The organism is Streptomyces sp. NPDC044033 (genome assembly GCF_056434425.1).
In genome coordinates this window covers 1-57,671 of sequence record NZ_JBWKFF010000005.1, presented here as the reverse complement: position 1 = coordinate 57,671, position 57,671 = coordinate 1, and the positions used below count along the sequence as shown (strand labels likewise).

At 70.9% G+C, this 57,671-nt stretch carries 47 protein-coding genes and 3 pseudogenes (1 of these 50 running past the window's edge); 30 read left to right on the top strand and 20 right to left on the bottom strand.

Features of this window, described 5'->3' with window-relative positions:
- Positions 1–1,615, bottom strand: the 5' portion of a protein-coding gene (locus AC07AB_RS11415) for a phosphoketolase family protein (protein WP_478563762.1). It extends 770 nt beyond the left edge of the window; 1,615 of the gene's 2,385 nt are visible here — the first part of the coding sequence; its start codon is at positions 1,613–1,615; its stop codon lies off the left edge, out of view.
- A 23-nt stretch (positions 1,616–1,638) separates the two neighbouring features.
- Between AC07AB_RS11415 and ppk2 the strand changes: the two genes are divergently transcribed.
- On the top strand, positions 1,639–2,460 hold the full coding sequence (ppk2, locus tag AC07AB_RS11410; protein ID WP_478563759.1) for a polyphosphate kinase 2: 822 nt from the start codon (positions 1,639–1,641) through the stop codon (positions 2,458–2,460).
- A gap of 13 nt (positions 2,461–2,473) precedes the next feature.
- On the opposite strand, the gene AC07AB_RS11405 is transcribed toward ppk2, so the two are convergent.
- Positions 2,474–3,388 carry a universal stress protein gene (locus AC07AB_RS11405; RefSeq protein WP_478563756.1) on the bottom strand — a complete coding sequence of 305 codons (915 nt, stop codon included), beginning with the start codon at positions 3,386–3,388 and terminating at the stop codon, positions 2,474–2,476.
- Between the two features lie 133 nt (positions 3,389–3,521).
- On the opposite strand from AC07AB_RS11405, the gene AC07AB_RS11400 reads away from it, so the two are divergent.
- From AC07AB_RS11400 to AC07AB_RS11390, 3 genes are read left to right on the top strand one after another with little or no spacing between them, the layout of a single operon-like run.
- Entirely contained in the window at positions 3,522–4,043 is a 522-nt protein-coding gene (locus tag AC07AB_RS11400) for a hydrogenase maturation protease (protein ID WP_478563753.1), read from the top strand.
- Positions 4,036–6,339, top strand: coding sequence for a carbamoyltransferase HypF (gene hypF, locus AC07AB_RS11395; protein WP_478563750.1), 2,304 nt, complete (start codon positions 4,036–4,038; stop codon positions 6,337–6,339). Before AC07AB_RS11400 ends, hypF begins: the two co-directional genes overlap by 8 nt.
- Before the next feature lie 6 nt (positions 6,340–6,345).
- The gene (locus AC07AB_RS11390) at positions 6,346–6,651 is read left to right on the top strand and encodes a HypC/HybG/HupF family hydrogenase formation chaperone (RefSeq protein WP_478563747.1); all 306 of its coding nucleotides are present in this window, start codon (positions 6,346–6,348) and stop codon (positions 6,649–6,651) included.
- Positions 6,652–6,711: 60 nt separating this feature from the next.
- Here the strand turns inward: AC07AB_RS11390 and AC07AB_RS11385 are convergent, their stop codons facing one another.
- Positions 6,712–7,920: a helix-turn-helix transcriptional regulator gene (locus AC07AB_RS11385; RefSeq protein WP_478563744.1), complete on the bottom strand. Its 1,209-nt coding sequence runs from the start codon at positions 7,918–7,920 to the stop codon at positions 6,712–6,714.
- A 195-nt stretch (positions 7,921–8,115) separates the two neighbouring features.
- Between AC07AB_RS11385 and AC07AB_RS11380 the strand changes: the two genes are divergently transcribed.
- From AC07AB_RS11380 to hypE, 13 genes are all read left to right on the top strand, one after another.
- Complete coding sequence (locus AC07AB_RS11380; RefSeq protein WP_478563741.1) at positions 8,116–8,820, top strand: GNAT family N-acetyltransferase; 705 nt, start codon at positions 8,116–8,118, stop codon at positions 8,818–8,820.
- A 192-nt stretch (positions 8,821–9,012) separates the two neighbouring features.
- Entirely contained in the window at positions 9,013–11,697 is a 2,685-nt protein-coding gene (locus AC07AB_RS11375; protein WP_478563738.1) for a bifunctional acetate--CoA ligase family protein/GNAT family N-acetyltransferase, read from the top strand.
- Between the two features lie 15 nt (positions 11,698–11,712).
- Positions 11,713–12,444: a CBS domain-containing protein gene (locus AC07AB_RS11370; protein WP_478563735.1), complete on the top strand. Its 732-nt coding sequence runs from the start codon at positions 11,713–11,715 to the stop codon at positions 12,442–12,444.
- Positions 12,445–12,484: 40 nt separating this feature from the next.
- Positions 12,485–12,994, top strand: a complete 510-nt coding sequence (locus AC07AB_RS11365; protein WP_478563732.1) for a flavodoxin domain-containing protein — start codon at positions 12,485–12,487, stop codon at positions 12,992–12,994.
- Positions 12,995–13,198: 204 nt separating this feature from the next.
- A complete protein-coding gene (locus AC07AB_RS11360; RefSeq protein WP_478563729.1) occupies positions 13,199–13,435 on the top strand; it encodes a hypothetical protein in 237 nt (78 codons plus the stop codon).
- A gap of 149 nt (positions 13,436–13,584) precedes the next feature.
- The gene (locus AC07AB_RS11355; protein ID WP_478563726.1) at positions 13,585–14,712 is read left to right on the top strand and encodes a 4Fe-4S dicluster domain-containing protein; all 1,128 of its coding nucleotides are present in this window, start codon (positions 13,585–13,587) and stop codon (positions 14,710–14,712) included.
- The gene (locus tag AC07AB_RS11350; protein ID WP_478563723.1) at positions 14,709–15,167 is read left to right on the top strand and encodes a cyclic nucleotide-binding domain-containing protein; all 459 of its coding nucleotides are present in this window, start codon (positions 14,709–14,711) and stop codon (positions 15,165–15,167) included. Before AC07AB_RS11355 ends, AC07AB_RS11350 begins: the two co-directional genes overlap by 4 nt.
- A complete protein-coding gene (locus AC07AB_RS11345) occupies positions 15,164–15,976 on the top strand; it encodes an FAD/NAD(P)-binding protein (RefSeq protein ID WP_478563720.1) in 813 nt (270 codons plus the stop codon). The genes AC07AB_RS11350 and AC07AB_RS11345 overlap by 4 nt, the downstream gene beginning before the upstream one ends.
- Position 15,977: 1 nt before the next feature.
- Positions 15,978–16,730: an NADH-quinone oxidoreductase subunit B family protein gene (locus AC07AB_RS11340; RefSeq protein WP_478563717.1), complete on the top strand. Its 753-nt coding sequence runs from the start codon at positions 15,978–15,980 to the stop codon at positions 16,728–16,730.
- Positions 16,727–18,070, top strand: a complete 1,344-nt coding sequence (locus AC07AB_RS11335) for a Ni/Fe hydrogenase subunit alpha (RefSeq protein ID WP_478563714.1) — start codon at positions 16,727–16,729, stop codon at positions 18,068–18,070. The genes AC07AB_RS11340 and AC07AB_RS11335 overlap by 4 nt, the downstream gene beginning before the upstream one ends.
- 16 nt (positions 18,071–18,086) lie before the next feature.
- The gene (locus tag AC07AB_RS11330) at positions 18,087–18,782 is read left to right on the top strand and encodes a CBS domain-containing protein (protein WP_478563711.1); all 696 of its coding nucleotides are present in this window, start codon (positions 18,087–18,089) and stop codon (positions 18,780–18,782) included.
- Positions 18,779–19,891, top strand: a complete 1,113-nt coding sequence (gene hypD / locus AC07AB_RS11325; protein ID WP_478563708.1) for a hydrogenase formation protein HypD — start codon at positions 18,779–18,781, stop codon at positions 19,889–19,891. Before AC07AB_RS11330 ends, hypD begins: the two co-directional genes overlap by 4 nt.
- The gene (gene hypE, locus AC07AB_RS11320; protein ID WP_478563705.1) at positions 19,888–20,922 is read left to right on the top strand and encodes a hydrogenase expression/formation protein HypE; all 1,035 of its coding nucleotides are present in this window, start codon (positions 19,888–19,890) and stop codon (positions 20,920–20,922) included. Before hypD ends, hypE begins: the two co-directional genes overlap by 4 nt.
- A gap of 71 nt (positions 20,923–20,993) precedes the next feature.
- Here the strand turns inward: hypE and AC07AB_RS11315 are convergent, their stop codons facing one another.
- Positions 20,994–21,413 carry an Hsp20/alpha crystallin family protein gene (locus AC07AB_RS11315; protein WP_478563702.1) on the bottom strand — a complete coding sequence of 140 codons (420 nt, stop codon included), beginning with the start codon at positions 21,411–21,413 and terminating at the stop codon, positions 20,994–20,996.
- Positions 21,414–21,517: 104 nt separating this feature from the next.
- Entirely contained in the window at positions 21,518–22,090 is a 573-nt protein-coding gene (locus tag AC07AB_RS11310; RefSeq protein ID WP_478563699.1) for an Rv1733c family protein, read from the bottom strand.
- A 197-nt stretch (positions 22,091–22,287) separates the two neighbouring features.
- Between AC07AB_RS11310 and AC07AB_RS11305 the strand changes: the two genes are divergently transcribed.
- Positions 22,288–22,971: a response regulator gene (locus tag AC07AB_RS11305; RefSeq protein WP_478563696.1), complete on the top strand. Its 684-nt coding sequence runs from the start codon at positions 22,288–22,290 to the stop codon at positions 22,969–22,971.
- A 117-nt stretch (positions 22,972–23,088) separates the two neighbouring features.
- Complete coding sequence (locus AC07AB_RS11300; protein ID WP_478564682.1) at positions 23,089–24,081, top strand: Acg family FMN-binding oxidoreductase; 993 nt, start codon at positions 23,089–23,091, stop codon at positions 24,079–24,081.
- 11 nt (positions 24,082–24,092) lie between these two features.
- On the opposite strand, the gene AC07AB_RS11295 is transcribed toward AC07AB_RS11300, so the two are convergent.
- The 3 genes from AC07AB_RS11295 to AC07AB_RS11285 form a co-directional block, all read right to left on the bottom strand.
- Positions 24,093–25,775, bottom strand: a complete 1,683-nt coding sequence (locus tag AC07AB_RS11295; RefSeq protein WP_478564680.1) for a sensor histidine kinase — start codon at positions 25,773–25,775, stop codon at positions 24,093–24,095.
- Positions 25,776–25,874: 99 nt separating this feature from the next.
- Complete coding sequence (gene ppdK, locus AC07AB_RS11290; protein WP_478563693.1) at positions 25,875–28,559, bottom strand: pyruvate, phosphate dikinase; 2,685 nt, start codon at positions 28,557–28,559, stop codon at positions 25,875–25,877.
- Between the two features lie 20 nt (positions 28,560–28,579).
- Positions 28,580–29,464, bottom strand: a complete 885-nt coding sequence (locus tag AC07AB_RS11285; protein WP_478563690.1) for a universal stress protein — start codon at positions 29,462–29,464, stop codon at positions 28,580–28,582.
- A gap of 237 nt (positions 29,465–29,701) precedes the next feature.
- Between AC07AB_RS11285 and AC07AB_RS11280 the strand changes: the two genes are divergently transcribed.
- A complete protein-coding gene (locus AC07AB_RS11280) occupies positions 29,702–30,352 on the top strand; it encodes a helix-turn-helix domain-containing protein (RefSeq protein WP_478563687.1) in 651 nt (216 codons plus the stop codon).
- 57 nt (positions 30,353–30,409) lie between these two features.
- Here AC07AB_RS11280 and AC07AB_RS11275 read toward each other — a convergent pair whose 3' ends face one another.
- The 5 genes from AC07AB_RS11275 to AC07AB_RS11255 form a co-directional block, all read right to left on the bottom strand.
- Positions 30,410–32,809: a glycoside hydrolase family 65 protein gene (locus AC07AB_RS11275; RefSeq protein ID WP_478563683.1), complete on the bottom strand. Its 2,400-nt coding sequence runs from the start codon at positions 32,807–32,809 to the stop codon at positions 30,410–30,412.
- Complete coding sequence (locus AC07AB_RS11270) at positions 32,806–33,546, bottom strand: HAD family hydrolase (RefSeq protein ID WP_478564677.1); 741 nt, start codon at positions 33,544–33,546, stop codon at positions 32,806–32,808. The genes AC07AB_RS11275 and AC07AB_RS11270 overlap by 4 nt, the downstream gene beginning before the upstream one ends.
- 160 nt (positions 33,547–33,706) lie before the next feature.
- Positions 33,707–34,783: a hypothetical protein gene (locus AC07AB_RS11265; RefSeq protein WP_478563680.1), complete on the bottom strand. Its 1,077-nt coding sequence runs from the start codon at positions 34,781–34,783 to the stop codon at positions 33,707–33,709.
- 19 nt (positions 34,784–34,802) lie between these two features.
- Positions 34,803–36,503 carry a CHAT domain-containing protein gene (locus tag AC07AB_RS11260; protein ID WP_478563677.1) on the bottom strand — a complete coding sequence of 567 codons (1,701 nt, stop codon included), beginning with the start codon at positions 36,501–36,503 and terminating at the stop codon, positions 34,803–34,805.
- Between the two features lie 405 nt (positions 36,504–36,908).
- Complete coding sequence (locus AC07AB_RS11255) at positions 36,909–37,604, bottom strand: hypothetical protein (RefSeq protein ID WP_478563675.1); 696 nt, start codon at positions 37,602–37,604, stop codon at positions 36,909–36,911.
- Between the two features lie 435 nt (positions 37,605–38,039).
- Here AC07AB_RS11255 and AC07AB_RS11250 point away from each other — a divergent pair, with 435 nt between their 5' ends.
- Positions 38,040–38,672, top strand: a complete 633-nt coding sequence (locus tag AC07AB_RS11250; protein ID WP_478563673.1) for a DUF4389 domain-containing protein — start codon at positions 38,040–38,042, stop codon at positions 38,670–38,672.
- Positions 38,673–39,209: 537 nt separating this feature from the next.
- Entirely contained in the window at positions 39,210–39,497 is a 288-nt protein-coding gene (locus AC07AB_RS11245; protein WP_478563670.1) for a hypothetical protein, read from the top strand.
- Between the two features lie 171 nt (positions 39,498–39,668).
- Here AC07AB_RS11245 and gap read toward each other — a convergent pair whose 3' ends face one another.
- Positions 39,669–40,685, bottom strand: a complete 1,017-nt coding sequence (gap, locus tag AC07AB_RS11240; protein WP_478563667.1) for a type I glyceraldehyde-3-phosphate dehydrogenase — start codon at positions 40,683–40,685, stop codon at positions 39,669–39,671.
- Between the two features lie 587 nt (positions 40,686–41,272).
- On the opposite strand from gap, the pseudogene AC07AB_RS11235 reads away from it, so the two are divergent.
- Positions 41,273–41,995, top strand: a pseudogene (locus AC07AB_RS11235) (transposase); the annotation flags it as partial.
- 304 nt (positions 41,996–42,299) lie between these two features.
- Positions 42,300–46,037 carry a CHAT domain-containing protein gene (locus AC07AB_RS11230; RefSeq protein WP_478563664.1) on the top strand — a complete coding sequence of 1,246 codons (3,738 nt, stop codon included), beginning with the start codon at positions 42,300–42,302 and terminating at the stop codon, positions 46,035–46,037.
- A gap of 26 nt (positions 46,038–46,063) precedes the next feature.
- On the opposite strand, the gene AC07AB_RS11225 is transcribed toward AC07AB_RS11230, so the two are convergent.
- Positions 46,064–46,408, bottom strand: coding sequence for a CHAT domain-containing protein (locus tag AC07AB_RS11225; protein WP_478564674.1), 345 nt, complete (start codon positions 46,406–46,408; stop codon positions 46,064–46,066).
- A gap of 113 nt (positions 46,409–46,521) precedes the next feature.
- Positions 46,522–46,956 (bottom strand): hypothetical protein, encoded by a 435-nt coding sequence (locus tag AC07AB_RS11220; RefSeq protein WP_478563661.1) that lies wholly within the window; start codon positions 46,954–46,956, stop codon positions 46,522–46,524.
- A 1,159-nt stretch (positions 46,957–48,115) separates the two neighbouring features.
- Between AC07AB_RS11220 and AC07AB_RS11215 the strand changes: the two genes are divergently transcribed.
- On the top strand, positions 48,116–48,928 hold the full coding sequence (locus AC07AB_RS11215; RefSeq protein WP_478563658.1) for a CHAT domain-containing protein: 813 nt from the start codon (positions 48,116–48,118) through the stop codon (positions 48,926–48,928).
- A 48-nt stretch (positions 48,929–48,976) separates the two neighbouring features.
- On the opposite strand, the gene AC07AB_RS11210 is transcribed toward AC07AB_RS11215, so the two are convergent.
- The 4 genes from AC07AB_RS11210 to AC07AB_RS11195 form a co-directional block, all read right to left on the bottom strand.
- A complete protein-coding gene (locus AC07AB_RS11210) occupies positions 48,977–50,728 on the bottom strand; it encodes a CATRA conflict system CASPASE/TPR repeat-associated protein (protein ID WP_478563655.1) in 1,752 nt (583 codons plus the stop codon).
- Complete coding sequence (locus AC07AB_RS11205) at positions 50,694–51,077, bottom strand: CATRA system-associated protein (protein ID WP_478563652.1); 384 nt, start codon at positions 51,075–51,077, stop codon at positions 50,694–50,696. Before AC07AB_RS11205 ends, AC07AB_RS11210 begins: the two co-directional genes overlap by 35 nt.
- An 839-nt stretch (positions 51,078–51,916) precedes the next feature.
- Positions 51,917–52,474 carry a Pycsar system effector family protein gene (locus tag AC07AB_RS11200; RefSeq protein ID WP_478563649.1) on the bottom strand — a complete coding sequence of 186 codons (558 nt, stop codon included), beginning with the start codon at positions 52,472–52,474 and terminating at the stop codon, positions 51,917–51,919.
- 968 nt (positions 52,475–53,442) lie between these two features.
- Positions 53,443–53,859, bottom strand: coding sequence for an RDD family protein (locus tag AC07AB_RS11195; protein ID WP_478563646.1), 417 nt, complete (start codon positions 53,857–53,859; stop codon positions 53,443–53,445).
- 569 nt (positions 53,860–54,428) lie between these two features.
- Here AC07AB_RS11195 and AC07AB_RS11190 point away from each other — a divergent pair.
- The 5 genes and pseudogenes from AC07AB_RS11190 to AC07AB_RS11170 all read left to right on the top strand — a co-directional run.
- Positions 54,429–54,668: pseudogene (locus tag AC07AB_RS11190) on the top strand (transposase); the annotation flags it as partial.
- A 96-nt stretch (positions 54,669–54,764) separates the two neighbouring features.
- Positions 54,765–54,926: pseudogene (locus tag AC07AB_RS11185) on the top strand (IS5/IS1182 family transposase); the annotation flags it as partial.
- Between the two features lie 73 nt (positions 54,927–54,999).
- A complete protein-coding gene (locus AC07AB_RS11180; protein ID WP_478563643.1) occupies positions 55,000–55,818 on the top strand; it encodes an IS5 family transposase in 819 nt (272 codons plus the stop codon).
- Positions 55,819–55,871: 53 nt separating this feature from the next.
- Complete coding sequence (locus AC07AB_RS11175; protein ID WP_478563642.1) at positions 55,872–57,155, top strand: IS30 family transposase; 1,284 nt, start codon at positions 55,872–55,874, stop codon at positions 57,153–57,155.
- A 272-nt stretch (positions 57,156–57,427) separates the two neighbouring features.
- Positions 57,428–57,671 (top strand): transposase (locus tag AC07AB_RS11170; RefSeq protein WP_478563640.1); only part of this gene is annotated, 244 nt, incomplete at its 3' end.

Here is a 57,671-nt window from a genome sequence, read left to right as displayed (position 1 = left end):
AGCCGTTGCTGTCCTGGCGCCAGACGTGGGAGGTGAGCAGGTAGTTGAGGGAGGGGACGGGGCGGCGCCAGGAAAGGCCGCGCGCGGTCTTCAGCCATTTGATGTGCTGATTGACCATCGAGTCGACGATATGGACGAACGCCTCGTAGCAGGAGAACAGTCCGTGGCGGCCGGTGAGGGTATAGCCCTCCAGCCAGCCCTGGCAGAGGTGTTCGGACAGGATCTCCATGACCCGGCCGTCGCGGGCCAGGTGCTCGTCGGTCTCCAGCGTCTCGGCCTGCCACGCCTTGCCGGTGACGGCGTACAGCGCGTCGAGCCGGTTGGAGGCCGTTTCGTCGGGGCCGACGACCCGGAAATCACGGCGGTCCGCGGTGTCGGCCATGATCCGGGCCAGCAGGTTTCCCAGGACGCGGGTGGGCTGGTGGAGGGTGGTGCCCGGCTTGTCGACGGGGACCGCGAAGTGTTCCAGCGGCGGGATGGGCAGGGCCCGGGTGAGGAGGCCGCCGTTGGTGTGCGGGTTCGCGCCGAGGCGGCGCTCGCCGTCCGGGACGCAGGAGAGCACCTCGGGCATGGGGCGGCCGGCGGCGTCGAAGAGTTCCTCGGGTCGGTACGAGCGCAGCCAGGCTTCCAGTTGGGCCAGGTGCTCGGGGTTTTCGCGTACGCCCGCGAGCGGTACCTGGTGCGCGCGCCAGGTACCCTCGACGGGCTCGCCGTCGACCATCGCGGGTCCGGTCCAGCCCTTGGGGGTACGCAGCACGATGACCGGCCAGCGGGGCCGGGTCCGCACGCCCTCGACGCGCGCGGCCCGCTGGATGGACGCGATGCGGTCGGTGGCCTGGTCCACCGCGTGTGCCATCGACCGGTGCACCTCACGCGGGTCGTCGCCGGTGACGTGGAGGGGGTCGTGGCCGTATCCCTTGAGCAGATCGTCGAGTTCGGCCTCGGGGAGCCGGGCGAGCACCGTGGGGTTGGCGATCTTGTAGCCGTTGAGGTGCAGGATCGGCAGGACCGCGCCGTCGTGCACGGGATCGAGGAATTTATTGGAGTGCCAGGACGCCGCGAGCGGCCCCGTCTCGGCCTCGCCGTCCCCGATCACGCACGCGACCAGCAGACCGGGGTTGTCGAGGGCCGCGCCGTAGGCGTGCGCGAGCGAATAGCCCAGTTCGCCTCCCTCGTGTATCGATCCGGGGGTCTCCGGAGCGACATGGCTCGGTACCCCGCCGGGGAAGGAGAACTGCCGGAACAGCCTTTCCACGCCCTCCTCGTCCTGGCCGACATCCGGGTAGGTCTCGCTGTACGAGCCGTCCAGCCACGAGTTGGCCAGGACGGCCGGTCCTCCGTGGCCGGGACCCCAGACGCAGACCGTGTCGAGGTCCCGCTCCGCCGCCAGGCGGTTGAGGTGCGTGTACACGAGATTCAGTCCGGGCGACGTGCCCCAGTGACCGAGCAGGCGCGGCTTGATGTGCTCGGGCCGCAGAGGTTCGGCCAGCAGCGGGTTGCCCATCAGATAGATCTGGCCGACGGCCAGGTAATTCGCGGCCCGCCAGTGGGCATCGAGCCGATTCAGCTCCTCATCGCTCAGGGCATTGTGGTCCGGGCGCTTGACCTCGCGCATGGTTTCCTCCATAACGTCGTCGTATGGCAGGCAGGAAGAACAGGGGGCCGGCGGGGACGCTGCCGCGGTCGCTGTACGAACGCGAGCTGTACCGGCTCCAGACAGAACTCGTGAAGCTCCAGGAGTGGGTCCGTGCCGAAGGGGCACGCCTCGTCGTGGTCTTCGAGGGGCGTGACGCCGCCGGAAAGGGCAGCACGATCAAGCGGGTCACGGAACACCTCAATCCGCGTGTCGCGCGGATCGTCGCGCTGCCCGCACCCACCGAGCGTGAGCGCACCCAGTGGTATTTCCAGCGCTACGTCGGGCACCTTCCCGCCGCTGGGGAGATCGTGCTCTTCGACCGGAGCTGGTACAACCGGGCCGGAGTCGAGCACGTCATGGACTTCTGCACGAAGGAGGAGCATCAGCGCTTCCTTCATCAGTGCCCGATCTTCGAGCGGATGCTGGTGGAGGACGGCATGCTGCTGCGCAAGTACTGGTTCTCGGTGAGCGACGCGGTGCAGGAAGAGCGGTTCCGGAGCCGCCTCGAAGACCCCACGCGGCGGTGGAAGCTCTCCGCGATGGACCTGGAGTCCGTCTCCCGGTGGGAGGCGTACTCCAGGGCGAAGGACGAGATGTTCGTGCACTCGGACATCTCCGAGGCGCCGTGGCACGTCGTCGAGAGCGACGACAAGCGCCGGGCCCGGCTCAATATGATCGCCCACCTGCTGTCGTCCGTGCCGTACCACGCGGAGCCCCGGCCGGCGCTCACACTGCCCCCGAGGCCGGCGCGCACCGGCTATGAACGCCCGCCGCGGAAACTCCAGTCATACGTCCCGGACCACGCGGCCGGTCTCCGCGGCTGAAGCCGACGGCACATCAGGTCCGTTGGGGTACGACGGCCACGGGGCACGCGGCGTGGTGGAGCAGGGTATGGCCCGCCCGGCCCAGTTGGAGACCGAAGTGCCCGGCGCGGCGCCGGGCCCCGACGATCAGGAGGTCCCCGATGGCGGAACGCTCCAGGAGCACCCGGCGGGCCGGTCCCTCGACCGCGATGCGGCGTACCCGGACGCCGGGGTGGTTCCGTTCGGCCTCGTGCAGGGCCTCGTCGAGCCGGAGGGTCGCCTGCTCTTCGTGGTAACGGTCGGGTTCCTCGGTGAGCAGTGGGTGGTCGGCTGTCTCGTGGGCCGGGCAGCGCCAGGCGAGCACGGCGTCGAGCGCGCAGTGCCGGACCTCGGCCTCGCGGAAGGCGAACTCCACCGCGGCCGGTCCCGCTCCGGTCTCACCGACGCCGAGGACGATCCGCTCGTGCGTGCCCGCCAGGCCGGCCTTGTCGCCGCGTACCACGATCGCCGGGCAGTGGGCCCGCGCCGCCACCGCCAGACTGACCGAGCCGAGAAGGAGGCTCTTCAGCTCGCCGCGTCCGCGCACACCGGTGACCAGGGCCGAGGCATTGCGGCCCTCGTCCAACAGGGCGGTCACCGCCTCCTCATGCAGGACTCCGGCCGACACCTTCACCTCCGGATCGCGCAACCGGGCGCGCTCCACGGCGGTGTCGATGATGTTCTCGGCGAGTATCTGCTCGGAGGGGCGGCCGGGGCTGTACGGGGGCATGGCACCCTCGTAGCGCTCCCAGAGGGACGCGTACACCAGCCGCAGCGGTACGCCGTGCCGTGCTGCCTCGTCCACCGCCCAGTCCGTCGCCCGCAGGCTGGACTCCGATCCGTCCACGCCCACGACCAAGGGCAGTTCCACCGTCCCCGCCTCCTTCCGTCCGGCCACTGAAGTGTTCACGGCGGCACTCTCGCACCGTGAACCAGCTTGCGGGCAGGGGCGGTTCGGCCCTCTTCGGGGCCCTTCGGCCCCGTGCTCGATACGGGCCGAGGGTACGAGGCTGGGGCCGCAGCAGACCGGAGGGAGATGGGCGATGGCCGTCCCGGCCCGTATCGCGATCATCGGTGTCGGCAACGAGTTCCGGCACGACGACGGCGTCGCGCGGGCCGTTCTCGACCGGCTGCGGGAGAGGGCAGCGCGTCATCCGCTGCCGCCCGGCACCGCACTGACCGAGTGCGACGGCGACCCCGCGCGGCTCATCGGCCTGTGGGAGGACACCGACTTGGCGGTCGTGGTGGACGCCGCTCACGCGCACCCCTGCACCCCGGGGCGGGTGCACCGCCTTGAGCTGGACCGCGCCGAGCTGTGGCGGACGGGCACGACGAGCTCGCACGGGCTGGGGCTGGGAGAGGCCGTCGAACTGGCCCGCGTCCTGGGGCGGCTGCCCGGCCGGCTGGTGGTCTACGCCGTCGAAGGCGCCGATACCACCCTGGGTGAAGGGCTGTCTGGCCCAGTTGCCGCGGTGGTGGGGGCGCTGGCGGAGCGGATCGAGGGGGAAACCGTCCGGCATAGCGAGGCCGCCGTGCGAAACATACGGGAGGAGGGCCGTGGATGACAGGGTCGCCCGCCTCCTCGTGGTCCACGGCCGCGTCCAGGGCGTGGGCTTCCGGCCTCATGTGCACCGCCTCGCCGTCGAGCTCGGCCTGGACGGCTGGGTGTGCAACGTCGACGGACACGTGGAGCTGGCGGTCGCCGGCCAGGCCGCCGCCGTGCGCGAGATGGTGGTACGCGTCCGCGAGGACGCCCCGCCCCTGGCCGCGGTCCGCCGGGTACGGGTCGAGCGGCTGCTCGCCGTTCCGCCACCCCGGTCGGGGTTCGCCGTGCGGGGCAGCCCGGCCGCTGCCGGCGGCTCGTTCCGGGAGATCCCCCCGGATGCCGCGACCTGCCCGGCGTGCGTGCGCGAGCTGTTCGACCCGGCGGACCGGCGTTACCGCTACCCGTTCGTCAACTGCACCGACTGCGGGCCGCGCGCGACCGTGATCGAGGACCTGCCGTACGACCGTGAGCGCACCACGATGCGCGGCTTCGCACTGTGCCCGCAGTGCGCTGACGAGTACGCCGACCCGGCCGACCGCCGGTTTCACGCCGAGCCGCTCGCCTGTCCGCGCTGCGGGCCGCGGCTGTCCTGGAACAGCGGCCGGACTGGCGAGCAGGCCCTGCGCGAGGCGGTCGAGACGGTGGCCGGCGGGGGGATCGTGGCGGTCAAGGGGCTGGGCGGCTATCAACTGGTCTGTGACGCGAGCGATCCGGTCGCCGTGCGGCGGCTGCGCGTACGCAAGGCGCGGCCCGCGAAACCGTTCGCCGTGATGGTCGGGGACATGGCCGCCGTCGACCGGCTGGCGTGGGTGTCGGGCACCGAGCGGAGCGTGCTCCGCTCCCCCGCCCACCCCGTGGTGCTGCTCACCGCACGAAGCCCCCGGCGCGGGGGCGGCGTGTCCGAAGCGGTCCGTCCCGGCTGCGACCGGATCGGGGTCTTCCTGCCCACGACCGGGCTGCACCATCTCCTGCTGCGCGACCTGGCCCGGCCGCTGGTGGTCACCAGCGGCAACTCCGCCGGCGAACCGATCGTCATCAATGACGCGGAGGCCGCTCGGACGCTGGCCCCGGTCGCCGACGGCGTCCTCGGCCACGACCGGCCGATCCACGCCCGGTACGACGACTCGGTGGCCCGTACGGCGGGTCGAACGGTGCTCACGATCCGCCGGGCTCGCGGGTACGCCCCCGCTCCGCTCCCGCTGCCCGTACCGGCCCCCGTCCCCCTGGTGGGGGCCGGCGCCCAGCTCAAACACACCTTCACGCTCGCCTACCATGATCAGGCCCAACTCGCTCCGCATACTGGCGACTTGAGCGACCTTCGCACACTGGAAGCCTTCGAGACCTCCTACGCCGATCTCCTCCGCGTCACCGGCATCACGCCGTGCGCCGTGGCGCACGATCTCCACCCGGGGTATCTGTCGACCCAGTGGGCGCGGTCCCTGCCCCTTCGGCAGCGGATTCCCGTCCAGCATCATCACGCTCATGTCGCGGCCGTCGCCGCCGAGCACCGGCATCGGGGACCGTTCCTCGGCGTCGCCTACGACGGGCTCGGCCTCGGTGACGACGGCACGCTGTGGGGCGGCGAGATCCTCGTCGCCGACCTGACCGGCTACCGGCGCTTCGGCCGGTTCGCCACCGCCCCGCTGCCCGGCGGCGAGGCAGCCGTGCGCCACCCGTCCCGCATGGCGCTCGGCTATCTGCACGGCGCCGAGTTCCTGGGCACCCCTCCGCCGGCCGGGCGCCTGAGCCGGTTCTTCACCGAGCGGCTCGCCCCGCGGGAGGTCGCGACCGTACGAACGATGGTCCGGCGCGACGTCAACTGCCCGCGCGCATCCAGCGCCGGGCGGCTCTTCGACGCGGCGGCCAGCCTGTTGGGGCTGGGGGACGAGGCGACCTACGAGGGCCAGTCGGCCGTCGCGCTGGAGACGGCCGCCGGCACCGTGCGGGCGGCGGCGCTGCCCTGGGGCCTGGTGCCGGCCGGGGGCCTGTGGGTGTACGACCCGTGCCCCACCCTCACCGGCCTGCTCGAAGGGGTGGCGACCGGGATACCGGTGCCCCGTCTCGCCGCCGCTTTCCACACCACCCTCGTCGAGGTCACCGCGGCCATGGTGGAGCGCGCCGTGACCGCCGGGGCTCCCCGCACCGTCTGCCTGGCCGGGGGCTGCTTCCAAAACCGCCGTCTGCTCACCGGGATACGGCAGTCGCTGCGCGCCCAGGGCCTGCGGGTGCTGGTCGGCAGCGCGGTCCCGGCGAATGACGGCGGTATCAGCTACGGGCAGGCCGCCGTCGCCGCGGCCCGGCTCGCGAGAGGATGACACACCGTGTGCCTGGGCATTCCCGGCCGAGTTCAGGAGATCCACGACAGCGCGGGGCTCCGCATGGCCACCGTCGACTTCGGCGGGGTGCGGCGTTCCGTGTGTCTCGCCTACACGCCTGAGGCAGACATGGGTACCTATGTCATCGTCCACGTCGGTTTCGCCATCACCACCGTCGACGAGGCGGAGGCCCGGCGGACGCTCGATGTGCTCCGTGCGATGGCGGGCGCGGTGGAGAGCGAACTCGGCGAACCCCTGCCGGACCGGGCATACCGCCGATCCCCGGCCGGAGAACACGGAGGAGGGAACTGAGCGCGCTCCCTCGCTCCCCTTCGCCGTGCGGGCACGCGGCCGTACGGGCACGGGCGCCCTTCACGTCGTGTCGCCCCGCGCCGTCCCGTTCGGCTTCTCCGCCCGCATCCGGCCGTCCATGCTCAGCGGCGGTTCCGCGAGGTACGGCAGGTAGTGGCGGGTGAAGAGTTCGCCGGTGAGTTCGCGGCGGCTGCGCACGCCGGCCTTGTCGAAGACCTTCCGGAGGTGGTCCTGGACCGTGTAGTTGCTGATGTGCAGTTCCCGGGCGACATCCGTGGTGGAGCGGCCCAGCAGGACGAGCTGGGCGATCTGGCGCTCCCGCGCGCTCAGCCCGTAGGCGTCGAGGACGATCGCGGTGAGTTCGCCGGGCTGGCTGGGGCCAATGGAGACATACGTGAGCGCTTCGGCCCCTTCCGCCCCCTGGGACCGCCAGGCGCGGCAGGTCAGCCACTGCCCCGTGGCGCTGCGCAGACGCGAGGCGATCTGGTCGCCGCTCGCCACGCTCCGGGCGCGCGCGGCGATGGCGTACACGGTGAGCGGCAACGACCGGGCGGGCGGAGCGTGGCGTTCCTGGATGCTTCCGAGCCAGCGGTCCGCCGTGGGGCTGACATGGCGTATCCGGCGATCGTCGTCGAGGACGACCAGGCCCGGGGCGTCCGACACATCGGCCCGGTCGATGCCGCTGAGCAGGAACGAGTGGCGCAGCGACTGGGCGACCGGAGTGCTCAGCGCCGCCGCCAGGGCGACATCCGCCGCCGCGAACGGCGCGGACTCCCGAGCCCGGCACAGCACGAGCAGCCCCCAGGTGCGGCGGCCGTCGCGGAGCAGCACGCGGAGTTCGTCGGCGAGCCCTTCCGGGCGCAGCACGTCCTGGTAGTAGACGTTCGTGTCGATGTGTCCGGCCATGCTGTGGCTGAGCAGGCTGGCGGGTACGCGGCGGCCCGCCATGGAACGGATGTTGTCCGCGCCGGCCTGTTCGGCGTGCTCGATCTCGAAGAGGCGCGGCATGACCCGCGCCGGGAAGCCGTGTTCGTGCTGGCCGCCGGTGTCCAGGAAGGTCGCCGGGTCCAGCAGCACGGCGCACCAGACGTCCGCCGGTACCGTCTGCACCAAGCACTGGGCCGCCGCGTCCAACGCTCCCAGGGGCCTGGTGCCGGGCGTACCGGCCAAGGCGCCGGCCCTGCGGTCGAACGCGTCCTTGAGCAGTCGTCGGCGCACCACGAGGGAGTGTGCCCGGCTCGGCGACGGGTTGTGCGGAGGACTTTTCATACCGCGAACGTAGAGACCATCCCAGAAGCATGGGATGGGCCGAGCAGCCCCTGCGACCGTACGTTGGGCCCACATCGGGAGGGCACGCAGGAGAAGAAGCACACGGGGTCCGGGCGGGGAACGCGGTCGTCGCCCCCGCGGTACCGGTATCGCCCGGGTGGTGCCGTTCCCATGACGACATGAGATGAGGCCGTCATGACATCTGTACCCGAATCCGACCCCCCGCCCCAGCCTGGACTCGCACCGCTGCCGGCCCTCGAACCGAACGTGGACGACACGGCGGACACGGACGCCGGCCCGGTCACCGGACCGCAGCCGACGTTGCGGCCGTGGGGCCGCGCCCCCGTCGGTGCCACCCCCGCGGTCCACCTACGGCACCTGACCCGTTGGCAGGCGGACCGGTGCCGCGAGGAGCTGGCCGACTTCCACCTCACGGCGTACGCTCCGACGCGCGGCGATCCGCTCGGCCACCGCCTGCGCTTCCTCGACCGGCTGGCCCGCCACTCGCCAGCCGACGGGTTCGACCTGGTCCTCGCCGAGAGCGCGGCCCTCGTCGGCTGCGCGTACGGCATCCGGGTGGACCGGGCCGGAGCGTGGTGGCAGGGGTTCGCCGGACCGCTGCCGCGCGAGATCGAGTTGCTCACCGCCGGGGGCCGGGTGTTCACCGTCGTCGACCTCATGGTGGCACCGGCGTACCGGCGTCAGGGCATCGCCGGCCGGCTCCAGGAGGCCCTGTTCGCCAGGAGCGGCGCGGTCCTGGCGACCGCGCTGCTTCCGCCCGGCAACGCGGTGGCCCACGCCGCCTGTGAAGCCTGGGGGTGGACGGGGAGCGGGCGGCTGCGGCCGGTGGCCGGGGCGCCGACGACCGATGTGTACGTGCGTCGGCTGTTACAGGACTGAGAGGGCGGGTTCCCGGCAGGAAACTCCGGGAACCCGGCGAACCGCCTCCCGCCGCGGTGGACGGCGCCTTCGATGCCCCCTCAGGTCATACATACAGGGCCGGTCGGCCCCTCCACCTGCCCGGCCAGCCCCTGGGACACACCGCCCTGCCGCTGGACGCTGGTCGTCGATCCGTCCAGAGGAGGCCCAGAGATGACGGGCAGTCAACGACAGACGCACGCGCTGCTGACCGACGGCACGAGCGTGCTCATCCGCGAGGCCGGGCAGCCTGACCACGCCCAGGTCCTGCGGCTGTATGAGGGAATGTCACCGGAGAACCTGCGGCTGCGCTTCTTCTCGATGAGCCGCAACTCCGCCCAGCAGGCCGCGGACCGCTGCTGCGGTCCCGCACGGATGGGCCATCACGCGCTGCTCGCCGAAGCGGCGGGCCGGATCATCGGGCTCGCCGAGTACGAGACGGCGGGGGCCCCCGACACCGCGGAGATCGCGCTCGCCGTCGCCGACGAGCACCACCATCAGGGCATCGGCACGCTGTTGCTGGAACACCTGGTATCCGCCGCCCGTGAGGCGGGCATCGCCGCGTTCATCGCCGACGCTCTCGCCGAGAACCACGAGATGCTCAAGGTCTTCGCCGACCTGGGGCTGCGCGCGGCACGCGACTTCGACGGCCCCGAGTGCCGCTTCACCGTCCAGATCGGCCCGAGCGAGACATACCTGTCGGCGGTCGAGGCCCGCGGCCGGACCGCCGACGTGGCGAGTCTGGAACCGCTGCTGCGCCCGGAGTCGATCGCCGTCGTCGGCGCGGGCCGCAAACCGGACTCGATCGGCCGGGCCATCCTGCGCAATCTCCGCACCGGCTGCTTCACCCGCCATCTCTACGTCGTGAACCCGGGCGTCACCTCCCTGTTGAGCGTGCCCGCCTACCCCTCGGTCACCTCGCTGCCCCGAGTCCCGGACCTGGCGGTCCTCGCCGTTCCCGCCGCCGCGCTGCCTTCCGTCGCCGAGGAATGCGGCACGCTCGGGGTGCGGGCGTTGCTCGTCGTCTCGGCCGGCCTGGACGCCGGTCAGGCGGGCGCCCTGCTCGCCGCGTGCCGCACGTACGGCATGCGGCTGGTCGGCCCCAACTGCCTGGGCATCTGTAACACCGAGGCGTCGCTCTCGCTCGACGCGACCTTCGCCGCCCGGCACCCGCGCCCGGGCACAGCCGGGATCGCCGTGCAGTCCGGCGGCGTGGGGATCGCCCTGCTCGACGGCGTGTCCCGGCTGGGCATCGGAGTGTCGTCCTTCGTCTCGCTGGGCGACAAGTACGACGTCAGCGGCAACGACATGCTCCAGTGGTGGGAATGCGACGGCCGCACCGAACTGGCCCTGCTGCACCTGGAGTCCTTCGGCAACCCGCGGGCGTTCTCGCGCACCGCCCGGCGGGTCACCCGCCGGCTGCCGGTGCTCACCATCGACGCGGGCCGCACCTCGGCGGGTCGGCGCGCCGCCGCCTCGCACACCGCCGCGGCCGCCACCTTGACCATGACCCGGCAGGCGCTGTTCGCCCAGGCGGGCATCACCGCCACCCGCACGCTCGCCGAACTCCTGGAGACCGCCGCCTTGCTGCATGCCCAGCCGCTGCCGGCCGGGAACCGGGTCGCGATCGTCACCAACGCGGGCGGCGCGGGCGTCCTCGCGGCGGACGCCTGCGCCGAGGCCGGCCTGGTCCTGCCCACGCTCTCCCCCGAGGTCATCGACGATCTGCACGCCGCGTTGCCCGCCGGAGCGACGACGGGCAACCCGGTCGACACCACCGCCGCCGTCGGCGAGGAGCAGTTGGGGGACTGTGTGGACCGGCTCATGCGGTACGGCGGCATCGACGCCGTACTGATGGTGCTGGTCCCCACCGCGGTCTCCGTAGCGACCGGCGACGTTCTCGTCCGGGCTCTCACCAATGCCCCAGGCCGCCGCGCGCGAACGGTCGTCGCCGTCGTTCTGGGCCAGGGCGCGTCCGTCGAGCTGCTGCCCACCACGGACGGCGACGCCGTTCCCGCGTACGCGGATCCTCAGTCGGCGGCGCGCGCACTCGCCCACGCCGTGACCCGTGCCCAGTGGCTGGCCCGGCCGCTGGGGACCGTGCCCGATCCGCAGGGGGTCGACACCCCTCGCGCGCACGCCGTGGCCGAGTCCTACCTCCTCGCGCATCCGGACGGCGGATGGCTGGACCCGTCCGGCTGCGCCGAACTCCTCGCCTGCTACGGCATCCCCCAACTGCCCTGGGCGTGGGCCGATACCGAGGACGACGCCGTTCTCGCGGCCGAGCGGCTCAAGGGGCCGGGCGGCCTGGTCGTGCTCAAGGCCCACTGGCCGGGCCTGCTGCACAAGAGCGAGCAGCACGCCGTCCATCTCGACCTGCGCGGCGACGCCCAGGTGCGGGCCGCCTACCGGGACTTCGAGAACCGCTTCGCGGGGCTGCTGACCGGGGTGGTCGTCCAGCCGCTGGCGGAGCGCGGCACCGAACTGTTCGCCGGCGTCGTCCAGGACGACGTCTTCGGTCCGCTGGTGCTGTTCGGGCTCGGCGGCACGGCCACGGAGGTACTGGCCGACCACGCCGCCCGGCTGGCCCCGCTCACCGACCTCGACGTCCATGACCTGATCACCTCACCTCGCTGCGCCCCACTGCTCTTCGGCGCGCGTGGGAGCGGCCCCGTCGACCTCGAAGGACTGGAACAGCTGCTGCTGCGGCTGTCCCGGATGGCCTGCGACCTGCCACAGCTCGCAGAGGCCGACTTCAACCCCGTCCTGGTGCGGCCGGGCGACGTCACCACCCTCGACGTGCGGGTGCGCCTGGTGCCTCGCGGGCCCGTGGACCCGTATCTGCGGCGACTGCGCTGAGAAGGAGAGAGCTGCATGAAACACACGAAGATCGGCAACGTGATGGCGGGCGATGTCGTCCGGGCGGCCTACGGCACCCCCTTCAAGGAGGTCGCCCGGCTCCTCGGCGAACACCGCGTCAGCGGCCTGCCGGTGGTCGACGAGGACGACAAGGTCATCGGTGTGATCTCAGAGACAGACCTCATGCGCCGACAGGCCGAGTCCACGGATCCCCCCGGCTCACGGCCCCGTCGGTGGGCCGCTCGGCTGCGCCCGTCCGCCCGCACGACGAGGGCGAAGGCTCGCGCCCGGACCGCCGGCGCCCTGATGTCCACTCCGCCCATCACCGTGAAGGCCGATGTCACCATCGCGGACGCCGCCCGGACCATGGCGCAGCGCCGTGTGGAGCGGCTCCCCGTGGTCGACGAGGAGGACCGCCTCGTCGGCATCGTCACCCGCCGGGACCTGCTGGGGGTCTTCCTGCGGCCGGACGCGGACATCCGCCGTGAGGTGCTGGACGACATCATCGTGGGCGCCCTGTGGCTCACTCCGCGGGCCGTCGCGGTCGACGTGCACGCGGGTGTGGTCACCATGGAGGGCCAGCTGGAGCGGCTGAGCGAGAAGCCGATCGCACTGCGGATGGCGAGCCAGGTCGACGGGGTCGTCGCGGTCGTCGACAAGCTGACCTACCGCCTGGACGACTCACACCTCCAGCCGACCGAACAGGCGCTGCGGGGCGTCGGCGGGGAGTGGCTGCGCAAGCTCTGAACCGCACACCCCCGAGAGGAGCGAGAGGAAGGCTGCCCCCATGACCGTGAAGGTACTCGTCGCGTACGGCACGAAGAACGGCTCGACAGCCGGCATCGCCAGGACCATCGCCGAGGCCCTGTGCGAACAGGGCCTGCCGGCGAGGGCCCTGCCGGCCGCGGAGGTCCCCGACCCGAGCGTGTACGACGCCGTGATCCTCGGCGGCGCGCTCTACGCGGGCCGCTGGCACCGGGACGCTGCCCGCTTCGCCCGCCTCCACCACCACGCGCTGGCCGGACGGCCGGTGTGGCTCTTCAGCAGCGGCCCCCTGGACGCCTCCGCGAGCGAGCGCGACATCCCGCCTGTACCGGGTGCCTTCCGCGCCTCGACACGGCTGGACGCCCGCGACCACGTCACCTTCGGCGGCTGCCTTCAGGAAGGGGCACGCGGCGCCATCGCACGGATGATCGTCAAGCAGGGCAGCGGGGGCGACTACCGCGATGGCGAACAGATCCGCGCGTGGGCCCTCGGCATCGCCAAGGAACTGATGGATGCGGGGGCCCGGCGGTAGCCCCGGCGCCGCGCCGCGGGCGCCGTCGGGTACGGACCGCCCCAACGTCCGGAGCGGGCACGCGGTCGCGGCTGCCGGGCCGAGCGGCTCTCAAGGAGGGCCGTCCGCGTCGGCGGGTGGCCCGGCCGGCCCAGGGCACGCCGGCCGGGCCGCCAGCAGACTCATAGCAAGGACACACCGTGTCCGGTGCTGGAAGGAGGAGCCATGATCGCGCTCATTCTGATCGCCGCGACAGTCCTCGGCTCGTACCTCGTATTCGGCTCCAGCGTGTTCGTCATGGGCTTCACACTCATGGCCTGCGGGCTCCTGGGCCTGATCGCCTTCCTCTCCACCGCCGCCGGCCACCGGCGGCCCGGCGAGACGAGGTCCGTCATCGAGGAGCGTCACTACATCGGCCGGGACGACGACCACCACCGCGACGACTACCACCACTACATGTGAGCCACGCTCGCCCGGGCCATTCGGTTCCTGCGGACCAGGCCAAGTCCCGCGCGGCGGGCCGACCGGTCCCCACGGGGCCGTGCGGCCCGTAGCGCGGCCCGTGCCGTCAGCTGACGGCGGCGGCGCTCACACCCCACTGAGGAGGAACGATGGACGGCACCGCCACAGCAGCCGTGATCGACCGCGAAGGGCTCGACGCTCTCGTCAAAACCCTGGTCTCGCAAGGGCATACGGTCGTCGGCCCCACCGTCCGCGACGATGCCGTCGTACTGGCCGAGATGGCCTCGGCGGAGGAACTCCCCTACGGGTGGGGCGTCGAGCTGGAGGCGGGCCGCTACCGGCTGCGGCGGCGTGCGGACGGGGCGGCGTTCGCGCACTCGGCGGGCCCCCAGTCCTGGAAGAACTTCCTGCACCCCCAGCGGGAGAAGCTGTGGAGCGCCGACCGCTCGGCGGGCGGCGAGCTGACCGTGCGCGAGGAGTCCCCCGTACGGCCCTCGTACGCCTTTCTCGGCGTCCGGCCCTGCGATCTGCGGGCCATCGCGATCCAGGACCGGGTGCTGACCGGCGGCCAATACCAGAACGGCGGCTACCGGGAACGCCGAAGCGGGGCATTCCTGATAGCCGCCGAGTGCACCGAGCCGGGGGCCACCTGCTTCTGCGTCTCCATGGGCGGCGGGCCCGGAGCCGACGCCGGGTTCGATCTCGCCCTGACCGAGGTCCTGGACGAGGCGGGCCACCGCTTTCTGGTACGCGTCGGGAGTCCGGAGGGCGCGGCCGTGCTCGCGGCCGTCCCGCACCGTGCCGCCGACACCGGGACGACGGCGTCCGCGCGCACGGCCGTCGATGAGGCGCGGGACCGGATGGGCCGGTCCATGCCGCCGGTGAGTCTCCAGGCGCTGATGGGCGCGAGCCTGGACGCCGAGCGCTGGGACGACGTCGCCTCCCGCTGCCTGACCTGCGGAAACTGCACCATGGTCTGCCCCACCTGCTTCTGCACCACCACCGAGGAAGTCACCGATCTCACCGGCGACCACGCCGAGCGCTGGCAGCGCTGGGACTCCTGCTTCGACCTCGACTTCTCCTATCTGCACGGCGGCTCCGTGCGCTCCTCGGGGCGCAGCCGCTACCGGCAGTGGCTCACTCACAAACTCGGCACCTGGCACGAGCAGTTCGGCAGCTCCGGATGCGTCGGGTGCGGCCGCTGCATCGTCTGGTGCCCAGTCGGCATCGACATCACCGAGGAAGTGGCCGCGCTCCAGGAGGAGGCACAGCGATGACCATCACGACGTGCACGACGGGCAGTCTGCCCGCCGAGCACCGCGACCAGCTCATGCGGATCGCACGCGAGACCGCCTTCCCGCAGGGCGTGCGGATCTTCGAAGAGGGCGGCCACGCCGACCGGTTCTGGATCGTACGGACCGGATCCGTCACGCTCGACATGCATGTGCCGGGCCGCCGTTCACCTGTCATCGAGACCCTGGGCCCCGGCGAACTCGTCGGCTGGTCCTGGATGTTCAACCCGTACGTATGGCAACTCGGGGCCGCGTCGCTGAGCCCGGTGCGGGCGTACGAGTTCGACGCGGTCGAGGTCCGGCGGATGTGCGCGGCCGACCCGCAACTGGACGCGGCCGTCGGCCAGTGGGTCGCCCGAGTGCTCGCGCACCGGCTGCACGCCGCGCGGACCAGGTTGCTGGACCTGTACGCGCCCTACGGCAGCGGGCCCCTGCGATGACCGGCGCTCCCGTGCCGTACCGCGTGGTAGGACGGCACGAGGAGACAGCCGACACCGTCACGCTCGGACTGACGCCGGTCAAAGCGGTCCTGGAACCCTTCGTCCCGGGCCAGTTCGCCATGGTCTACGCCTTCGGGGTGGGCGAGATTCCCGTCTCGGTGTCCGGCATCGAGCCGCACGGCCCGCTGCACACGGTGCGGGCGGTCGGCGCGGTTTCCGGGGCCTTGTGCCGCATGCGGCCCGGCGCGCAGGTCGCGCTGCGCGGCCCGTTCGGCACCGGCTGGCAGCTGCCGCGGGCAGCCGGACAGGACCTGCTGGTCATCGCCGGAGGCATCGGGCTCGCCCCGCTGCGGCCTGTGATCGTCGAGGCGCTGGCAGACCGGCGGGCGTACGGGCGGCTCAACCTCCTGGTCGGCGCCCGCACACCCGCCGATCTGCCCTACCGCGAGCAGTTGTCCCGCTGGGCGCACCGGACGGACCTGCACACCGCGGTCACCGTCGACCGGCCGGCCCCGGGCTGGCGCGGCGGGGTGGGCGTCGTCACCACGCTGCTGCGAGCGGCCCGGTTCCGTCCCGAGCACACCACGGCCTTCCTCTGCGGCCCCGAGGTGATGATCCGCGCCACCGCCCGCGAACTGCTGCACCGCGGCGTGCCCGCCGACCGCGTCCGGGTCTCGCTGGAACGCAATATGCGCTGCGCCACGGCGCACTGCGGACACTGCCAGCTGGGCCCCGTACTACTGTGCCGCGACGGCCCGGTCATCGGCTACGACCGGGCAGCTCCCCTCCTCTCCGTACGGGAGCTGTGACATGCCTCCCACCCTGGCCGTCTTCAAGCTCGCCTCCTGCGATGGCTGCCAGCTCACCCTGCTGGACTGCGAGGACGAGCTCCTGGCCCTCGCCGGTGAGGTCGAGGTCGCCCACTTCCTCGAAGCGTCCAGCGCGGTGCGGCCCGGTCCCTACGATCTGACACTCGTGGAGGGCTCGGTCACCACCGGTGCCGACGCCGAACGCATCAGGGCCATCCGCGCCGAGTCCCGGCATCTGGTGACGATCGGGGCGTGCGCGACCGCCGGCGGCATCCAGGCGCTGCGCAACTTCGCCGACGTCGAGGAGTTCCGCCGCACGGTCTACGCCCGCCCCGACTACATCGACACCCTGGCCACCTCGACCCCCGTCTCCGCCCATGTGGACGTCGACTTCGAGCTGCGCGGCTGCCCCATCGACCGGCGCCAACTCCTCGAAGTCATTACCGCCTACCTCGCCGGGCGCAGGCCCGACGTCCCCAACCACAGCGTCTGCTTCGAATGCAAGCGACGCGGCACGGTCTGCGTCACCGTCGCCCACGGCACGCCCTGCCTCGGACCGGTCACCCACGCCGGGTGCGGGGCGATCTGTCCGGCGTACGGGCGCGGCTGCTACGGCTGCTTCGGCCCGTCGGGGTCGGTGAACCTGCCCGCGCTGATCCCGTTGCTGCACCGCGACGGGATGGACGACCGTGACGTCGAGCGCTTCCTGCACACCTTCAACGCCGCCGCCTTCGCCGAGGAGGAGCGACCGTGACGCACCGAGGCTCCCGGGTCCTGCACGTCGGCTCGCTCTCCCGCGTGGAGGGCGAGGGCGCTCTGCACCTTCGCATCCACGACGGCCGGGTCAGCGAGGCCAGGCTGCACATCTACGAGCCGCCCCGGTTCTTCGAGGCGTTCCTGCGCGGGCGCGCGCACACCGAGCCGCCCGACATCACCGCCCGGGTCTGCGGGATCTGCCCGGTCGCATACCAGATGAGCGCCTGCCGAGCGGTGGAGGACGCCTGCGGCGCCGTGGTGACGGGTCAACTGGGGGAACTGCGGCGCCTGTTGTACTGCGGCGAATGGATCGAGAGCCAGATCCTCCATGTGTACCTGCTGCACGCCCCCGACTTCCTCGGCTGCGACGGCGCCATCGACCTGGCCCGTACCCACCGCGCCCACGTCGAGCGCGGGCTGCGGATCAAGCAAGCCGGAAACGCCGTCCTGGAGCTGCTCGGCGGCCGCGCCATCCACCCGGTCAACGTGCGGCTCGGCGGCTTCCACCGCACCCCGACGCGCGCGGAGCTCAAGCCCCTGGCCGAACAGCTGCGGCGGGCGCGGGAGGACGCCTGGGAGACCGTGCGCTGGGTGTCGGGCTTCGACTTCCCGGACGCCGACTGCGACCACGACTTCCTGGCCCTGGCCGAGGACGACCGCTACGCCATCGCCGCGGGCACCCCGACCGTGCTGACCGCCCCCGGACAGCCACCGCCGCTCCGGTGGCAGTTTCCCGTCCAGGACTTCACCCGTCATGTCGTAGAGCACCAGGTCCGCCACTCGACGGCCCTGCACGCCACGCTGTCGGGCCGTCGCCACCTCACGGGTTCCCTGGCCCGTTACGCCATCAACGGCCGGCTCCTGTCCAGCGTCGCCGTCCAGGCGGCACAGGAAGGGGGTCTCGGCGATCCGCTGGCCGGAGCGGTGTGCCGCAACCCGTTCCGGAGCATCGTCGTACGCGCAGTCGAAACGCTCTACGCGGTCGACGAGGCGCTGAGGATCATCGAAGCGTACGAGCCGCCGCCCCGCCCGTACGTCGACGTGCGGCCCCGCGCGGGCACCGGTCACGGCGCCACCGAAGCGCCGCGCGGCCTCCTCTACCACCGCTACGTGCTCGACGCCGCGGGAACCGTCACCGACGCCCTGCTCGTGCCGCCCACCGCCCAGAACCAGGGCGCGATCGAAGAGGACCTGCGCCGCCTCGTGCAGGACGCGACGGACCGCGGCGAGCCGACGGACGCCGAGCTGACCGCGCTGTGCGAGCGGGCCGTCCGCAACCACGACCCGTGCATCTCCTGCTCCACCCATTTCCTCGACCTGACCATCGACCGGTTCTGACCCGGAGGAGGGCCCCATGCCCGAAAGTCCGTACACCGTCAGCGACGTGATGACGCACACCGTCGTCGCCGTGGGCCGCGAGGCCACGTTCAAGGAGATCGTGAGGACGCTTGAGCAGTGGAAGGTCAGCGCGGTGCCCATCCTGGAGGGCGAGGGCCGCGTGATCGGCGTCGTCTCGGAGGCCGACCTGCTGCCCAAAGCAGAGTTCCGCGACGGCCCCCCGGACCTGACCCGGGCGGGGCCCGGCTCGGACGCGAATGCCCCTTTCACCCGGCGGCGACAGCTCATCGGCATGGCCAAGGCCGACGCGGTGACCGCGGCGGAGCTGATGAGCACGCCGGCCGTCACCGTCCACGCCGACGCCACTCTCGCCCAGGCCGCACGGGCCATGGCGCAGCAGGGCCTCAAGCGGCTCCCCGTCATCGACGCCGAGGGGCTCCTCGCGGGCGTCGTCAGCCGGGGTGACCTGCTCAAAGTGTTCCTTCGGCCGGACGAGGACATCGCCTGGGAGGTGCGGGAGACGGTCGTGGACCAGCTCTTCCCCACGCCGGTGGAGCCGGTCACCGTGAGCGTCGACGAGGGCGTCGTCACGCTCGCCGGAAGGATCCGGGACACCGCGCTGGTCCCGGTCGCGGCACGCCTTGCACGCGCCGTCGAAGGCGTGGTGGCCGTCGAGATCGACCTCGTCGGCTCAGCGCGCCCCACACCATGAGGTATCTCGACGAATATCGCGACCCGATCCTCGCCCGGCGGCTGCTGGACGAGCTGGAGCGGACAGCGACACACCCATGGCGGATCATGGAAGTGTGCGGCGGCCAGACCCACACGCTCGTCCGGCAGGGCATCGACGAACTCCTTCCGGCCGGGATCCGCATGGTGCACGGGCCCGGCTGCCCGGTGTGCGTCACCCCGCTGGAGACCCTCGACCGGGCCATGGCCATAGCCGCGCGGCCGGGGGTCGTCTTCACCAGCTTCGGCGACATGCTGCGCGTCCCCGGCAGCGGCACCGACCTGCTGTCGCTACGGGCGCGCGGCGCGGACGTCCGGGTCGTCTACTCCCCCATGGACGCCGTGCGCATCGCCCAGGAGCAGCCCGCCCGGGAAGTGGTCTTCCTCGCCGTCGGCTTCGAGACCACCGCGCCGGCCAACGCCATGGCCGTACTGCACGCCGCCCGCTTGGGCCTGAAGAACTTCTCACTGCTGGTCAGCCATGTCCTGGTACCGCCGGCGATGACCGCGCTGCTCGGGTCCGCGGACTGCGAGGTCGAGGCGTTCCTGGCCGCGGGGCACGTCTGCGCCGTCATGGGCTGGACGGAGTACGAGCCGATCGCCGCCCGCCACCGGGTGCCGATCGTGGTCACCGGATTCGAGCCTCTGGATCTGCTGGAGGGCATCCTGCTGGCGGTCCGCCAGCTGGAGGAGGGCCGGTACGAGGTCGAGAACCAGTACGTACGCGCCGTGCGGCGCTCCGGCAACACCGAAGCGCGGAAGGTTCTCGGTCAGGTCTTCCGCCTCACCGACCGGGCCTGGCGCGGCATCGGCACCCTGCCGTCCAGCGGTCTCGAACTCGCCCCGGATTATGCTGAGTTCGACGCGGCGCACCGCTTCGACGTAGCCGGACTGCACCCGGTCGAGGATCCGGAGTGCATCGCGGGGGCCGTCCTGACCGGCGCCCGGCTGCCGACCGACTGCACCGCGTACGGCGTGCGCTGCACGCCTCGCCGCCCGCTCGGCGCCCCCATGGTCTCGTCCGAGGGGACCTGCGCCGCCTTCCACGCCGCGGGGCGCCGCGCGCCCTCCCATAAGGAGAGCCCCGTATGACAGCGGACTGCCCCCTCCCGTACACCGAGAACGAGCGCGTCCTGCTCGGCCATGGCGCCGGCGGGCAACTCACCGGCGAACTCCTCGACGGCCTCGTGCTGCCCGCCTTCGGCGACCGGGAGGGCCCGCTGGAGGACGCCGCACCGCTGCCCTGCCACCCTGAACTCATGGTGAGCACCGACAGCTTCGTGGTCAGCCCGCTCTTCTTCCCCGGCGGCGACATCGGCTCGCTCGCCGTCCACGGCACGGTCAACGACCTGGCGATGCGCGGCGCCGAGCCGCTCGCGCTGACCGTGGCCCTCATCATCGAGGAGGGCCTCCCGCTGGCCGAGCTCCGGGCGGTGCTCACCTCGCTGGGCAAGGCGTCCCGCGACGCGGGCGTGTCAGTGATCACCGGCGACACCAAGGTCGTGGGGCGGGGCGCGGCCGACAAGGTGTTCATCAACACGACCGGCATCGGCCGACGGATCGCCGGGCTGTGGCCGTCCGCCGGCCGCGCGCGACCGGGGGACGCGGTCCTGGTGTCGGGGCCCATCGGGCTGCACGGCACAGCCGTCCTCAGTACGCGCGAAGGGCTCGGGTTCGAGACCGACATCGCCTCCGACACCCAGTCCCTGTACCCGCTGGTGCGGGCCATGGCGGGGATCGGCGATCACCTTCACACGCTGCGCGACCCCACCCGCGGCGGACTGGCCGCCGCCCTCAACGAGATCGCGCGCGATTCCCGTGCCACCATCGAGATCGACGAATCGGCTGTCCCCGTGCCGTCCGCGGTCTCGTCCGCCTGCGATCTGCTCGGGCTCGATCCGCTGATCGTCGCCAATGAGGGCTGTCTGATCGCGTTCGTCTCCGCCGCCGCGGCCGACGAGGCCCTCGCCGCGATGCGGTCCTTGCCCGAAGGAGGGGGCGCCGTACGGATCGGTGAGGTGCTCGGCGGCGGGCACCCGGGCCGGGTCGTACTGCGGACGCTCGTGGGGGCCCGGCGCGTGGTGGACATGCCGCTGGGCGAGCAACTCCCCAGGATCTGCTGACGGTCCGTCAGTGAGGTGCCCGCGCGCTCGGGTCGTGAGCGCGCGGGCCGGTACGGCACTGCGAGTTACGCTCAGCCGTGCCGCACGGGGATGGTCGTGGTGCCTGTCTTCGGCTCCTGCAGCGGAATCGTGATGGTCAGTACGCCGTCCTTGGACCCGGCGCTCGCCTCGTCACCGCGCGCCCCGGCGGGCAACCGTACCGAGCGGGCGAACGCGCCGTAACGGAACTCGGTGTGGGGCGCGTCGGCATCCCCCTCCGTGCGCTCGGCGCGCAACGTCAGAACGTCCTCGGTGACACTGATCTCGACGTTGCCGGGGTCGATGCCCGGCAGCTCGGCACGGAGGATGTAAGCGCCGTCGGTGACGCGCTGCTCGATGCGGATGCCGTGCAGGCCGGGCGTCTGGTGCAGGCCGGGTATGCCCGACTCGATCCAGCCGATCAGCTCGGGCAGCGGCGGCCAGTTCGGCCACCGCTCGATCATTGCGCTCATCTGGCCCTCCCTCGGATGCTCTCGTGTTCTCTGCCAGCGTCGTGGTGCGACCACCGGCCTCGACAGTGCCGAGCGGTCCCACCCCAGGGCCCGTGTGGCCCGGGTCAGCCGGCCCGCCGCCACAGTGGTTCGACCGCGTCCCACTCCTGCCCCCATTGCCGCATTCGCCGCCGGGTCAGCCGAGTCCGTAGGCACCAGCCGCCCGCCAGCACCACGCCACCCCAGCCGACGGCTGCCAAGGCCCCCACATAGGCCGCCTGCAGTACCGCCTCACCGCTTGATGTCGGGGGCATGGTGGTCCTCCCCCGCCGGTCCGTCCAGATCGTGACACTCGCTCCCGCCTTGCCGCCGGCCTTCGCAAGCGCCTTCCCCGTGTGCGCGGAACCATCCGGGGCCCTCCACTCCGCCCGGGTCCACGCCCACCCGTCGGCCCTCGCGGACAGCGCGCTCGGCGCGTTCTCCGTAAGTACCGCCGACACGGTGTGCCGCTGCGCGCGCTGCCGGTCCAACGACTCCTCCACGGCGTGGGCGGACGTCCCGCCGACAGCGATGCCACCGACGGCCACCAATGCCCACGCCACCAGCAAGGCCCATGACTCAACGGTGTCGCTGCGCCTCCTGAGCGGATTGTTCCGCCATCGCCACAGCCACACCTTCGGACCTCGGGTACTCCGCATCGATCCGCACCCCCTTGGCAGTACTGCTGAGAAGGTGACAGCCGGACGATTCCACCGTGAGGGGCCGGTCAGGCACGGGCGACGGGCCGTTGGGCCCCGGCTTCCCCGCAAGTGGGGACCGTTCAGCCCTGGCCGGGGCCCTGTGAGTGGGCGACCATCACGAGGACAGTTCCGCGCAGCGGGGACAGGGGGCCGCCATGGCCGAAACACGGGTGTTCTCAGCGGAGGACCCGATCCGGGTCTTCCTCGTGGACGATCACGAGGTGGTACGGCGCGGACTGACCGACCTCCTCGGCACGGAGCCGGACATCTCCGTGGTCGGCGACGCCGGGACCGTCGACCATGCGCTGGCCCGAGGGCCCGCCCTGCGCCCGGACGTCGCCGTCCTGGACATCCGGCTGCCCGACGGCGACGGCATCACGGTCTGCCGAGAGCTGCGCTCCCAGATGCCCGGACTCGCCTGTCTGATGCTCACCTCGTTCGACGACGACGACGCTCTGCTGGACGCGATCATGGCCGGAGCGGCCGGGTACGTCCTCAAACAGATCCGGGGATCGGATCTCGTCTCCGCGGTGCGCACGATCGCGTCCGGGCAGTCCCTGCTCGACCCGGCGACCACCGCACGGCTGATGAGGAGTCTGCGTGCGGACCCGGCCGACGTGCCGGCCGGGTCTCCCGTACTGACCGCTCTGTCCCAGCGGGAGCGGGACATCCTCGGCCTCATCGGGGAGGGGCTCACCAACCGCCAGATCGGCAAGCGGCTGTACCTGTCGGAGAAGACGGTGAAGAACCACATCTCCCGGCTGCTGGCCAAGCTGGGGGTCCAGCGGCGGATCCAGGCCGCCGTCATCGCCACCCGGCTGGAGTGGCCGCCGGGCTGACATCCGATGCCTGGTCGGCCCAGGCGGACGCCCGGTCGGCCCAGGCGAGGGCCGGCCGGTCCCTGCACCACCGAACGGCAGCGCGCCAGGCTGGAAATGCCCATGGAGGTGGTCGACGTGCATGCCATGACCCTTGACGCACCGACACTCGAAACGCTGATATCCGCGGCCGCGGCCGCGCCCTCGGTGCACAACACCCAGCCTTGGCACTTCCGGCTGGACCCCGACTCCGTGGTCCTGGAGATTCGTGCCGCCCCGGAACGGGGCCTGCGGCACGCGGACCCCGCGGGACGGGCCCTCCACGTCTCGGTGGGCGCCGCGCTCTTCAACCTGCGGGTCGCGGTGGCCCACTTCGGCTGGAAACCCATCACACGACTGCTCCCCTACCCCGACGACCCCGGCCTGCTGGCCTCGGTGCGGCTGTCCGGCGCCGCACGGCCCAACACCGCCCACCGGTCCGACCTGTACCCGGCGATCTGGCGCAGGCACAGCAGCCGCCTCCCGTTCTCCGGCTGCCGCCCGCCGGCTCTCATCCGTACCGAACTGGTGGAGGCCGCCCACGCGGAGGGCGCCGCGCTGAGTTTCCCCGCCCCCCACGAGACGGAACGGCTGCTGCGGCTCACGCTGGATGCGGAGCGGCGTAACACCGCCGACGCGGACCGCAGTGCGGAGAGCCGCCGCTGGATACGCGACGCCGAAGGCACGGCCGAGCATCCGCCGCCGGTCGCCCTCGGCCCGCAGGACTCCTTCGGCCGGCTCCCCATGCGCGACTTCACCGGACAGCAACACCTCGAACAGCTGCCGTCCCGAGCCTTCGAGCGGTTTCCCGTCATCGCCGTCCTGTCCACCGAACACGACCGGCGCACGGACTGGCTGCGCGCCGGGCAGGCTCTGGAGCACACACTGCTCGCCGCGACCGCGCACGGCCTGCGAACCTCCCTGTTCCACCAGGCGATGGAGTGGCCCGACCTGCGCCAGTCACTGCGCGCGCCAGTGCCCCACTGCGCGCGGGTGCAGATGCTGATCCGGCTCGGCTACGGGCCGGAGGGCCCCGCCACCGCCCGTCGTACGCCCGCTCTCGTCCGGCGGACACCGACCCAAGACGGCTGAGCTGACCGCCGCTATGCGGACGGCTCGGCACCGGACAGCGGAACGCTCCAGCGCAGTCGGGTGCCGCCGCCGGGCGGTTCGTCCAGGGTCAGCGCACCGCCGAGGGTCACCGCGCGCTCTTCGATGTTCTTCAGTCCGCTGAGCACCGCATGGCCCGGGACGCCCACGCCGTCATCCGTGATCACCAGCGTCAACATCCCATCGGCGACGACGAGATGCACGTCGACGGTGTCGGCTTCGGCGTGCCGGACGACGTTGCTCAGCGCCTCGCCCAGCACCGCGGCCACATGATCGGCGATCTCGGCGGGCACGACGGTGTCGACCAGCCCCTCCACCCGAACGGCGGGGGCGAAGCCGAGCGAAGGGGTCACCGCAGCCACCGCCCCGGCCAGCCGCTGACGCAACGCTCCCTCCCCGACACTCCCTTCATGGGCACGCAGCCCGAAGATGGTCGAACGGATGATCTTTATGGTGGCGTCCAGATCGTCCACCGCCCGTTCCAGACGCTCGACCGCCTCCGGATGCTGGACGAAGCGCCGCGCGCTCTGCAAGGTCATCCCCGTCGCGAACAGCCGCTGAATGGCCAGGTCATGCAGGTCGCGGGCGATGCGGTCGCGGTCCTCCAGCAGGGCGATCTGTTCGGCGTCGCGGCGCCGTTCCGCCAGTTCCATGGCGAGTGCCGCCTGGCCGGCGAAACCCAGCAGCGGTGCGGACTCCGTCGGCGCGAAGAACGGCCGGCCCGTGTTCCGAGCCAGCAGCAGCACTCCCCTCGCGCGCCCGCTGGCACCCATCGGCACCGCCACCGCCGGCCCCAGCCCGGCCCACCGCGATGTGTTCTCCCCCAGCCGCGGATCGTTCTCCATGTCGCAGCTGACAACCGGCTCCATGCCGGAGAACGCCGCACCGATGAAACCGTCCTGCGAGGGCATCAGCAATCCGCTGTGCGCCTGGGCGTCCCTGCCCACCGCCAGCGCGGTGCGCAGCCCTTCCGCGCCCTCGACCGGTACCGCGATCACCCCGAGGTCCGCGGACACGATCTGCCGGGCCCGCTCGACGATCAACTCCAGGACCTGCCCCCGCGGAGCCCCCGACAGCAGGCTGCTGGTCACCTCCCCGCTGGCGCTGAGCCACTGCTCCCTGCGCCGGGCGTCCTCGTACAGCCGGGCGTTCTCGACGGCCACCCCGGCGGCGACCGCCAGCGTCGAGAGGACCGCCTCGTCCTCCGCGTCGAACTCCTTCGCACCGCGCTTCTCGGTGAGATAGAGATTGCCGAAGACCTCGTCACGCACCCGTATGGGCACACCCAGGAACGAATGCATCGGCGGATGGCCCGGCGGGAAGCCGTACGAGGACGGGTGCTCGGACAGCTCCGCCAGCCGCAGCGGCTCAGGGTGGCGGATCACCTCGCCCAGCAGTCCGTGACCGTGCGGCAACGCCCCGATCCGCGACCGCGCTTCGCCGCTCATGCCGACCGTGAGGAACTCCGCCAGCTGCTGTTCCCCACTGATCACACCCAGCGCGCCGTACTCGGCGTCCACCAGCACGACGGCCGCTTCGACGACCCCGCGCAGCACCTCAGCCAGGTCCAGCCCCCGTCCGACGGAGAGCACTGCCTCCAGCAGGCTGTGCACGCGGTCGCGTGCCCCCCGCACGGCGTTGACGCGTGTCTGCAACTCTTCCAGCAGTTCGTCCATCCTCAGTCGCGGCAGGTGTTCGGGGTCCTTCGCGTTCTCTCCGCCCACGGGTCCTCCGCCACGCCGCTGTCGGCCGACCGCTCACGTTCGGGTCTCACGTTAGACCGCCGTGTAGTGGCTGTCTCCGTCCAGGGCGGGAAGAGCCGCGCGGCCGGCCTCCAGGCGGGCCGCCGGGATCCGGAACGGCGAGCAGGAGATGTAGTCGATGCCCGCTTCGTGGAAGAAGCGGATCGACTCGGGGTCGCCGCCGTGTTCACCGCACACCCCGGTCTCCAGGCCGGGGCTGGTCGCGCGGCCCTCCCGGACGGCGAGGCCGACGAGCCGGCCGACGCCGTCGCGGTCGAGGGACTCGAAGGGCGATACGGCGAGGATTCCCCGTGCCAGGTAGGAGGGGAAGAAGGACGCTTCCACATCGTCTCGGGACATGCCCCAGGTGGTCTGGGTGAGGTCGTTGGTGCCGAAGGAGAAGAAGTCGGCGGCCTCGGCGATACGCCCGGCGCTCAGGGCGGCACGAGGCAGTTCGATCATCGTCCCGATCGGGCAGCGCAGGGATGTTCCCGCGTCCGCGGAGACTTCCGCCAGGACCCGTTCCGCTTCGGCCCTGACGCAGCACAGCTCTTCGGCGGTGGCCACGAGCGGAACCATGATCTCCGCCCGAGGGCTGCCGCCGTCCCTCAGCCGTTGCGCCACGGCCTCGGCGATCGCCCGTACCTGCATGGCGACCAGTCCGGGGACGGCCAGCCCCAGGCGCACGCCGCGCAGGCCGAGCATCGGATTCTGTTCGCGCATCCGGTCCACCGCTGCCAGGAGCTCTGCGTCCCGGGGATCGGGGACGCTCGCGGTGGCGATGCGGACGGAGAGCTCGGTGCGGTCCGGCAGGAACTCGTGCAGGGGCGGGTCGAGCAGCCGGATGGTCACCGGGAGGCCGTCCATGGCTTCCAGGATCGCGGTGAAGTCCTGGCGCTGGAGCGGCAGAAGGGCCGCGAGCGCCTGCCGCCTGCCCGCCTCGTCGCGGGCCAGGATCATCGCCTCGACCAGAGCCCGGCGCTCGCCCAGGAACATGTGCTCGGTGCGGCACAGTCCGATGCCCTGCGCCCCGAACCGGCGGGCGCGAGCCGCGTCCTGCGGGGTGTCCGCGTTGGCCCGCACCTCCAGGCGCCGCACGGCGTCGGCACGGGACAGCACCGCGCCGACGGCGTCGGTGAGCGCGCCGGCGCGCTCACCGGTCTCGAAGTAGTGGCTGACATCCGAGTCGGTGAGCGGCAGGGCGCCGAGATACACCGTGCCGGCCGTCCCGTCCACGGAGACGGTCGCACCCTCTCGCACGACGGTCCCCGCGGACGTGGTGAATCGGCGTGCCGCCACGTCCACGGTGAGGGTTCCGGCTCCGCAGACGCAGACCTTGCCCATGCCGCGGGCGACCACCGCCGCATGGCTGGTCTTGCCGCCCCGGCTGGTGAGCACCGCCTCGGCGGCGACCATGCCGGGCAGATCGTCGGGGGTGGTCTCACGACGTACGAGAACGGTCCGCTCTCCCACCGCCGCCCGGCGCAGGGCCTCCGCCGAGTCGAAGACCACCGCGCCGACGGCCGCGCCCGGCGACGCGGGGATGCCGTGGGCCAGCGGCTCACCGGCCGACCGGGCGTCGAAGCGGGGGAACATCAGCCAGGTCAGCTCGGGTCCGCTGACCCGCTTCAGGGCGTCGTCCGGGGTGATCATGTGCTCCGCCACGAGATCGTGTGCGATCTTGAACGCGGCCTCGGCCGTGCGCTTGCCGATCCGGGTCTGCAGGAGCCACAGTCTGCCGCGCTCTATCGTGAACTCGACATCGCACAGGTCCTGGTAATGCCGTTCCAGCGTACGCAGGTGGTCCCCGAGTTCGGTGTAGGAGTGCGGAGCGATGCGCTGCAGCTCCTGTAGGGGTACGGCGTCGCGGACCCCCGCGACGACGTCCTCGCCCTGCGCGTCGGGCAGGTAGTCGCCGTAGACCCCCCGGTTCCCGGTAGCCGGATCCCGGGTGAAGGCCACCCCCGTACCGGAGTCGGGACCGAGGTTGCCGAAGACCATGGCCTGGACGTTCACGGCGGTGCCGAGGTCGTCGGGGATGTGTTCACGCCTGCGGTAGAGGCGGGCGCGCTCGCCGTGCCATGAGGCGAAGACGGCGCGGATCGCACGGTGCAGCTGCTCGACCGGGTCCTGCGGGAAGTCCTCTCCCGTTCCGGCCCGGATCAGCTGCTTGAACTCATCCACCAGACGCCTGAGTTCGTGCACGTCGAGGAGGCTGTCGTCGGCCGCGCCGCAGGCCGCCTTGCGGGCCGCGAGGGCCCGTTCGAACAGCGCGCCGTCGACGCCCAGCACGGTGCGGCCGAACATCTGCACCAGCCGCCGGTAGGAATCCCAAGCGAACCGCTCCTGCCCCGAGATCTTGGCCAGACCGGCCACGGAGACGTCGCTGAGCCCGATGTCGAGGATCGTCTCCATCATGCCCGGCATGGAGAACTTGCTCCCCGACCGGACGGACAGCAGGAGCGGATCGTCGGAACCCCCGAGCTTGCGGCCCATCCGCTCCTCCAACTCGGCCAGTGCCACGCCTATCTGCGCGCTGAGGCCGGGCGGTTCGGCGCCGGTCGCCAGGATGGCGCGGCAAGCGTGGGTGGTGAGGGTGAAGCCGGGCGGCACCGGCAGTCCGAGCCTGGTCATCTCGGCGAGGTTGGCGCCCTTGCCGCCGAGCAGGTCGGCCATCTCGCGGCTGCCGTCGGCGAATCCGTACACGTACCGGGTCATGGTGAGCCCTTCCAGGACGGTCAGTCGTGTGGAACCACGGCCACCGGGCAGCCGGCATGGTGCGTCACTGCGTGGACGACCGAGCCGGTGTGCGGGCCGAAGGCGGTCTTCCGCGGCCGGCGTCCGACGACCAGCAGAGCCGCCGTGGGCGCCGCGTCCAGCAGATGCCGGGCCGCCCGGCCGCGGACGGCCGTACTGGTGACCGCGGTGCCGGGATACTTCCCCCGCCACGGGTGCAGCACTGCCGCCAGGTCCCGCTCCTGTGCGTCTCGCAGATCCGGGACGTCCTGCGGCACGGCCGCGAGTCCATAGGCGGAAGGAAGGGGGCAGGCGTTCACCACGCGCAGGCCGGCTCCCCGGGTCCGGGCCGCCTCGAAGGCGAACTCGATCAGTCCGTCGCACGGGTTCGCGATGTCCAGTCCGACGACGACATCGCGCCCCGCGGGCAGCGGGAACGCGCCGGACGGCCCGCTTTCGTCCACCGGCCCGTGCCCCCGTCGCACGAGGACGACCGGCCGCTCCGACCGCGCGATGGCCCCCAACGCCACCGAGCCGACGAGAAAACCCGTGAGACCGCTCAGCCCACGGGACCCCAGTACGAGGAGTTCCCCCTCCTCGGTAGCGGCCAGGAGCGCGGACAGCGGTGTACGGCAGACCTGCTCGTCGATGATGCGCAGATCGGGATACCTGCCGCTGACACGGTCCACGGTCTCGCGCGGGAGGCGCAGGGCCGCCGCACTCGGCGGCCCTGCCTGCGGCTCGGGCCCGCACGGGGAGGAATGAGACTGCCAGGCGTGCACCATGTGCAGCGGCAGGTCGCGGCGGTCCGCTTCCGCGGCCGCCCAGTCCGTTGCGGCGAGGCTCTCCGGGGATCCGTCGACCCCGACGACGATCGGTCGCGGCATGCTGCGCACCTCCAGTGCTGTCGCACATCCTTTTCCCTCAGCCTGGCGTCACGCAGCTCCGGAACTAAGGGGCCGCACGGGCCCCCGGCCGGGGCCCGTAGGGCCCTACCGGCACCTCGCGTTCAGTGGAACTGTCCGGGAACGAAGCGGGCCCACACGGTCGGGCAAACCGGGGCGAGGGGCGACGGCGCCCTGAAGGTCCCACTGTTCCACGCGTGAAATGAGAGGGGGCGCTCTGTGCCTCATACACGCCGGCCCGGTGACTTCGGGCGGCGCGTCGCCCTGCGGCGCGAGGAAATCGGTCTCTCGCGGGAGCAGACCGCCGAGCGGGCGGGGATGGCGCCCGCCTATCTGCGGTACGTGGAGGAATCGCCCGCGAATGTCGGCATCGACTCGGTCCTCCGTCTGGCCTGGGCCCTGCGCACCAACGCCGACCGGCTGCTGGGTGTCGACGACGCGGTCGCATCGGGGCCGTCCGGTGACGTCGGCCGCCCCGTCCTCACGGAGCTGTCCGTCGAAGAGAGCTGGAGACGGCTGGCCGGACACGGCATCGGGCGTGTGGTCATATCCGCCGCTCCGGCACCGGAGGTGCTGCCGGTGAACTACGCGGTCCTCGATCGCACGATCGTCTATCGCACCGGGCCCGGCTCCGCACCGGCCGCGGCGGCGGGGAAGACGGTCGCCTTCGAGGCCGACGAGGTGGACGAGGTCCGGCACGAGGGGTGGAGCGTCCTCGCGGTCGGGACAGCCGAGCGGGTGACCGACCCCGCCGCGGTGCGCAGACTCGATCAGGCGGGCGTCAGCGAGCCGTGGGCCGGCGGCAACCGCGAACAGTGGATCCGGATCGCCCCCAGCCGCGTCACCGGGCGTCTCATCCACAGCGCTTGACGGCACGCCCGAAGCGCACGGGGACCGGAGCCTGACACCGCCGGTTCCTCCGTGGCCTCATTGGTCCGTGAGCGTCAGCCGGCACGATTCGCCGGGGGCCACCGAGACGCCCCGGTCGGAGAGTTCGACGGTGAGCGGCAGGCGGTCGGAGGGCGGCACGGTGATGTGGAGCCGTCCGGCGCGCATCCGCAGCCGTACGCCCCAGTGGCCCCGGTAGCGGACGGAGAAACCGTACTCGGAGATCTCCGGAAGCGGCACCGGGTCGAGCCACAGGGCTCCGTCGCGGGGCTCCAGCCCCGTCAGTCCGCGCTGTACGAGGTCGAGGGTGCCGGCCATCGCCCCGAGGTGAATGCCTTCGCCGGTCGTGCCGCCCTGGAGATCGGCGACGTCCCCTTCGAGAGCCTCCTGGCAGTACTTCCACGCCTCGGCCCGGCGGACTCGGGCCAGAACCCAGCCGTGGACCAGACCGCTGAGGGTGGAACCGTGGCTGGTGCGACCGAGGTAGTAGTCGACCGTGCGGCGCCAGGTGGCCTCGTCGAGATCGTGGCCGAGCCGACGGAAGATCCCCCTCAGTTCGGCGGCCGGGAAGAGGTAGCCGAGCATCAGCACATCGGCCTGTTTGGACGCCCGGTAGCGGTTGACCGTGTCGCCCTCGGACTCCAGGATCCGGTCGAGCCTGCGGATGTCGCCGTAGCGGGCGCGGTAGCCGTCCCAGTCCAGCTCGGCGAGGTCCCCGTATCCCTCGAACTGGCTGATGACGCCCTCGTGGAACGGCACCCGCAGCTTGCGGGATACATCTTCCCAGCGGGCGAGTTCGCCGCTCTCCAGCCCATGGCGTTCCAGGAGTTCGCGCCTGCGGGGCTCGGGCAGCGTACGCAATAGCTCCAGCGTCCGGGTGAGCACCCAGGCCGCCGTGACGTTGGTGTACGCGTTGTCGTCGAGGCCCGGCTCCGCGGCATCGGGGTAGGCGTCGTGGTATTCGTCGGGGCCGACCACGCCCCGTATCCGGTAACGCCCCAGGTCCGGGTCGTACGAGGCCGACGACGCCCAGAAACGGGCGATCTGGAGCATCATCTCCGCGCCCTTGGTGTGCAGGAACTCCGTGTCCCCGCTCGCCTCGCAGTACTGCCACACGTTGTACGCGACCGCGCTGCTGACGTGGTGCTGGAGCCGGGAGTGGTCCGGCAGCCAGCGTCCGGACCGCGGGTTGAGATGCAGCTGCTGGGTCTCCTCCCGGCCGTCGCTGCCGCTCTGCCAGGGGTACATGGCGCCGGACCGGCCCGCCTGACGGGCCGCGTCGCAGGCCGCCTCCAGCCTGCGGTACCGGTAGGTGAGCAGGGACCGGGACACCGCGGGAAAGTGCAGGTTGAGGTAGGGCAGGACGAACAGCTCGTCCCAGAACACGTGCCCGCGGTACGCCTCACCGTGCAGCCCCCGCGCCGGGACGCCGACGTCGAGGTCCGCGGTGTGCGGCGAGAGGGTCTGCAGGACGTGGAAGAGATGCAGCCGCAGAACGTGACCCGCTTTGCCGGGAACATCGAGGTCCGCGCCGTCCCACAACTGCTGCCATGCGAGACGGTGCGATTCCAGCAGGACGCCGAAGGCCGGCGCCCTGCTCACACGCTCGACGGCGGCGCGCAGCGGATCTCCGATGGCCGGGTCTCGCGAGGTGTGCAGAGCGACGGTCTTGTCGACGATGGTGGTGCGGCCCGGCGAGAGCGGGAGGCGCAGCAGGTGGGCGGCGCGCGTCTGCGCGGGGAGAGAGCTGATGGGTCCCGCGGGCCCGTGCACCGCGGTACGGGCCGCCATGCCGATCCGAATGTCGGAGGTACGTGTCCGGCAGCTCAGCCAGATCGTGTCCGCCGCCGCGACTCCTGTGTGGACGTGCGTCAAGTGGGCGCCGTTCAGGGCGCTGTAGCGCGGCACGCCGGAGTTCTCGACCGCGCCGTCGAGGGCTGCCTCGACCTCGATCTCCCCGGACCGGCCCTCGATGGCGAACTCCGTGCGCAGGGCCGCGATGTGCGGGTCCGCCATGTGCACGAGACGCACCTGGTGTACGGACAGCCGTCGGCCGTCCTCACTCCGGTACCGCATGCGGCGCTCCAGGACACCGGCGCGCAGGTCGAGGGTCTGATGGTGGTCGAGGAGGGCCGGGGTGTCGGGGGACAGCCACGGTCCGGGGCCGTCGTGGTCGCGGAAGCGGAAGCGCAGGGGGAGCCAGTTGGGCAGGTTGACCAGGTCCTCGTTCTCGACTTCGCGCCCCGCCACGGTGGACGTGAGGCGGTTGTAGCAGCCCGCCGCGTACGTACCGGGGTAGTGCACGGGGCCCGCCGTGCACTCGGGGGCCGCCCCGCGCGTGGCGAAGTAGCCGTTGCCGAGGGTGCACAGCGCCTCGCGCAGGCGCGCCTGCCGCGGATCGTACCCCTCGAACTCCCAGCGCCAGCCCTGCACCGTCATCCCTCCGTCCCATCGGTGAGCAGCTCCGCGAGGTCTCGGACCACCAGGTCCGCACCGTGTTCGAGCAGGTCGGCCCCGCTGTCCGCGCCCGCTGTCCGGTCCACACCGACCACCAGCCCGAAGCCGCCCCGCCGCGCCGCTTCGACGCCGGCCAACGCGTCCTCCACCACGGCGGTCCGCGCCGCGGGGACGCCGAGCCGGCACGCGGCTTCCAGGAACAGGGCCGGATCGGGCTTTCCGGGCAGCCTCATCCGGGCGGCCTCGCCGCCGTCCACCAGTACGTCGATGAACTCCATCAGCCCGGTGCGGGAGAGAAGCTCGGGGGCGTGCCGGGACGCCGACGCCGCGGCCACGGGCACCCCCTCCTTGCGCAGGGCTCGCAGCAGTCGCACCGTGCCCGGATAGGCGGCGATGCCGTACCGGCGCAGCCGCCCGGTGAAATGCTCTTCCTTCAGCGCGGCGACCGCGCCGACGCTGTCGGTCCCCGGCGGGTCGTCCAGGCTTCCGGCCGGCAGCGATACGCCTCGGGAGGTCAGGAAGGCCGAGGCTCCGTCCATCCGGGACTTGCCGTCCACATAGCGCAGGTAGTCCGCGTGCGGGTCGAACGGCCGCCGTTGTTCCGGAGCTTGGGGCGGATGGTCGAGCAGGCAGACGTCGAAGGCGGACTTCCATGACGCCGCGTGGACCCGCGCGGAGTCGGTGATCACCCCGTCGGTGTCGAGGACCACGGCGTCCATCGCCTTCAGGACCGGGACCCGCTCTCCGCTGGGGCCGAACGGCGGGCGGGTCACAGCTGCCCAACCGGGTAGGCCGTGCGATCGCGCCTGTTTGAACCTGCGCCTGCGGTCATCAGGTGCTGCTCCTTCATAAGTAGTGGCCTCGGTGAACGCGTCGTGACTATTCCGGCCGGGCGGGCCGCCCGGCACGGGCCGGGCGGCGATTCCGGCGAGGGGCCGGCACCCAGCGGAGCCGAGGTGGGCCCGGGTCCGGAGAGGGATGGCTGTAGACGGCCTTGCCACCCGCGACGAGAAAGTCGGCGAGGACCCGGCCGGTGATCTTCTCTTGGTCGGAATCCTCCGGCAGCGGCAGGTGCAGCGCCCGCAGCAGGTCGAACCGGTGCAGGTCGAAAGCGGCCATCATGAGGCGTCCGTAACCGGCCGCGGCGACGACCGCGGTGCGGTAGGCGATCCACGAGAGGAGCAGCAGCACGGCGGGGACAGCGATCCACGGCCATCGGGTGCCGCCGACCGGGCGCAGCACGCCCAGCGCCAGCAGCGCGGACAGGAACGTGACCGCGCTGATACGCGTCAGGAAGTCCATCTGGTCACGCTGGTCGTCAACGGCCTCCCGGACGGTGGGCGACAGCACGCTGTGCAGCAGAGGCCAGAGCATGACGGCGTCGAGCCCGTAGCGCCGTGTGACGGCTTCCTCGGAGGCGCGCAGCATATTGCCCAGGCGTGTCGGCAGAAGCCGCTCCGCCGCCGGGAAGCCCATCAGACACTGCGCGGCGTACTCCGCGCGCCGCAGGCTCAGCTGCGCCTGTGTCGCCCGGCGGATCTCCTCCGGCGTCCTTCCGGCGCGTCCACACGACAGCGCCGCGTCGACGCGGGGCCCCTCGACGGCGGCCTGGTCCCGCAGACGCTCCAGTCTCCTACGCTGCCGTGTCACCGCACGGGTGGCGAGCCGCATCGGGCCGCCCGGGGACCAGGTCCAATACCCTTCGAGGAGCCGGACCAGGGGCAGTTGCAAGGGCTGAGCGACCAGGGCGACGACCACGACGCCGAGGACGAGGAACGCCAGCTGCCCGCTGCCCAGCCCGCCCACCGCCGACGTCAGATTCCCCCACGCGGGCGGGTCTTCGAGCAGGAACAGGCCGACGGTGAAGACGACGAGGAAGGCCGTCGGCACCAGTCCCACGACCAGAAACCGGCTCAACCGACCGCTCAGCAGCCCCGTCAGCCCCGTCAGCATCACGAACGATCTCCATCGGAGGTCATCTCCACATACCTCTTCCCATGTGTACGACAGATCGGGAAGTGAGTGGGCACGTGGTGGAAGGAGATCCGTGGGGGCTCGTCACGGTCGGCGCCGGGAACCGGTCGAGAAGCTCCGGGAGCTTCAGCTCCCGAAGCTCGTCGATGTCGTCGATCACCAGCAGGTGGCGGTGGCGGGAGAGCGCGCTCCGCAACAGGTTCCACTGCTCGGTGGGCGGTGCCTGCTGCAGGCCCGGGACACTCAGATGCGCGGCGATCTGCCGGAACAGGTCGTCGGCCGTCCAGCCCTTGTCCTGCTTGCGCGGGAAGGGCGCGGAGAGCGGCGACGTGTGCCGTGCCGCCCAGGCGACGCCGGCGGGCACGTCGGCACTGTCCGCGTGGTCGTTCAGGTATCTGCGCACGGCCTCCAGGACCAGGCTCGACGCACCGCAGCCCGCCGGAGCCCGCACGACGATGATGCGCTCGCCGCGCTCCAAGGCCGTGCGAAGGTCCCGTAGAAGGGGGATTCGGCACGGCAGGGGGGTGTACTTCGGCCAGGACGGCAGCCTGTCCACCGTGGCATGCGACCGTGAGATCAGAGCACGGCCGGACGGGCCCGGCCCGATCCCCTGGTCGGACTTGGGCCGCGGCGCGTTGCTGAACAGGACCCCGTCCTCGACATTGCTGTACAGGACCGGTGCGGCCCAGGAGGAGCCGCCCAGCACGCCGACGTGCAGGGCTTGCCGGGCGCTGGTCACGGCCGCCTCCAATTGCTCACCGTCGGCCAGTGCTCCGTAGAAGGCACGGGAGAAGTCCGCGACCTGCCGGTCGGTGATGAGGCTCTGGAATCCGATGACCGCGGGCACCTTCGCCCTGAACGCGGCCTCGGCCACGCCCAACAGCCGGTGCGGGACGCAGTCGCTCCTGGGGCCGCCGCACGCGCAGACGAGGAAGAGTTGCAGTTTCGGGTCGGCCAGTACGATCGAGCCCAGGTCGCGGCCCTTCACGTGACAGGTCGTGCCTTGCTCGTTCTGCAAGAGCAGGCAGTCGGCTCCCTCGTACTGCCCGCCGTGACCGATGAACTGCACCACATCCCAGCCCTGCCCCATCGCCGCGGCGAGCCGGGAGACGGTCACCGGTCCGGTGGTGTCGTCCATGACGCTCAACTCCACCCTCGGCGAGAGCTCCCCCAGCGCTTCCCGCACCTCCTCCAGCACTCCGGCGGCGCTGAACCGCGGCTGGTCCGTCGGCTGCGCCACCACGACCAGAACGCGCAGCGGCCGGGGGAACTCCTTCTGCCTCGGCGTGTACAGCGTGCTGTCGTACCGGATGACCGGCTGCAGCGGCGACAGGACGAAGGGATACGAGGCCGACTCGACGGGGCAGATCAGCTCCCACGGCAGCGCGGCCAGGTCGTGGTCGCGGATGTCGAGCCGCAGCCGAAGCGCGGCCTCCGTTCCCGCGTTCCTCGCCATCCATCCCCACAGGGCCCGCAGGCCCCCGGACAGCAGTGCGGCGAAGAGCCGCTGGCCCAGCCATTCCGCGTCCTCCCAATTGGCCTCGCCCCGGCTGAAGAGAGCGAGCCTCTGTCCGAAGTCCGCATCGGGGCACACCAGTTGCACGGGGTCGCCGCGTTCCACCGACGGTCCGACCGCTTCGACCCAGGAGTCCCCGTTCCGGTCCGTGGAGAGCTTCAGGTCGAGGTAAGGCGTGGCCGTCATGACTGCCCCTTCTCCGGCGCCGACCGAGCCCAACACGCCCTGACTCTCCCGGCCACCCCGTGCCGCCGCCCGGCTGGTGAACGTCGTGGACCCAGCATCGACAGGGCGCACCGCGGCTGCCAGGGCCGAAGGGGCCACACCTGACTGCTCGTCGACGCCAGTAGTGGTGGCGAACGCGGAGAGGCCGGTTTCGGGCCCGCGGCCACGGCCTCTGCCGAATCGGCCTTCCCTCCGAGATCGTTCCCCCTCAACACGCCCGACCGGGCACCGCACGGGCACCGCGTGCGGGAGGTTCATCAGGACAGAGAAAGGAACCGCGGCCGTGCGCCGCTCAGCCGCCCAGGGCCGCGCGGCTGCGCGACAGGAGCGCCTCGCCATACGGCCCGGCCGCGGCTTAGCGGCCCACTACCTCGCGGCCGGCTTCCGGCAGCCGGCACTCACTCGTAGCCGCAGGTTCCGGAACTGGCGGAGCTGCATCGTCACATGTGCGGGTTCCCACAACAGCAGGTCCAAGGGCCGGGTGAGCAACCGCGGTCGGCTCCGGCTCCGCGTACGGACGATGAGGCGGGTGCCGTTCCGCGCGGTGCGGCGGAGGTGGAAGCCCCAGACGGAGTCCATGTAGGCCCCGGGCAACGGACCGGACCGCGCGTCGAAGGGACGGCCTGACAGCAGTTCCACGGACAGCCGCAGCACCAGGGTCCGTTCCGGTTCGACGACGGCGGCCGTGAACCACATCGCACCGCCAGGAACCGCCGCCAGTCGCTGCCCTTCCTTGAGGACCTGCCACCGGGTGACGATGCGGTCGGCGCTCGGGCGCCGCGCGTTGTCGAACCGGTCGAAGCTGTACCAGCCCCCGCGGTCGCAGCCCATCTGCACCAGCCAGGGCCAGACCTCCTCCGGCGGCGCCGGGAGCGTCGTGGCCAGAGTCGCTCCGCCGCCGCAGCCGGCGACCAGATCGTCACCGGGCCAGTTCCCGGCCGCCTCGGCGCGCGTCGCGCCCCAGGTCAGCAAGCGCGGCCGGATGAATGCACCGTAGACGGCCGTCGTCACCACGGCGCCCGCGCTGGAGAGAGGCCGGAGCATCGGTCGGTTTTCGCTCATGGTGTCAGCGTCACGCTCCCGTCCAGCTCGGCACAGAGGCTGGGCGGCTCCGGGCAGGGCCGTTCGGCACCTGTCAACGCCCGGCGCCTCGGGCCGACGGTGGGCGAACGGACGCGCCCGGCCCCTACGCCGAGCACCTGCCGGGCCCGGACGTCGTCACTCATCGCACCGACAAGCACAGGAGGCACCGATGAACTGTCCACCGCGGTGGTCGTCATCGCCGCGATGTTCGCCCTCGCAGCCGCTATCAGCAGCAACTTCGCGAGGTCGAGGAGATGACCGAGGACTGATCCCGACCGGGACACGCCGGGCCGGGGACTGCGCATTCCGATCGACTCCTGAACGCCTTCCGGTCGGCGAGCATCCGCATGACGGTTGTTCGCGCATCCGGCCCTGCTCCGGCCGCCTCGTCCGAGGTGACCAAAAGTGAAGCGGATGTCCTCTGCCACGCCCTACCCGGTCCGCCTGGAGGCGACGCTCGACCCGCAGTTGTCGCGCTGGCTGTGGCTGGTGAAATGGCTGCTCGTCATCCCGCACTGGATCGTACTGGCCTTCTTGTGGGTCGCGTTCATCGTGGTGAGCGTCGTGGCGTTCTTCGCCATTCTCTTCACGGGCCGCTACCCGCGAGCGCTGTTCGACTTCTCCAGCGGTGTGCTGCGCTGGACCTGGCGCGTCCTCTACTACTCGTACAGCGCCCTCGGCACCGACCGCTATCCGCCGTTCCGCCTGGCCGACGTACCGGACTATCCGGCTCACTTCGACGTCGTCTACCCCAAGCAGCTCTCCCGTGGGCTGGTGCTGGTGAAGTGGTGGCTGCTCGCCCTGCCACACTACGTACTGCTCGGGTTCTTCACGTCCGGGGTCTGGCGCTGGGGCGGACTAGTCGGTGTGCTGGTGCTGTTCGCCGCCGTGTCCCTGCTGTTCACCGGCCGCTACCCTCCGGGCCTTTACGCGCTCGGCCTCGGCCTCAACCGCTGGGTCATGCGCGTCATCGCCTACGCGGCCCTGCTGACGGACGTCTACCCTCCATTCCGCCTCGACCAGGGCGGCTCCGAACCGGAGGCGTGAACACGGTCGCCGCCATGTGCCCGTAGTACGGATAGCCGGACCGGTGCACGCCGCACGGCATAGCCTCTGCGCGAGAGCCCGCTCCTCGACCGTCGTCACGAACGGCAGCGCCACGGACAGGCCATGCCGTACGAGAGAGAAGACGCGAACGCGCCGGATCGGGACATCGGAGCGGCCAATCGGCGCTCCGGCTGCGCTTCGTCCTCTGCCACGGCAGCCGCCCCCTCGCGGGGCGGTCGGGTCTATACCTCATCCCGGCAACTCGCCACAAGCAGTCGCGACAGCGAGGACGACATTCCGCCGTCAAGCGTCACACCCCGCCGGGGGCCTGATGGGCAGGACGGTTCGCGCCGGGACGAGGGCGGCCGTCCGGCCTGAGCCGGAGAGGATCGCTCCTTCTGCGAGTTCGTACGTCAGCACGGTGCTCCCGTATGGCCAGACAGTCTGTGGCTGGCGGGGGCTCCGCGTCGGCGCGCGGAACCCGTAGCGGCGATCTCCGCCTCCAGCCGTGCGGGGCTCCTGCTGGACGCGGCGAGTGTGCGGCACCGCTTCGGCACGGTGGTGGACGGCCGCGACCGCCCCGGACCGGGGCTCTCCCTCGGTCCCTGTCTGTTGCTGGAGGCGGCCCGGCGGCTGCGGGCCGACGCTGCGCGCACCGCGGTGGTCGTGGCGGCGCGGGCCTGGGTTTCGGCGGCCCGGCGAGGCGGCTTGGGCACCGTGATCGGGCTGAACCGCGCAGCGCGGGCCGAACACGCGGTGGAACTCTATGAACGGGGAGCCGATCATGTAGTGAGCAGTCTGGGCCGGCTGACGCCCACCGCCTGACGTACGGTCGGCAAAGTCCTGGCAGTGCGCCGGGTACCAACCGTTCCTCCTGCCCGGACGCCTCCGCCACCGCGTCGGCCGGCGGCCGCGATGCCGGACCCAGCTCCGCCCCGCAAAGCCGGATAGCGCAGCAGGCATCCTCATGTCGGCGGCCGGCTGCCCCGCCCCGGCTCAGAGCCGGGAGGCGACGTGCTCGGTCAGGTCCAGGAGCCGGTTCACGTAGCCCCACTCGTTGTCGTACCAACCGAACACCTTCACGAGATCGCCGCGCGCCAGGGTCAGTCCCGAGTCCAGGACGCAGGAGGCCGGATCGCCGATGACATCCCGCGAGACGATCGGCGCGTGGCTCACCCGGAGCACCGAGCCGAGCGGCCCGGCGGCAGCCTCCTCGAACGCCGCGTTGACCCCCTCCGCGGTGGTCTCCTGTTCCAACAGGACGGTCAGGTCGGTCAGGGATCCGTCCTCCACCGGTACCCGGACCGCCAGCCCGTCCAGAGCGCCCACCAACTCCGGCAGCACCATGCCTACGGCACGCGCGGCGCCCGTACTGGTGGGGATAATGTTCACGGCAGCGGACCTGGCCCGCCGCAGGTCCTTGTGCGGACCGTCGAGCAACGCTTGGTCGTTGGTGTAGCCGTGGATCGTGGTCATCAGTCCCTTGCGGATACCGAAGGCGTCGTGGAGTACCTTGACCATCGGCACGACGCAGTTGGTCGTGCACGACGCGCAGGAGACCACGTGATGCCGGTCCGGCTCGTACGCGTTCTCGTTGACGCCCATCACCACGGTCGCGTCCGCGTTCTTCCCCGGCGCCGACAGCAGCACTTTCACGGCACCGTTCTTCAGGTGCACCGCGGCAGCGTCCCGCTCCCTCAAGCGCCCCGTCGATTCGATGACGACTGTTGCGCCCAGCCCCCGCCAGTCCAGACCGGCCGGGTCCCTTTCGGCAGACACGGCTATCCGGTGTCCGGCTACGAGCAGCGCGTCTTCCTCGAACGCTACGGGCCGGCCCAGCCCGCCATACGTCGAGTCGTGCTCCAGCAGATGCGCCAAGGTCGCCGCCGGCGCGATGTCGTTGATCGCCACCACCTCCACCGGCGTCCCGCCCCTCTCCGCCCGCTCCAGAGCACAGCGAAGGTAGTTCCGCCCGATACGCCCGAACCCGTTGACCGCTACCCGCACCGCCATGCCGCGCCGCCTTCTGGTTGATCCCATGGACACGAACGCGTGCCGCCGCCCGAGGCCACAGCACTCCACCACCCTCCCGGACAGCCGTATGCGACGCAGAGGGCCGAACGGCCCACTCCCGGGGCCCACAACGGCCTCTTGACACCCGGCCCCGACGCGGCGGAACACCTCAAGACAGCGACTGCCGCCCGCGTGGGCAGCCGTCATGCGTGGCAGAACGAGTAGGCGAGCTCGACAAAGCCCTGCCCGTACTCGCCGCACGATGGCGATTCAGTGGCCTGCCGTACGTCCGGACAGCCACGCCAGACGGCGGACGAGCCCGGCCCGCCCATCGCCGCCCCTGAACCATGGGCCGGATGGCCCTGTGCCAGGGCCGTTCGCCCCCCTTCCCGCCGACGCGCTCCAGCCGACAATGAGGACACAGCCCACGCGGAACAGGCATGGCTCACAAAGGGCGGCTCCTGACCTCGTGCTTTCACGAGCAGGTCAGTCCGAAGCGTGACCAAAGAAGCGAGGAGCGCCTCTGAACTGGGACGATGGGACTTGTCTAGGGTCCTGGTCGTCGTCAAGAAAGCTGCACTCCTCAGGTGAAGAAGCGTAGCGGGTCCTACCCGCCTGTCCATGTCGAGGTCGGCGGCTACTCGGTGGTCTCGCAGGCCGGGGCGGTGCTGCTGGTCGAGGCGGTCCGCAAGTCCGGTCTGGACGGCGCGATATCGGCGGCACTGGTGCCGTGGCGCAAGCCGCGGGCGGTGCACGACCCGGGCAAGGTCCTGCTGGATGTCGCACGCGCGGTCGCTCTGGGCGGGGATTGCCTGACGGACGCGGCGATGCTTCGGGCCGAGCCTTAAGTGTTCGGCCCGGTGGCCTCTGATCCGACCATCTCCCGCCTGGTCGGCGCTCTTGCCGCGTCCGGATCGAAAGCCCTGATGGCGATCCGCTCGGCACAGGCCGAAGTGCGTCAGCGGGTCTGGGAGTTCGCCGGGGCGAGCACTCCGGCCGCCGAGGGCGGCATCATCGTGGACATCGACGGTGTGCTGGTGCTCGCGCATCCCGAGAAACAGGACGCCACACCGACCGGGAAGAAGCCCTTCGGCCATCATCCGCTCGTGGCGTTCGTCGACCACGGTCCGGCCAGGTCCGGGGAGCCGGTGGCGGCCCTGCTGCGGCCCGGCAACGCGGGCTCCGACACCGCCGCCAGCCACATCGCCACCGCCCAACTCGCCCTGGCTCAACTGCCAAAGCGCCTGCGAAGGGGACGGCAGACGCTGATCCGCACCGACTCCGGCGACGGCACCCACACCTTCATCGCCTCGAAATCGCAGGGCAGGCAGCGCTAGGAACGTGTTGGTGTTTGGTTGCGACGAAGTAGTGCTTGTCGATCACGTACACCGAGGCGCGGTCGTGCAAGGGGCCACCGGGTGCCAGCGGTTCGCTCAGGATCCGGCGGCGCTGGCTGGTTTACGAAGTCACGTACTACCGCGAACCACGAAACCCCAGGTCACAGTCACGACCTAGAGTCTCGATCAAACCCGGAACGGTTCACATCCCGTCAACCGCACTCCGCGGGAGGGCGGAGCGAGCAGACTGGGGTATGTGCCGGACGTAGACATGATCGTGAATCGGACGCTAGCCCGTTTCGACGTGGGCCGGTCGCCGGAGGTGGACCGGATACTGGCGTCCACGAAAGACGATCCGCGCAGTTGGCTGGTGCCGACCGCCGGTCTGCTGCGTGCTTCGTGGAGCGGGGATGGCAAGGGTGCGGCGGCTGCCGCCGCGGCGCTGATGGGGCTGGCGTTGGACACCGCTGCCCATGACCATCCCGAGCGCGCCCGATGGACGCTGCACTTGTGGCTGGCCGAGCACACCCTTTCGGCCCTGTACGGAGACTATCGGCTGTCCCAGGAAGTGCGTCATCGTCTTGCCGCGCAGACCCAGAACCGTGCGGCGGGTGATCCGGTGGCGGTCGCGGCCACGTACCCGGAGCTGCCGCCGTCCCGCCACTTCGAGGCAGCTCCCCCCATCGAGTACGAAGCCCAGCGACTCGTCGCCGGGTTGCCACCCGACGACCTCAGTCTGCCCACGCTGCTGGCCCGACTGGCGCAAGCCGCCTATCAGCGCTACGAGTCCGGGAACACCGCGGCGCTCACAGACGCCTGGGCACGGGCGCGTGCCGCACTCACCGCAGTCACACCCGACCACGTCGACGCGGCGACGGTCGGGCGCACGGCCGCCTACGCCGGGGTCGCCTGGTTCCGCCTGCACCTCCAGGACCGCTCGGCTGTGGAGACCGCGGTCCACGCGGGCCACGTCGCCTTGGACGCCGTACACCGCGCCCGAGGGCAGGGCGCTCCCTACGACCGGTACGAATCCGCTACCGCGCACTTCGTCCTGGCGATCGCCCTGATGTCGGCGGCGACCGACCGCCCGGAGCTGGCAACCGTCGACGAGGCGATCGAACACCTCGAGGCGTTCCGGGCCGAAGGTCCGCCGGACGACCGCGGCATGTACAACGTCAACATGGCGTCCATGCTGAGCGCCCGGGGCTTCCTGACCTGGTCGCCGCAGGATGTGACGCGGTCGGACGAATTATGGGCAGCGCTGGCGCGGGAGTTGCCCGGCAGGCATCCGCTGCTGCCGCACATCGCTCAAAAGCGAGAGGCAGCAGCCAAGTTGGTTCGGCTGATGCGCACCTTCCCGTTCAACCCGAGCGGGCTGGTCCGCGGCCTCAACCCCTTGTTCGGTGACATCCTGACCGAACTGCCCCCGTTGCAGTTGGACAGCCCACTGGCGCCGCCCGGCTACACGTCTCCCGGAGCGGGGGCACGGCCGGAAGCCACGGCGTACGCCGCCAGCCAGGACTTCCCCTTCGCTGCCGGGCCGGCAGCGGGCGCGGAGCCGGTCTGGCCTCCGGGTCCGGGCGCCGTCCCCGACCCAGGTCTGCGGACGGCTCCCGAACCGGTCGCCGAGCCCTGCGACCCCTCGGCGCCGCGGCACGTCGATCTGCCGCCGGACGCGGCCGCCGTGTGGCGCAACTTGGTGGCGGCCGACGGCACACCACTGGATCCGCGGCTCCTCGCGTCCGCCGAGAAGCAGTTGCGTGCCCGGCTCGCGCAGCCGGGCCCGGACGACGGCCGCGGCTGGGTGGCTTCCGTGCTCGTACACATCCTGGTCGCCGGCTACACCCTCAGCAGCGATCCGACGGAGCTGGAGAGGGCCATTAGGTCCGGTGACGAAGTCCTGGCCGACCTGCCTCGGACCAGCCCCCACTACATCGACCTGTTGTGCGCGGTGGAGCCCTACCGGCACACGTACGGCATGGCGCGCCAACACGCCGCGACCGTCGAACGGGCCGTGAGTTCCCTGCTCTGGGCCAGGAAGCAGCTGCCCGAGCGCTCGATTCCCTGGCTGGGTGTCTCGATCCCCTACGCGCACGCGCTCTCCGACCTGTCAGGGCTGCTACGCGATCCCGTCAGGTCCGCGGAGGCGGTGCGCATCATGCAGGACGTGTCCCGGCAGCTGGAGGACCTGCCGGAGCAGGCGGCGGTCCTCGGCGAGGAACCGTTCCGGGACCGTCTGCGCCCAGCGTTCGACCAGGTCCGCCACGCGGTGCTCGGCACCGATGCCTATGTGCGGGCCGACAGCGACGCGTTCGACACGGCTGATGCACAATGGGACCCGGCATCGGAGCAGTTACTGCCGCCGCCGGCCAGGTTCGAGAACGCGCGGCTGGCACTCGGCCGCGCCATGGAGAGCCGCGAATGGGGGCAGGCCGCCGACGCCGCCGCCGTCGCACTGGACGTGCTGCCTCTGTTGACGTCACGAGCCCTGGACCGCGACGACCGCCAAAAGGCCCTGCGCACCGCGCTGCTGGGCCGCCCCTACCTCATGGCCACACCCCAGCAGGGCGCCGCGGGCCTGCCCGACCAGATCACCGGGACCAGCCTCGGCCGCACCGGGTGCGCCGTGGCCATCGCGGCGGGCCGGACCGAGCAGGCGCTGACGCTACTGGAAGAGGGCCGGGCCGTACTCATGGCCCAGGACCTGGAAGCCCGGACCGACGTATCGAACCTGGCCGCGGACCTCCCCGAGGCGGCCGCCCGATTCACCGCCGTCAGCGAACGGATGCTGCGCGCGGAGAGCGACGGTGCGGGCGAGGAGTCCACGCGGGTACGCGAACAGCACTCCTCGGCCGACGAGTGGCGGCGGCTGCTCACAGACATCCGGGGACACCCCGGGTTCGAGCGATTCCTGCTGCCGCCGACCGAGCGGCAGATGCGGGACGAGGCCGCGGAGGGGCCGATCGTCATGATCAACGTCGACGCGCTGCGCTGTGACGCGCTCGTGGTCACACCTCGGGGCGTCAGGCACGTACCGCTCGACGTGACCGAAGGACGCCTGGCCGACACAGCACAGGAGTTCCTGGCCGCGGTCGGCACGAACCAGGACTCGCCGCACGAGCAACAGCAGGCGCGCGAGGTCATCTTCAGCACGCTGGAGTGGCTGTGGGACACCGTCGCCGAACCGGTCCTCGACGCGGCAGGTTTCACCGCGCCGCTCCCCCACGACACGCCCCGGCTGGCGATCCCGCGGCTGTGGTGGTCCGCCTCCGGCCCACTGGCTCACCTGCCGCTGCACGCTGCTGGACACCAGCGCAAGAACCAGCTCGCGCAGCGGCGCTCGGTACTGGACCGGGTCGCCTCCTCCTACACCCCGGGCATCAGGGCGCTGCGCCACGCCCGCCAGGCCGCGGCGCGCGGGAAAGTACAGGGCTCGTACCTGGCCGTGACGCAGCCGACCGGAAGCAGCGGCGCTCGCGGAGCGTCCGCCAGGGAAGTGGCCTCGGTCGCACGTGTGCTGGCCGGGCTGCGCACCCTGGACGGTCCCGACGCGACCCCGGCTCAAGTGCTCGCCGAACTGCCCGCGGCCGCCCTGGTGCACTTCGCCTGCCATGGTCTGAGCGATGCGGAGAATCCGGCCGCAAGCCGTCTGTCGCTGACAGGCGGCCCGCTCAGCGTTGCCGAGATCTCCCGGCAGCGACTGCCGTATGCGCAGCTCGCCGTCCTCCTCGCCTGTCACACCGCCCGTACCGACCGGCTGCCCGACGAAGCGATCCACTTGGCGTCGGCCTTTCAGGTGGCCGGCTATCCGCAGGTGATCGGTGCCCTGTGGGAAGCGGGCGACCTGGCATCGGCCCGGCTGACAGACCAGTTCTACCGCTCCGTCCGGGGCTACGGATCCGGTGTCGACGTACGCCACGCGAGCCGTGCTCTGCATGTGATCGTGCACGGCCTGCGGACCCGCTATGCCAAGTCTCCTGCCGTGTGGGCGCCATACGTGCACACGGGATGCTGAGCGTCGGCCAGCGATGGCCCCCTCGGTCACGCGCCCAGATGGATGTAGCAGGCCCGCGCCCTCGGGCCCTGCGGATACCGTGCGCGGATCGCCGTCACCGCGTGATGCAGTGCCTCGGACACCCGGTCCGCGTCCGTTTGTCCCTCGCTGAGCAGTCCGGCGTACACCAGGTCGACGAGTCTGGGAGTGACCGGATCGATGGTGGGCCACAGTGTGGCGATCATGTGGCGGTAGCCGATCACTTGCATGGCGGCGGCCAGGTGTACGGATTCCTCCGTCAGGAGCACGCTGCCCGCTGACGTCTGACAGGCCGGCAGGAAGGCCAGTTCGATGCAGGTCAACCACAGGTTGACCAGTTCGGCGATCGTCAGGGGAGGCTGCTGTCAGTCCCAGAGGAACAGCAGGCTCTCCGCGGGGTTCTCGCCGTTCTGAGCCGCATGGCAGACGAGGTGTACTCAGGGAAAAACGGGCAGGTATGTTCCATTCAAACAGCCTCGTCGAGGACCTCTTCGGCCCCGGTCAGCTCGAAGCTGAGACGCAGTGCCATACCGAGCGCGGACTTGTGGAAGGCGCGGTCGGCGCGTTGAGCAGTGGTGTCGTGCGCCGCGGTACGACCGGCTCGCACGGCCTCGTCGAGGTCCTGCCGGCCCGCTGTGCGCTCGTACCGGGCCTGGAGAACCGTCGCCAGGTTGGCCAGGTACAGCGTCCGGTCGGGGTGATCGTCGGGGGTGTGCTCGACCGCACCGTGTGTGACACGGACCGCCTCGTCCAAGTCACCGATGGAACCGCCGTGTTCATGCCCGGCCAGCAGTGCGAGTCCGAGATTGGACAGGTACATCGCAGCATCCGGGCCGTCGTCCCGCACGGCCTCGACGGCGGCCCGGGAGGCGCGGACGGCCTCGCCCGGATCGGCGGCCAAGCCGCCGCGCTCGTACCGCCAACCCGTGCGTGGCGGCCCAGCTGCGTTTCGAGGGGTCCGGGGCCGCGTCCGACCTTGACCTGTCCGTGACCACTGGACGTGGGGCCGTTCGGAAGTGCCGGTCCAACCGCCAGGGGCTGGCCGGGCGCCTGTCCAACCTCGGCGCGGCGCTGCTGCGGGCACGGTTCCGGCTGCGCCGGGATCCCGCCGACGCGCAGGAGTCCGCAACGGTCTTCCGGCAGGCCCTGGACAGGAGCCCCGCCGATCAGCCGCAGCATGCGGTGTTCCTGTCCAATCTCGGCGGAGTCCTGTACGAGCACGCCGCCCTTGGTGGCCCGCCGGCATCGGCGGGCCTCGGGGTCCGTGCGGTGAGCGCCTTCCGGGAGGCGGCCGAGACGCCCACCGCGCGGACCCGGGTGCGGGTGGCGACCAGCACCGCCTGGGGGCGTGTCGCGGCCGAGCTCGGCGGCTGGGAAGCCGCGGTCGAGGGTCTCGAGCTGGCTGTCGGGCAGCTCGGCCTGCGCGCGCCCCGGGAACTGGGCAGGGAGGATCAGGAGCGGGAGCTGGCCGAGCACACCGCGCTCGCCTCCGACGCCGCGGCCTGCGCCGTCCGCCTCGGTGACCTCCGACGGGCAGTGACCCTGCTGGAGCACGGACGCGGCGTCCTGCTCGGGCAGGCGCTGGACGCCCGCGCCGATCTCACGGGCCTGCGCCGCCGCGACGCCGGACTGACCAACCGTTTCTACGAGGTGTGCCGCCGCCTGGACAGCCCGGCGCCCGACCTGGGTAGTGCGGGTGACGTTCGGGCGTGCAGGGAGATGGCCGACGCGTTCGACACGGCGCTGCGGGCGATCTGTGCGCTGCGGGGCTTCGAGACCTTCCTCGCCCCGCCCGTCTTCGGCGAGTTGGTGCCGCCGCCGGGTACCGGGCCCGCGATCCTGGTCAACCTGAGCGAACTGGGCTCGGACGCCCTGATCGTCCACAGTGACCGTCCGTCCCGCGTTCCGTTGCCGCTCGCGACACCGCAAGCGGTCCGCGCCCAGGTGTCCGCCCCCTCACCGCCCTGGAGGCCATCGCAGAAGGAGACGCTCCCGGCCGCGACGCGCGGGAGCGGGAGGAGCGGCGGGTCCTGGGTGTACTCGGCTGGCCGTGGGACGCGGTGGCCGGCCCGGTCCTGCGCCACCTCGATGATCCCGCGACCGCTGATCCCGGCCGGCGGCCCCGTGTCTGGTGGATCCCCACGGGTCTGCGGTCCTTCCTGCCGTGGCACGCCGCGAGGGCCCGTCCGTGGACACGGACGCGTACCTGCACGAGGGCGGAGCACTCGACCGTGTGGCGTCCTCCTACAGCCCGACCCTGCGCAGCCTGTCGTTCCGCGCGTCGTCCGCAAGCGCCGGGAGACGATTGGCTGCTGGTCATCTCCGTGGCGAGCGGGCCTGGCCAGTCCGTACTGCCCGCCACCCGCCGGGAAGCCGCACGTCTCGACCAACTGCCGGTGACCACGACGCCGTTGTACCAGGAGGCGGCCTCGCGGAGCCGGGCCCTCGCCGCTCTGGCGGACCGCAGCTGGGCGCACTTCGCGTGTCACGCCACCACCGACACCGCCTACCCGTCGCGCAGCACCCTGGTTCTGCACGACCACGACACCGCGCCACTGCGAGTGGCGGACATCGTCGCGGCACGACCGGCCGACGCCAAGGTCGTCTACCTGCCGGCCTGTTCGACCGCGCAGGGTGCGGCGCCACTCCCGGACGAGGGCATCCACGTCACCTCGGCGTTCCATACGGCGGGCTACCGGCATGTGGTGGGAACGCTGTGGCCCGTCGACGACCACCCGGCCGGCCGGATCACCCGTGACTTCTACCATGAGGTCCGCACCGCTGGGGGACTCACCGCCGAGGCGTCCGCGGCCGCACTGCACACGGCGGTGCACCGTGCGCGGCAGCGAATGCCCAGCCACCCGAGCGTATAGGCCGCACACGTCCACGTCGGCGCCTGACGTCCGGCGGCGCCCCGGACGTCATTGCGGGACCCACAGCCGGGCGTACTGCCGGAACTCCTTGACCTCGACCAGGCGCCGCTCGAACTGCCGCGCGTCCAGCCCCGGATATCCCTCACCGACGACGTACTCGTACAACTGATCGGAGACCAGCACGGCAAGGTCGGCGTCAGGGTGGTCGTCCAGGGCACCGCGCAGTACCGGGTTGTTCAGCAGGCGGCTCACCACCACGATCGTGAGCCCGGCGAAGCCGAGCGCGGCGAGACCGACCGGCCCAAAGGCGGTGGCCATGCGCAGCCGCATACGGTCGCGGTAGCGGGCATTGTCCGCCACAAGGCTTTCCTGCCAGGAGCGGAGCAACCTGGGAAGCGCCCGGTGCAGTTCCACGCCCACCGGAAGGAAGACGTTCATCCCGTCCCCGGTCTCCTGACGGTCGGTCTCGTCCAGGCGATGGCCCAGGTCGTGGAGAACCTCCCGCACCAGGGCGGCGAGTCGCTCCTGCGCGCTCTCCTTCTCGGGGGAGGCACGACTGCTGTAGTCCTCAATGTCCACCGCAAAGCCCATACGCTGGCTGATGCGCTTTGACGCCGACACTCCCCGATGTGCGATAGCCGGGGACTCGGGCCGGCGAGCGCGCTCCGCAGCGGGTGGAGCGGGCAGGTCCAGCCGTGCCCGCTCCGTATCGGTGGGCCGTTGCTGGGCGAGTCGGCCGAACTCCCGGGCCGCCTCGCGCGCTGCCTCCAAATACTCGGCGTCGTCTCCCAGTTGACTGACCAGCCACTCGGCGAGCCGCCGGTCGCTGGGGAATGGCTCGGCGAGCGCCTCGGTCATGTTGCCCACGGCGATCTCCACGGTGCGCCGCATGGTGCGTACGTCCCTCGTGGCGGACGTCAGGTCGGCCTGACCCAGCCGCAGCCTGGCGAGGGCGACGGGGTCGGTCGAGTCTCGCTCCAGCGTGGATCGCACTTGGGCGACATGGTCGTTCACCCCGTCGATGAGGTGCCTGAACTGCTCGACGTCATTCCGTACCCGGGCCTGGTAGCGGAGTTTCGCCGCGTGCATCAGATAGCGGGCCAGCGGCGGCATGGCCGGATCGCCCTGACTGAAGGTCCAGGCGCTCAGCTCGGCATCCTGGTCCTCAGGGGCGAGCACGACGACGCGCCGCGCCGCCTGCTCGTCGTCCGGCGACACCTCCCACACGGCGAATCCGTCATTGGTGGCCCAGCCCCGCTGCCACCAGTACGGGGCGTGGTCAGTGCCGGGCAGTACCGCCCGCACCTCGTGGGCTGTCGAATCGAGAGGCGGGGCCGGCCGCCCCGCGTACTTCGCCTGACAGACGCGTACGACGCCGAGCAGCGCGTCCGTACCGCCCGCGGCCAGTTCGTCCCACCACCGGTCGAACTCGACCCAGCCGGGGGGCGACGCCGAGCCGATGCGCAGGCGGCGGGAGGGGGTGTCCAACGGGGTTGCGAACACCATCGACAGGTTCACCACGTCGTGCTCGCGGCGCACGATGGCCTGGTAGTTGCCTGCCCGGTCCTCGATCGCCGCCACGGGCCGTCCCGGCCTCAGCGCGTCGGCCTCGGGCGGCAGCACGGTCGGCAGGCCGACGTTCGGGATCTCGTCGACCATACCCAGACCGTCTCGGCATTGGTCCCAGATGTCGCGGATCTGCCGGTAGGCGGCCTTGGCATACGGCCCGTCGGTCGGCGCGTAGACGTGGACGACGAGTTCCTGGTCAGTCAGCGGGCGTACCGGCTCCGTCGCCGTCACCTCCCGGGCCGTCCGTGGAGGCGTCGGCCCGCTCCCCCTGCCGTGGCTGCTCCTGCTGCCGACCGAGCGCGTGCACCAGGTGGTTAGCCCGGTCCCGGGTCTGCTCCGGTACCGGGATCAACGGCTTGGTTCCGATCCTGGTGATCCGCACCGGCCCGGTCAGTTCCAGCTCGGCGGTGGCCTCGCGCAGCGCGTCGCCGTCCCCCTGGGCGAGGGCGTCGGCGAGCGAGCCGACAATCGATTCGACCCGTTCCCAGCGCTGCGGCGCGAGTTCCCATTCGAGCAGGTCCTGCAAGACGTCGACAGCGTCGCTACGCGCCTCGTCGTCGATCGGAACCTCACCGGACATGTACGCCCCCACCGCCGAACGCGTCGGCGTTCGCTCACTGTAGCTTTCTCATGAAGCTGTGTCCGCGTGTCCGCTTCGTCACAACTCTCCCCGCTCCACTCGGTGATGGCGCCCCCGCACCCACCACGACGAAGGCAGCCCAGGTCCCGCGTCCACGGTGCGCCGCGTGTCGGGCCTCGCACTCTCGACGAGCGGCTGATCACTCCTGCCCTCAGCATGCGTGGTGAGCGGCCGTCAACAGGTTCCGGACTCCGTCCCCCGCCACTTCTCCCGTGTACTCGCGGGTCCGTCCCGTACGGTCCACCACTCCACCTCCCCCTGAGTTCCTTCTGTCCCGCCCCGGTCAGCCGTCACCGACCAGAACGAAGGGCTCCCAGTGGGAGGGATCTCCGGCGTAGCAAGCGCCGCCGCACGGGCCCTCCGGTCGCCCGCCTCGGCGGCCAGTTCGGCGACCTGCCTGAACACCTCCTCCGCGTCGGCGTCGCGTTCCATCCACTGCAACGCGACGCCGAGGCTCTGGCACAGATCCACCCGGTCCGCCGCAGAACCCAGGCGGGCGGCGGCATCGAGCCCCAGACAGCTCACGTCGGTCGTGGCCCCCCGTCATGGACCGCCACTCAGGAACGGCAGCAGCTGCCGGACGACGTCCAGGACGCCTTCGTCGTTCCGGCCGGGCGAAACCAGAGCAGTGCCTCCTGCCGCTCGTCGTCGGGGCGGCCAGCCTGGTCAGTGCGTCAAACATCCGCGGCAGCGTGTCCAGTTCCGGGGATCCGGCCTTATGTTCCGGCGTGTCGTTCACGCGCGCTCCCCCTCCAAGCTGCTTCGCGCCGAGAACACGGCTACCCCACCGTCTCGGCCGCACCGAGAACCGCCGCCACCGCCACCGCCGTCAGGGCGATCAGCAGCAGTCCGATGCTGCGGCCGACCCAGCGGTACTTGCGGCGGGCCACGAGCGCGTTGGCCCAGATCTGGTCGGCGACAGCGGTCACCAATGCCTCCTCGTCACGCAGCAACTCGTTTAACCGGTCGTGGTAGTCGGCGTGGCTCGCGTCGTACTCGCGGGCTATGTGGTCGTAGAACAACAGGCTGGTGGGCACGGTGCCGCCGGAGAGCCGCTGCCGGGGCCACAGCACCAGACCCGCGGTGAGCCCGGCCGCCACCGTGCAGGCGGCGGAGACCGCCGCCGCGGCGGCGAACCAGGGCGAGCGGCCGTCGCCACTGGCGACCAAGCTGTACAGGACGCCGCCGATCACTCCGGACGCCGCCAGGGACGTGGCGGCCTTGGTCTCCGCATGTTTGGTCCAGTCCCGGATGACGTCCAGGATCCGCCAGGCGTTCTCCGATCCCGGCTGCCGGCGCTCTACGGCCGTGGACGTCGTACGTACTCGTGCCATCATTCGGGTCCCCTCCTCGAATCGGCTCCAGAGATCCGACCAGGAGATCCGGAGCGTGATTGTCCGCCCCGGTGACTGACGTCGCCGACTCCCCCGGCTACGCCCTCCCCCCTCTCGAGGCAGGTGCGCACGCCCTACCTATCGTTTCCAGCACATGCCGGATTCATACCCTTCGAGATATGTGGGGTGCGAGCTTGGTCCACTCTGACGGACACTATTGGGCTGGTGGTCAGGCTGTGAGTGCGGTCTCGGATTCGGCGGGACTGTGGCAAGCGAGACTGCTGTGCAGACGGTGCAAGTAGTACCAACCTTTGATGAAACGAAGATCCCGGTGCGGGCGGTGGCTCGCCTGGGCCAGGTGGCGGTGTGGCGCAACTCCCGCTTCATGGTGGCGAAGAACGACTCAGCGAGCGCGTGGATATTCACCGTCGAACGCGCTCGTTTCCCTCGATGACGATGGACGTGCGCGGCTGATCCAACCGTTTCATCCCCACTGCCACGCCACCTTCGACACCGGCGCACCATTGAGAACCTCACGCACCGCCCGGTACCGGCGCCCCGCCTTCCACTGGCCGCCAAAAGCGACCATCTCCGCGTCATCAGCCACACCAACCAACAGCGTCAGCCGACCGGCGTCAATGATGACCAGGAACCGTCACGGTACTGGTGAAGCCACAGCGTCAAGGATGTCCTGGAGCCCCACACCGACAACGCAGGTTACCTTCACACCAGGGTTGGTCGGCGGTGCCGCGGCAGCGCCCAGTCCATGGTGCCGCGCCGAAGGTGATGAGGGCCGCTGCCGCGGCCACTCGGCCCTATACACGCCTGGGGCGCCTCTTCGGTCCGCCTTCGCTGCCCACGAAATTCTCCGTCCGAGTTGTGAGCAACCTGGGAAGTATCAGAGGAGCCAACTGCCCTTCCGGCGCCTCGGTAACTACCGTTCTGAACGGCCACTAATCCCTCAAATCCCCTCACGCCGCGATCACGATCGCGCGAACGATGGAATCGCAATAAGTCTGCCGTTTGCGATCCCACAGGGGGCGCAGCAACCCAAGCACCAGGAGGGTGTCTGGGATCTGCAGGATAGTCCGTAGAAGAGATCGCGAAAAACCGATAGGGAGATGGGTCGACTCGTCTACGACACGAATATGGAACCGTCTCCTCCCCTTGGACTGTCCAGTCTCTCCAATTTGATAAACCATCAGGATAAATCCACCAGCATTCACAATCAGTCCTACCAGGCCGATTAGTTGAACCACCTGATGCGATCCACCTAGACTCAATATTGCTGACACGGTTGTCCACACGGGAGAGTATAAGGCCGTAAAGGACTCGTACAGTCGGGTTGCGGCGCGCGAGCCCCAGCTCGCATACTGCAGAGGGGGCATCAGCGGGAGCGGGGGCCACGGCGGCCCTGGCGGATAGTTCATTTTTCACATCCGTGACGGATAGGGTGCTGCCTGAATCATCTGGCAGTACCGAAGCCGCGTCCAGACCCTGCACAAGATCCAGATACATATCTCACTGCGATCTCGATAAAGTCTACCCAAGGGTTTACTGCCGGTAACTTTCCGATTTCAGATTCCTTGCGAGGCTGGTAATGACGGCCAATATTCCGCCTCGCCATGATGTTCATGAGGGGTCCATTTTCGGTGATTGTTGCAGTCGCGATGCAGGCTGGCACTCTCGTTCGTCGGCCATCGCAAAACTTCTCCACAGCTCACCAAGAGGTCACTTTCATCCCTAATGCGACGATAGTTCCACTATTGCACCCGTCGATGAACTGGTGCGGGTGGGGCCGCCGGGGTGGTCCTGCTTTCTGAAGCGGACGATGTGACCTCTGGGGGGTGAGTCCGCTTACGCCTGTCTCATTCCAGGACGCCTGGATCTGTTCCGTGTTCTCCCAGGAAGGATGCACGCCTGGGCGCACGCCCCCGACCGGCGGTACGTCCAGGACATGGCCGACCTTCATGCGTATCCGAGTGATCTGTCCGATGCCCGTTGGGAATTGATGGAGCCGGTCCTGTCCGCCTGGCGCTTCGAACGTCGCGGCCGGGCCCTGGACTTCGGCCGGCCGCCCGAGCACGACCTGCGCGAGATCATGAACGCGATCCTGTACGTGGACCGCACGGGGATGCAGTGGCGCTATACGCCGCATGATTTCCCGCATTGGAACACGGAGCCCTTTTCAAGATGGCGTTGCTGACCGCGAGTTGGACTGTCCTGCGCAACGATGAAGCTCCTGGTAGACGGGTTCTCGACCAAGATCACCCGTGTCTGCCAGGAGCTTCGCGTGCTTGTCTACCCGTCCTCGTTTGACCTGTCCAGCCGCACCTTACGGTTCCTGACCGGGCAACTGACAGCCCGGCGGCAGAAGATCGGAACGCGGTGGCGGCGTCTTCCTGACGGACGTCAGGCCCTGCTCACCCTGGCCCACCTGCGGTGCGGTGACACTTAGGAGCCCTTGCAGAAAGATCTTGGTGTGGCACGGTGGGTGGGGAAGGTGATCTCGTTCCTCAGGGGTGAGGATGACCCGGCCGAAACCGTGGGAGGTCGGTGACGAGCTGTGGGCGCTCATCGAGCCGTTGCTGCCCCGGCACCCACGCCGGTACCGGTATCCGGGCCGCGAGCGCATCGACGACCGCAGAACGCTGCAGGGCGTCCTCTTCGTTCTGTACACCGGCATCCAGTGGGAGGACTTGCCGCAGGAGTTGGGCTTCGGTTCGGGCCCGACCTGCTGGCGCCGCCTGGCCGAGTGGCAGGCGGCCGGCGTGTGGGAGCAACTTCAGCAGGTTCTCCTGGACCGGCTGCGGGCGGCGGACCGTCTGGACTTCTCCCGCGCCACCGTCGACGCCTCGCATGTGCAGGCCAAGCGGGGGCGAAGCCGCCCAAAAGTCGGACCGAGCCCGGTTGACCGGGGACGGCCGGGCTCCAAGCACCACGTGCTCACCGACGGCAACGGCATTGTGCTGCGGGTGTCGCTGACCGGCGGCCACCGCAACGACGTGACGCAGCTCCTACCGCTGGTCGACGCCGTGCCGTACATCCGCGGCCGGCGCGGACGGCCACGGCGCAGGCCCCGGGCTCTGTATGCCGACCGCGGATACGACCACGACGTCTACCGCCGGCGCCTGCGGGAGCGCAGCATCACACCGAACATCGCACGCCGGGGCGAACCTCACGGATCAGGACTGGGCCGCGTCCGCTGGGTCGCCGAAGCCGCCATCGCCCACCTCCACGGCCCCCGCCGGCTGCGAACCCGCTGGGAGACACGGGACGACATCCACGACGCCTTCCCCCAACTCGCCCACTGCATGATCCTCACCCGCAGACTCCCAGCTTTCTGACAAGGACTCCTTACGCCCAGCTCGCCGCCGGGTTCGGCATCGGGATCGCGACCGTGTACCGCTACATACGTGAAGCCGTCGAGGCCCTGGCTGCCCTCGCTCCGTCCCTGGCCGAGGCGATGAAGACGATCCGAGCGAAGCTTAGATTCAACCGGTCAGAACAACAGTGCTGGTTGAGGGCGGGTTACGTGGCGAGGTTGGGTCGGCCGGGGATGTCGGACGAGATGAAGGCCGACTTGTGGCGGCGGTGGAGGGCCGGGGAGTCGATCAGCGTCGTCTCGAGACAGATCGGCAAACCACCCGGCTCGGTGTTCACCGTCCTCAAGCACCACGGAGGAATCGCTCCCGCGCCCCGCAAGGCGCGTGCTGGAAGCCTGGCCTTGGGCGAGCGGGAAGAGATCTCACGCGGGCTCTGTGCCGGCCATTCCTACCGGGCGATCGCCGGCCTGCTGGGGCGTGCGGTGTCGACGATCAGCCGTGAAGTCGGCAACAACGGCGGACGCGACGTATACCGGGCAATCGCTGCGCAGGAACAGGCACTTGACCGCGCCCGGCGCCCGAAACAGTGCCTGCTCGCCGCCAGACCGGCGCTCAGGCAGACGGTACTGACACTGCTCTGCGAGGAGTGGTCACCCGAGCAGATAGTCGGCCACCTCCGTCGTTATCACGGCAATGACCCGGCGATGGAGATCAGCCACGAGACGATCTACCGGTCGGTCTACACCACCCGGTGGAAAGTGATCCCCCGCGAGGTCTGCAAACGCCTTCGCACCGGCCGCCCGATCCGGAAGAACAAGCGACACACGGTGAAGGGGCAATGGCGCTCGCAGATCACCGATGCCCGGCCGATCGAGGAGCGGCCCCAGGCCGCGGAGGACCGCAGCGAGCCTGGGCACCTGGAAGGCGATCTGGTGATCGGCTCGAACAACAGCCAGGTCGCCACACTGGTCGACCGCAAGACGCGGTTCCTCACGGTCGTGAAACTCGCCAGCCGCCACACCAACGTGGTCGTTCCAGCCCTGGCCGAGACATACACGCGCATGGACTCCCGACTACGCGGCACGCTGACCTGGGATCGCGGCATGGAACTGGCAGCACACAAGCGTCTCAGCACTGACACCGGCGTCGACGTGTTCTTCGCAGCTCCGCGCAGCCCCTGGCAGCGCGGCACCAACGAGAACACCAACAAGCTGCTCCGGCAGTACCTGCCCAAAGGGACGAACCTCTCGACGTTCAGCCAGGGCGACCTTGATGCCATCGCGGCGAAACTCAACAACCGCCCCCGCAAGTGCCTGGGATTCCGCACCCCGGCAGAGAGTGTTGCCTTGACCGGTTGAATCTAAGTAGCTGTTGTCGTTCCGATCTTGAGGGGTGTGCGTCGAACGGGAGTCTCGATCGGGTGATCGCCGCTGGTCGCGGGCATGAAGGCAGGGCCTCTTGGTAGCTCGGGGTTGCGAAGCCAACCGAGATCCAGGAGACCCTGTTGCCGCAGTTCTACGTGCTCACGCCAGTGGAGTCCAACTCGCCTGCCTCGTCGTGTGTTTGTGTCGCTCACCGGTTCGGAAACGCGGCCGATCACCCAGAGCGTGTTCGGCGGTATCCGTCGGACATGACGGACGAGGAGTGGGCCGTGGTCCGGCCGCTACTGCCGGTGCCGGCCTGGCTGCGAGGCCGGGGAGGGCAGCCGGAGGCGTACTGCCACCGGGCGATACACGATGCGATCCGCTACCTGGTCGACAACGGGATCAAGTGGCGGGCGATGCCCGGCGACTTCCCACCGTGGGACCGGGCTTATGCGTTCTTCCGCCGCTGGCGCGACCACGGCCTGGTGAAGGAGTTCCACGACCGGCTGC

Excerpts from the sequence above, each read along its gene's own strand:
- ppk2 (WP_478563759.1), top strand. The coding sequence starts at position 1,639 with ATGGCAGGCAGGAAGAACAGGGGGCCGGCGGGGACGCTGCCGCGGTCG.
- AC07AB_RS11400 (WP_478563753.1), top strand. The coding sequence starts at position 3,522 with ATGGCCGTCCCGGCCCGTATCGCGATCATCGGTGTCGGCAACGAGTTC.
- AC07AB_RS11385 (WP_478563744.1), bottom strand. The coding sequence starts at position 7,920 with ATGAAAAGTCCTCCGCACAACCCGTCGCCGAGCCGGGCACACTCCCTC.
- AC07AB_RS11380 (WP_478563741.1), top strand. The coding sequence starts at position 8,116 with ATGACATCTGTACCCGAATCCGACCCCCCGCCCCAGCCTGGACTCGCA.
- AC07AB_RS11375 (WP_478563738.1), top strand. The coding sequence starts at position 9,013 with ATGACGGGCAGTCAACGACAGACGCACGCGCTGCTGACCGACGGCACG.
- AC07AB_RS11370 (WP_478563735.1), top strand. The coding sequence starts at position 11,713 with ATGAAACACACGAAGATCGGCAACGTGATGGCGGGCGATGTCGTCCGG.
- AC07AB_RS11365 (WP_478563732.1), top strand. The coding sequence starts at position 12,485 with ATGACCGTGAAGGTACTCGTCGCGTACGGCACGAAGAACGGCTCGACA.
- AC07AB_RS11360 (WP_478563729.1), top strand. The coding sequence starts at position 13,199 with ATGATCGCGCTCATTCTGATCGCCGCGACAGTCCTCGGCTCGTACCTC.
- AC07AB_RS11355 (WP_478563726.1), top strand. The coding sequence starts at position 13,585 with ATGGACGGCACCGCCACAGCAGCCGTGATCGACCGCGAAGGGCTCGAC.
- AC07AB_RS11350 (WP_478563723.1), top strand. The coding sequence starts at position 14,709 with ATGACCATCACGACGTGCACGACGGGCAGTCTGCCCGCCGAGCACCGC.
- AC07AB_RS11345 (WP_478563720.1), top strand. The coding sequence starts at position 15,164 with ATGACCGGCGCTCCCGTGCCGTACCGCGTGGTAGGACGGCACGAGGAG.
- AC07AB_RS11340 (WP_478563717.1), top strand. The coding sequence starts at position 15,978 with ATGCCTCCCACCCTGGCCGTCTTCAAGCTCGCCTCCTGCGATGGCTGC.
- AC07AB_RS11330 (WP_478563711.1), top strand. The coding sequence starts at position 18,087 with ATGCCCGAAAGTCCGTACACCGTCAGCGACGTGATGACGCACACCGTC.
- hypD (WP_478563708.1), top strand. The coding sequence starts at position 18,779 with ATGAGGTATCTCGACGAATATCGCGACCCGATCCTCGCCCGGCGGCTG.
- hypE (WP_478563705.1), top strand. The coding sequence starts at position 19,888 with ATGACAGCGGACTGCCCCCTCCCGTACACCGAGAACGAGCGCGTCCTG.
- AC07AB_RS11315 (WP_478563702.1), bottom strand. The coding sequence starts at position 21,413 with ATGAGCGCAATGATCGAGCGGTGGCCGAACTGGCCGCCGCTGCCCGAG.
- AC07AB_RS11310 (WP_478563699.1), bottom strand. The coding sequence starts at position 22,090 with ATGCGGAGTACCCGAGGTCCGAAGGTGTGGCTGTGGCGATGGCGGAAC.
- AC07AB_RS11305 (WP_478563696.1), top strand. The coding sequence starts at position 22,288 with ATGGCCGAAACACGGGTGTTCTCAGCGGAGGACCCGATCCGGGTCTTC.
- AC07AB_RS11295 (WP_478564680.1), bottom strand. The coding sequence starts at position 25,775 with ATGGACGAACTGCTGGAAGAGTTGCAGACACGCGTCAACGCCGTGCGG.
- ppdK (WP_478563693.1), bottom strand. The coding sequence starts at position 28,559 with ATGACCCGGTACGTGTACGGATTCGCCGACGGCAGCCGCGAGATGGCC.
- AC07AB_RS11285 (WP_478563690.1), bottom strand. The coding sequence starts at position 29,464 with ATGCCGCGACCGATCGTCGTCGGGGTCGACGGATCCCCGGAGAGCCTC.
- AC07AB_RS11275 (WP_478563683.1), bottom strand. The coding sequence starts at position 32,809 with ATGACGGTGCAGGGCTGGCGCTGGGAGTTCGAGGGGTACGATCCGCGG.
- AC07AB_RS11270 (WP_478564677.1), bottom strand. The coding sequence starts at position 33,546 with ATGGACGCCGTGGTCCTCGACACCGACGGGGTGATCACCGACTCCGCG.
- AC07AB_RS11260 (WP_478563677.1), bottom strand. The coding sequence starts at position 36,503 with ATGACGGCCACGCCTTACCTCGACCTGAAGCTCTCCACGGACCGGAAC.
- AC07AB_RS11255 (WP_478563675.1), bottom strand. The coding sequence starts at position 37,604 with ATGAGCGAAAACCGACCGATGCTCCGGCCTCTCTCCAGCGCGGGCGCC.
- AC07AB_RS11250 (WP_478563673.1), top strand. The coding sequence starts at position 38,040 with ATGTCCTCTGCCACGCCCTACCCGGTCCGCCTGGAGGCGACGCTCGAC.
- gap (WP_478563667.1), bottom strand. The coding sequence starts at position 40,685 with ATGGCGGTGCGGGTAGCGGTCAACGGGTTCGGGCGTATCGGGCGGAAC.
- AC07AB_RS11205 (WP_478563652.1), bottom strand. The coding sequence starts at position 51,077 with ATGTCCGGTGAGGTTCCGATCGACGACGAGGCGCGTAGCGACGCTGTC.
- AC07AB_RS11200 (WP_478563649.1), bottom strand. The coding sequence starts at position 52,474 with ATGATGGCACGAGTACGTACGACGTCCACGGCCGTAGAGCGCCGGCAG.
- AC07AB_RS11195 (WP_478563646.1), bottom strand. The coding sequence starts at position 53,859 with ATGCCCCCTCTGCAGTATGCGAGCTGGGGCTCGCGCGCCGCAACCCGA.
- AC07AB_RS11180 (WP_478563643.1), top strand. The coding sequence starts at position 55,000 with ATGACCCGGCCGAAACCGTGGGAGGTCGGTGACGAGCTGTGGGCGCTC.